The 56,665-nt window shown below is 60.5% G+C and carries 56 protein-coding genes (2 of these 56 running past the window's edge); 33 read left to right on the forward strand and 23 right to left on the reverse strand.

Annotation, left to right across the window (positions count from 1 at the left end; genetic code table 11):
• From trxA to AC1DXW_RS01065, 3 genes are all read right to left on the reverse strand, one after another.
• On the reverse strand, positions 1 to 818 hold the 5' portion of the coding sequence (gene trxA / locus AC1DXW_RS01055; RefSeq protein ID WP_477752866.1) for a thioredoxin. Its footprint begins 55 nt before the window's first position; the window shows 818 of its 873 coding nt (coding positions 1-818); it begins with the start codon at positions 816 to 818; its stop codon lies off the left edge, out of view.
• A gap of 137 nt (positions 819 to 955) precedes the next feature.
• On the reverse strand, positions 956 to 1,612 hold the full coding sequence (locus AC1DXW_RS01060) for a class I SAM-dependent methyltransferase (protein WP_477752867.1): 657 nt from the start codon (positions 1,610 to 1,612) through the stop codon (positions 956 to 958).
• Positions 1,609 to 2,073 carry a YbaY family lipoprotein gene (locus AC1DXW_RS01065; RefSeq protein WP_108216297.1) on the reverse strand — a complete coding sequence of 155 codons (465 nt, stop codon included), beginning with the start codon at positions 2,071 to 2,073 and terminating at the stop codon, positions 1,609 to 1,611. Before AC1DXW_RS01065 ends, AC1DXW_RS01060 begins: the two co-directional genes overlap by 4 nt.
• A 127-nt stretch (positions 2,074 to 2,200) precedes the next feature.
• Between AC1DXW_RS01065 and nrdR the strand changes: the two genes are divergently transcribed.
• The 12 genes from nrdR (at position 2,201) to AC1DXW_RS01125 (ending at position 11,215) form a co-directional block, all read left to right on the forward strand.
• Positions 2,201 to 2,665 (forward strand): transcriptional regulator NrdR, encoded by a 465-nt coding sequence (gene nrdR, locus AC1DXW_RS01070; RefSeq protein WP_003228656.1) that lies wholly within the window; start codon positions 2,201 to 2,203, stop codon positions 2,663 to 2,665.
• Positions 2,662 to 3,795, forward strand: a complete 1,134-nt coding sequence (ribD, locus tag AC1DXW_RS01075; protein ID WP_477752868.1) for a bifunctional diaminohydroxyphosphoribosylaminopyrimidine deaminase/5-amino-6-(5-phosphoribosylamino)uracil reductase RibD — start codon at positions 2,662 to 2,664, stop codon at positions 3,793 to 3,795. Before nrdR ends, ribD begins: the two co-directional genes overlap by 4 nt.
• 47 nt (positions 3,796 to 3,842) lie before the next feature.
• Entirely contained in the window at positions 3,843 to 4,520 is a 678-nt protein-coding gene (locus AC1DXW_RS01080; RefSeq protein ID WP_477752869.1) for a riboflavin synthase, read from the forward strand.
• Between the two features lie 16 nt (positions 4,521 to 4,536).
• The gene (gene ribBA, locus AC1DXW_RS01085; protein WP_007984459.1) at positions 4,537 to 5,628 is read left to right on the forward strand and encodes a bifunctional 3,4-dihydroxy-2-butanone-4-phosphate synthase/GTP cyclohydrolase II; all 1,092 of its coding nucleotides are present in this window, start codon (positions 4,537 to 4,539) and stop codon (positions 5,626 to 5,628) included.
• 91 nt (positions 5,629 to 5,719) lie between these two features.
• On the forward strand, positions 5,720 to 6,196 hold the full coding sequence (ribH, locus tag AC1DXW_RS01090) for a 6,7-dimethyl-8-ribityllumazine synthase (protein WP_003228649.1): 477 nt from the start codon (positions 5,720 to 5,722) through the stop codon (positions 6,194 to 6,196).
• Positions 6,193 to 6,693, forward strand: coding sequence for a transcription antitermination factor NusB (gene nusB / locus AC1DXW_RS01095; protein WP_008053839.1), 501 nt, complete (start codon positions 6,193 to 6,195; stop codon positions 6,691 to 6,693). Before ribH ends, nusB begins: the two co-directional genes overlap by 4 nt.
• 177 nt (positions 6,694 to 6,870) lie before the next feature.
• The gene (gene thiL / locus AC1DXW_RS01100; RefSeq protein WP_477752870.1) at positions 6,871 to 7,836 is read left to right on the forward strand and encodes a thiamine-phosphate kinase; all 966 of its coding nucleotides are present in this window, start codon (positions 6,871 to 6,873) and stop codon (positions 7,834 to 7,836) included.
• A complete protein-coding gene (locus tag AC1DXW_RS01105; RefSeq protein ID WP_477752871.1) occupies positions 7,833 to 8,336 on the forward strand; it encodes a phosphatidylglycerophosphatase A family protein in 504 nt (167 codons plus the stop codon). Before thiL ends, AC1DXW_RS01105 begins: the two co-directional genes overlap by 4 nt.
• A gap of 53 nt (positions 8,337 to 8,389) precedes the next feature.
• Entirely contained in the window at positions 8,390 to 9,130 is a 741-nt protein-coding gene (locus AC1DXW_RS01110; protein ID WP_477752872.1) for a substrate-binding periplasmic protein, read from the forward strand.
• A gap of 251 nt (positions 9,131 to 9,381) precedes the next feature.
• Positions 9,382 to 9,999, forward strand: coding sequence for a GTP cyclohydrolase II (ribA, locus tag AC1DXW_RS01115; RefSeq protein ID WP_150726901.1), 618 nt, complete (start codon positions 9,382 to 9,384; stop codon positions 9,997 to 9,999).
• On the forward strand, positions 9,996 to 10,415 hold the full coding sequence (locus AC1DXW_RS01120; protein WP_477752873.1) for an MFS transporter: 420 nt from the start codon (positions 9,996 to 9,998) through the stop codon (positions 10,413 to 10,415). Before ribA ends, AC1DXW_RS01120 begins: the two co-directional genes overlap by 4 nt.
• Entirely contained in the window at positions 10,415 to 11,215 is an 801-nt protein-coding gene (locus AC1DXW_RS01125) for a cobalamin-binding protein (RefSeq protein WP_477752874.1), read from the forward strand. The genes AC1DXW_RS01120 and AC1DXW_RS01125 overlap by 1 nt, the downstream gene beginning before the upstream one ends.
• A 183-nt stretch (positions 11,216 to 11,398) precedes the next feature.
• Here the strand turns inward: AC1DXW_RS01125 and dxs are convergent, their stop codons facing one another.
• From dxs to AC1DXW_RS01140, 3 genes are all read right to left on the reverse strand, one after another.
• Positions 11,399 to 13,297, reverse strand: a complete 1,899-nt coding sequence (gene dxs, locus AC1DXW_RS01130) for a 1-deoxy-D-xylulose-5-phosphate synthase (RefSeq protein WP_477752875.1) — start codon at positions 13,295 to 13,297, stop codon at positions 11,399 to 11,401.
• A gap of 91 nt (positions 13,298 to 13,388) precedes the next feature.
• A complete protein-coding gene (gene ispA, locus AC1DXW_RS01135; RefSeq protein WP_477759713.1) occupies positions 13,389 to 14,276 on the reverse strand; it encodes a (2E,6E)-farnesyl diphosphate synthase in 888 nt (295 codons plus the stop codon).
• Entirely contained in the window at positions 14,273 to 14,515 is a 243-nt protein-coding gene (locus tag AC1DXW_RS01140) for an exodeoxyribonuclease VII small subunit (protein ID WP_007970180.1), read from the reverse strand. The genes ispA and AC1DXW_RS01140 overlap by 4 nt, the downstream gene beginning before the upstream one ends.
• A 325-nt stretch (positions 14,516 to 14,840) precedes the next feature.
• On the opposite strand from AC1DXW_RS01140, the gene AC1DXW_RS01145 reads away from it, so the two are divergent.
• From AC1DXW_RS01145 to AC1DXW_RS01170, 6 genes are read left to right on the forward strand one after another with little or no spacing between them, the layout of a single operon-like run.
• Positions 14,841 to 15,632 (forward strand): YfaP family protein, encoded by a 792-nt coding sequence (locus AC1DXW_RS01145; RefSeq protein WP_477752876.1) that lies wholly within the window; start codon positions 14,841 to 14,843, stop codon positions 15,630 to 15,632.
• 39 nt (positions 15,633 to 15,671) lie between these two features.
• Positions 15,672 to 17,384, forward strand: coding sequence for a DUF2138 domain-containing protein (locus AC1DXW_RS01150; protein ID WP_477752877.1), 1,713 nt, complete (start codon positions 15,672 to 15,674; stop codon positions 17,382 to 17,384).
• Positions 17,381 to 18,019, forward strand: a complete 639-nt coding sequence (locus AC1DXW_RS01155; protein ID WP_477752878.1) for a DUF1175 domain-containing protein — start codon at positions 17,381 to 17,383, stop codon at positions 18,017 to 18,019. The genes AC1DXW_RS01150 and AC1DXW_RS01155 overlap by 4 nt, the downstream gene beginning before the upstream one ends.
• Positions 18,016 to 22,575, forward strand: coding sequence for an alpha-2-macroglobulin family protein (locus AC1DXW_RS01160; RefSeq protein ID WP_477752879.1), 4,560 nt, complete (start codon positions 18,016 to 18,018; stop codon positions 22,573 to 22,575). The genes AC1DXW_RS01155 and AC1DXW_RS01160 overlap by 4 nt, the downstream gene beginning before the upstream one ends.
• A complete protein-coding gene (locus AC1DXW_RS01165; protein WP_477759714.1) occupies positions 22,553 to 24,196 on the forward strand; it encodes a DUF2300 domain-containing protein in 1,644 nt (547 codons plus the stop codon). The genes AC1DXW_RS01160 and AC1DXW_RS01165 overlap by 23 nt, the downstream gene beginning before the upstream one ends.
• Before the next feature lie 3 nt (positions 24,197 to 24,199).
• Entirely contained in the window at positions 24,200 to 25,012 is an 813-nt protein-coding gene (locus tag AC1DXW_RS01170; RefSeq protein WP_477752881.1) for a YfaP family protein, read from the forward strand.
• Positions 25,013 to 25,080: 68 nt separating this feature from the next.
• Here AC1DXW_RS01170 and AC1DXW_RS01175 read toward each other — a convergent pair whose 3' ends face one another.
• Complete coding sequence (locus AC1DXW_RS01175; protein ID WP_477752882.1) at positions 25,081 to 25,323, reverse strand: hypothetical protein; 243 nt, start codon at positions 25,321 to 25,323, stop codon at positions 25,081 to 25,083.
• 190 nt (positions 25,324 to 25,513) lie between these two features.
• On the opposite strand from AC1DXW_RS01175, the gene AC1DXW_RS01180 reads away from it, so the two are divergent.
• Positions 25,514 to 26,527, forward strand: a complete 1,014-nt coding sequence (locus tag AC1DXW_RS01180; RefSeq protein WP_477752888.1) for a PDDEXK nuclease domain-containing protein — start codon at positions 25,514 to 25,516, stop codon at positions 26,525 to 26,527.
• A 317-nt stretch (positions 26,528 to 26,844) separates the two neighbouring features.
• On the opposite strand, the gene AC1DXW_RS01185 is transcribed toward AC1DXW_RS01180, so the two are convergent.
• The 9 genes from AC1DXW_RS01185 to exaC form a co-directional block, all read right to left on the reverse strand.
• Entirely contained in the window at positions 26,845 to 27,591 is a 747-nt protein-coding gene (locus AC1DXW_RS01185; RefSeq protein WP_477752883.1) for a LexA family transcriptional regulator, read from the reverse strand.
• Between the two features lie 229 nt (positions 27,592 to 27,820).
• Positions 27,821 to 28,348: an inorganic diphosphatase gene (gene ppa / locus AC1DXW_RS01190; RefSeq protein ID WP_007894323.1), complete on the reverse strand. Its 528-nt coding sequence runs from the start codon at positions 28,346 to 28,348 to the stop codon at positions 27,821 to 27,823.
• Positions 28,349 to 28,461: 113 nt separating this feature from the next.
• The gene (locus AC1DXW_RS01195) at positions 28,462 to 29,274 is read right to left on the reverse strand and encodes a M90 family metallopeptidase (protein ID WP_477752884.1); all 813 of its coding nucleotides are present in this window, start codon (positions 29,272 to 29,274) and stop codon (positions 28,462 to 28,464) included.
• Between the two features lie 4 nt (positions 29,275 to 29,278).
• Positions 29,279 to 29,935, reverse strand: a complete 657-nt coding sequence (locus tag AC1DXW_RS01200; RefSeq protein WP_477752885.1) for a DedA family protein — start codon at positions 29,933 to 29,935, stop codon at positions 29,279 to 29,281.
• Between the two features lie 225 nt (positions 29,936 to 30,160).
• Complete coding sequence (locus tag AC1DXW_RS01205; protein WP_007990572.1) at positions 30,161 to 30,622, reverse strand: GNAT family N-acetyltransferase; 462 nt, start codon at positions 30,620 to 30,622, stop codon at positions 30,161 to 30,163.
• A gap of 114 nt (positions 30,623 to 30,736) precedes the next feature.
• Positions 30,737 to 31,561: an ethanolamine ammonia-lyase subunit EutC gene (gene eutC, locus AC1DXW_RS01210; RefSeq protein ID WP_477752886.1), complete on the reverse strand. Its 825-nt coding sequence runs from the start codon at positions 31,559 to 31,561 to the stop codon at positions 30,737 to 30,739.
• Positions 31,562 to 31,569: 8 nt separating this feature from the next.
• A complete protein-coding gene (locus AC1DXW_RS01215; RefSeq protein ID WP_477759715.1) occupies positions 31,570 to 32,964 on the reverse strand; it encodes an ethanolamine ammonia-lyase subunit EutB in 1,395 nt (464 codons plus the stop codon).
• A 195-nt stretch (positions 32,965 to 33,159) separates the two neighbouring features.
• Positions 33,160 to 34,530 (reverse strand): ethanolamine permease, encoded by a 1,371-nt coding sequence (gene eat / locus AC1DXW_RS01220; RefSeq protein ID WP_477756305.1) that lies wholly within the window; start codon positions 34,528 to 34,530, stop codon positions 33,160 to 33,162.
• Positions 34,531 to 34,778: 248 nt separating this feature from the next.
• Complete coding sequence (gene exaC, locus AC1DXW_RS01225) at positions 34,779 to 36,299, reverse strand: acetaldehyde dehydrogenase ExaC (RefSeq protein WP_477756304.1); 1,521 nt, start codon at positions 36,297 to 36,299, stop codon at positions 34,779 to 34,781.
• Between the two features lie 299 nt (positions 36,300 to 36,598).
• On the opposite strand from exaC, the gene AC1DXW_RS01230 reads away from it, so the two are divergent.
• The 4 genes from AC1DXW_RS01230 (at position 36,599) to AC1DXW_RS01245 (ending at position 40,936) form a co-directional block, all read left to right on the forward strand.
• Entirely contained in the window at positions 36,599 to 38,515 is a 1,917-nt protein-coding gene (locus tag AC1DXW_RS01230) for a sigma-54-dependent Fis family transcriptional regulator (RefSeq protein ID WP_477759716.1), read from the forward strand.
• Between the two features lie 165 nt (positions 38,516 to 38,680).
• Complete coding sequence (gene mpl, locus AC1DXW_RS01235; protein ID WP_477759717.1) at positions 38,681 to 40,030, forward strand: UDP-N-acetylmuramate:L-alanyl-gamma-D-glutamyl-meso-diaminopimelate ligase; 1,350 nt, start codon at positions 38,681 to 38,683, stop codon at positions 40,028 to 40,030.
• Positions 40,027 to 40,659: a flavin prenyltransferase UbiX gene (gene ubiX, locus AC1DXW_RS01240; RefSeq protein ID WP_477754617.1), complete on the forward strand. Its 633-nt coding sequence runs from the start codon at positions 40,027 to 40,029 to the stop codon at positions 40,657 to 40,659. The genes mpl and ubiX overlap by 4 nt, the downstream gene beginning before the upstream one ends.
• The gene (locus tag AC1DXW_RS01245; RefSeq protein ID WP_108216327.1) at positions 40,652 to 40,936 is read left to right on the forward strand and encodes a YceK/YidQ family lipoprotein; all 285 of its coding nucleotides are present in this window, start codon (positions 40,652 to 40,654) and stop codon (positions 40,934 to 40,936) included. Before ubiX ends, AC1DXW_RS01245 begins: the two co-directional genes overlap by 8 nt.
• 116 nt (positions 40,937 to 41,052) lie before the next feature.
• Here the strand turns inward: AC1DXW_RS01245 and AC1DXW_RS01250 are convergent, their stop codons facing one another.
• From AC1DXW_RS01250 to AC1DXW_RS01260, 3 genes are all read right to left on the reverse strand, one after another.
• Complete coding sequence (locus AC1DXW_RS01250; RefSeq protein ID WP_477754618.1) at positions 41,053 to 41,694, reverse strand: oxidoreductase; 642 nt, start codon at positions 41,692 to 41,694, stop codon at positions 41,053 to 41,055.
• 27 nt (positions 41,695 to 41,721) lie between these two features.
• A complete protein-coding gene (locus tag AC1DXW_RS01255) occupies positions 41,722 to 43,440 on the reverse strand; it encodes a C13 family peptidase (RefSeq protein WP_477759718.1) in 1,719 nt (572 codons plus the stop codon).
• 114 nt (positions 43,441 to 43,554) lie between these two features.
• The gene (locus AC1DXW_RS01260; protein ID WP_477754620.1) at positions 43,555 to 44,010 is read right to left on the reverse strand and encodes a MaoC family dehydratase; all 456 of its coding nucleotides are present in this window, start codon (positions 44,008 to 44,010) and stop codon (positions 43,555 to 43,557) included.
• A gap of 193 nt (positions 44,011 to 44,203) precedes the next feature.
• Between AC1DXW_RS01260 and AC1DXW_RS01265 the strand changes: the two genes are divergently transcribed.
• From AC1DXW_RS01265 to AC1DXW_RS01275, 3 genes are read left to right on the forward strand one after another with little or no spacing between them, the layout of a single operon-like run.
• On the forward strand, positions 44,204 to 44,566 hold the full coding sequence (locus AC1DXW_RS01265) for a CidA/LrgA family protein (protein ID WP_223453604.1): 363 nt from the start codon (positions 44,204 to 44,206) through the stop codon (positions 44,564 to 44,566).
• Positions 44,563 to 45,279, forward strand: a complete 717-nt coding sequence (locus AC1DXW_RS01270; protein ID WP_477754621.1) for an LrgB family protein — start codon at positions 44,563 to 44,565, stop codon at positions 45,277 to 45,279. Before AC1DXW_RS01265 ends, AC1DXW_RS01270 begins: the two co-directional genes overlap by 4 nt.
• An 11-nt stretch (positions 45,280 to 45,290) precedes the next feature.
• Positions 45,291 to 45,881: an LON peptidase substrate-binding domain-containing protein gene (locus AC1DXW_RS01275; protein WP_223460883.1), complete on the forward strand. Its 591-nt coding sequence runs from the start codon at positions 45,291 to 45,293 to the stop codon at positions 45,879 to 45,881.
• A 293-nt stretch (positions 45,882 to 46,174) separates the two neighbouring features.
• Here AC1DXW_RS01275 and AC1DXW_RS01280 read toward each other — a convergent pair whose 3' ends face one another.
• The 4 genes from AC1DXW_RS01280 to AC1DXW_RS01295 all read right to left on the reverse strand — a co-directional run bounded on the left by AC1DXW_RS01280 (position 46,175) and on the right by AC1DXW_RS01295 (position 49,570).
• The gene (locus AC1DXW_RS01280) at positions 46,175 to 46,384 is read right to left on the reverse strand and encodes a hypothetical protein (protein WP_477754622.1); all 210 of its coding nucleotides are present in this window, start codon (positions 46,382 to 46,384) and stop codon (positions 46,175 to 46,177) included.
• An 81-nt stretch (positions 46,385 to 46,465) separates the two neighbouring features.
• Complete coding sequence (locus AC1DXW_RS01285) at positions 46,466 to 46,669, reverse strand: cold-shock protein (protein WP_477754623.1); 204 nt, start codon at positions 46,667 to 46,669, stop codon at positions 46,466 to 46,468.
• Positions 46,670 to 47,438: 769 nt separating this feature from the next.
• Positions 47,439 to 48,755: a bifunctional DedA family/phosphatase PAP2 family protein gene (locus tag AC1DXW_RS01290; RefSeq protein ID WP_477759719.1), complete on the reverse strand. Its 1,317-nt coding sequence runs from the start codon at positions 48,753 to 48,755 to the stop codon at positions 47,439 to 47,441.
• Between the two features lie 119 nt (positions 48,756 to 48,874).
• A complete protein-coding gene (locus AC1DXW_RS01295) occupies positions 48,875 to 49,570 on the reverse strand; it encodes a DNA-3-methyladenine glycosylase (RefSeq protein WP_477754625.1) in 696 nt (231 codons plus the stop codon).
• A gap of 189 nt (positions 49,571 to 49,759) precedes the next feature.
• Here AC1DXW_RS01295 and AC1DXW_RS01300 point away from each other — a divergent pair, with 189 nt between their 5' ends.
• From AC1DXW_RS01300 to mltB, 7 genes are all read left to right on the forward strand, one after another.
• Positions 49,760 to 51,031 carry a glutamate-5-semialdehyde dehydrogenase gene (locus AC1DXW_RS01300; protein ID WP_477754626.1) on the forward strand — a complete coding sequence of 424 codons (1,272 nt, stop codon included), beginning with the start codon at positions 49,760 to 49,762 and terminating at the stop codon, positions 51,029 to 51,031.
• Position 51,032: 1 nt separating this feature from the next.
• Entirely contained in the window at positions 51,033 to 51,722 is a 690-nt protein-coding gene (gene nadD / locus AC1DXW_RS01305) for a nicotinate-nucleotide adenylyltransferase (RefSeq protein ID WP_477754627.1), read from the forward strand.
• 73 nt (positions 51,723 to 51,795) lie between these two features.
• Positions 51,796 to 52,290: a ribosome silencing factor gene (gene rsfS / locus AC1DXW_RS01310; protein ID WP_008022922.1), complete on the forward strand. Its 495-nt coding sequence runs from the start codon at positions 51,796 to 51,798 to the stop codon at positions 52,288 to 52,290.
• 9 nt (positions 52,291 to 52,299) lie between these two features.
• Positions 52,300 to 52,767 (forward strand): 23S rRNA (pseudouridine(1915)-N(3))-methyltransferase RlmH, encoded by a 468-nt coding sequence (gene rlmH, locus AC1DXW_RS01315; protein ID WP_003185785.1) that lies wholly within the window; start codon positions 52,300 to 52,302, stop codon positions 52,765 to 52,767.
• A 10-nt stretch (positions 52,768 to 52,777) separates the two neighbouring features.
• Positions 52,778 to 54,673, forward strand: coding sequence for a penicillin-binding protein 2 (gene mrdA, locus AC1DXW_RS01320; protein WP_477754628.1), 1,896 nt, complete (start codon positions 52,778 to 52,780; stop codon positions 54,671 to 54,673).
• Between the two features lie 31 nt (positions 54,674 to 54,704).
• On the forward strand, positions 54,705 to 55,808 hold the full coding sequence (rodA, locus tag AC1DXW_RS01325) for a rod shape-determining protein RodA (RefSeq protein ID WP_477759730.1): 1,104 nt from the start codon (positions 54,705 to 54,707) through the stop codon (positions 55,806 to 55,808).
• 17 nt (positions 55,809 to 55,825) lie between these two features.
• A protein-coding gene (gene mltB / locus AC1DXW_RS01330) for a lytic murein transglycosylase B (protein ID WP_477754629.1) crosses the window boundary here: on the forward strand, positions 55,826 to 56,665 show its 5' portion. 171 nt of this gene lie beyond the right edge of the window; only the first 840 of its 1,011 coding nucleotides appear in the window; it begins with the start codon at positions 55,826 to 55,828; its stop codon lies beyond the right edge, outside the window.

Genomic DNA, 56,665 nt, shown 5'->3' on the forward strand with positions numbered 1-56,665 from the left:
TTGCCCAACAACTCGAACACCTGCAGCAAGGTCTTGTGCGGCAAGCCTTCGCTGTAGCTGCGGTTACGGATRAACAACTTGAGCAATGCGTCCAGCGCGGCGTCGTACTGCTGACGGGCCAGTTGCTGGATCGCCAGTTGATAGACCGCCTCATCGTCCAGCGGGTCTTTCGCCAGTCGGGCCTTCAGGTCGGCGGCATCCGGCAAGTCCTTGGCTAAACCGAGAAACTTGATCTGTGCCTTGGCGCCGGCCAGCGCAGCCTTGTGCTCGTCGCTCTTGACCGCATCCAGCACTGCTTGCGCTTCGCCCAGCTCGCCGCGCTCGGTCAGGCAGCGGGCGTACAGGATTAACGCCTTGGCGTTGGTGTTGTCTTCACCCAGCAGTACTTTGAGCAGGGCTTCAGCATCGGCAAAGCGGCTGTCATCGAACAGTGCCTGGGCCTGTTCGAACGGATCGGCAGCGGCCGGCGGCGGCATCTGCACATGGGGTTCGAGCAGGGCACGCACGGCGGATTCCGGCTGGGCACCGGCAAAACCATCGACAGGCTGGCCGTCCTTGAACAGGACCACGGTCGGCAGGCTGCGGATGCCGAAGCGGGCGACGATGTCTTGTTCGAGGTCACAGTTGACCTTGGCCAGCAGCAACTCACCCTGGTAGCTCTCGGCAATGCTTTGCAGCATCGGCATCAGCACTTTGCAGGGTGCGCACCATTCGGCCCAGAAATCCACCAGCACCGGTTTGTGGAAAGAGTTCTCGATCACCGACTGGTCGAAATCGGCAGTCGTGGCGTCGAAGATGTACGGCGTTTCCTGACTCATGGGCAATCTCTTGGAAGCGTGAATATGCTCACTATAAGGGCTGGCGTAAAAGATCGCAGCCTTCGGCAGCTCCTACATTGGCCGTGTAAATATTCAATCCTGTAGGAGCTGCCGAAGGCTGCGATCTTTTTGCGATTTCAAGCGCGCTGCGCGTGGTAGAGGCTCACATGCCGAAACTCGTGGGGCTCGGCCAGGTCCGGCAGGGTCATCGCCTCCAGCATCTCTATGCGCTGGTACAACGGATGGCGAAAGTCCCGCACTCGGGAATCCGCCACCAGCGCCTCCCGGCCGCGACTGAGGAACTGGTCGAGCAATGGCAGGTTGGCCCGGTCGTACAGCACATCCGCCACCAGGATCAGATCGAAGCGATCGGCCTCGGCGAAAAAATCCGTGGAGTAATTGAGCTGCACGTCATTGAGCTCGGCATTGGCCCGACACGCGGCAATCGCCAGCGGGTCGAGGTCGCAGGCCAGCACCTCGAGCGCGCCGGCCTTGGCAGCGGCAATCCCCGCCACCCCGGAACCGGCACCGAAATCCAGTACCCGCTTGCCTTCGACCCAATGCGGGTTTGCGGCCAGATAACGGGCCACGGCCAAGCCGCTGGCCCAGCAGAAGCTCCAGTACGGCGGCTCATGCAGGATGCGCCGGGTTTCTTCCGGGCTGAAAGCGCGGTCCATGTTATCGCCGTCGATCAGCCACAGTTTCAAATCGGTTCCCGGTAAATCACAGTCCACCAATCGCGCGTCACCGAGCAGATCCTCCAAGGCCATTTGCAGGTCGAGCGGTGCACTCATGGGGCTTTGACGAATTGCAGTTGGCCCAGGGCCTGGGTGGTCGGCTGGGTGATCAGCTGCGATGGCAAGTGCAGGATCAATTGCCCGGACTGGCTGGCGCGGCCTCGCAGTTCAACGCGGGCGCCGACCGGAAAGGCATCCGGGTTGAAGCGCAGGTGAAACGGCAACACCTGGTTGTTGCCGATCAGGCTGGAACTGGCGAGCAATTGCTGCGGACGGTCTTTATCGTCGATCACCAACAGCGCCAGCTCGACTTCGGCGCCGGCCGGCACACCTTGCAACGTGCCGCTCAATTCGCGCTGATACGCGGGCAGCGGGCCAAGTTCGGCGGCCTCCCGGGCTTTCTTCTGCGCTTGCTGCGGCGCCGGGCCTGGCGTTGGCGGCTGGGGCTTGGGTGCGTCGCTGCCGCAAGCCACCAGCAGGCTGAAAACACTGAGCAAAATGAGCGGACGTAACGACATTGGTGGCTCCATAAAGCTGAATTCCATGGATCAAGTGATCATCCCGTCTGTATACCGCAAACCCTATGGCTTGTCTTGCCACCGGGATGCGCTACCATGGCCCTCCCTTTTTTTGTTGCCTGCCACCATGCACTGTCCCTTCTGCGGTGCCAACGACACCAAGGTCATCGACTCGCGTCTGGTCGCCGAGGGCGAACAGGTGCGCCGCCGGCGTGAATGCCTGGCCTGCGGCGAGCGTTTCACGACGTTCGAGACGGCTGAACTGGTGTTGCCGCGCCTGATCAAAACCGACGGCAGTCGCCAGCCGTTCGACGAAGAAAAACTCCGCGCCGGCATGCAGCGGGCGCTGGAAAAGCGCCCGGTGAGCGTCGAGCGCCTTGAATCGTCGCTGGTGCACATCAAACACAAACTGCGCGCCACCGGCGAACGCGAGGTCAAATCCCTCGTGGTCGGCGAGCTGGTGATGGCCGAGCTGCAGAAACTCGACGAAGTCGCCTACATCCGCTTCGCTTCGGTATATCGCCGCTTCCAGGACCTCAACGAGTTCCGCGAAGAGATCGATCGCCTGGCCCGTGAACCGGTGAAAGAATGAACACGCCCGCAGAACAAGCCATTCTCGATGCCCATTTCATGGCCCGTGCCCTGGAACTGGCGCGCAAGGGGCATTACACGACGCACCCCAATCCGCGGGTCGGTTGCGTGATCGTGCAGGGTGGGCAGATTGTCGGCGAAGGCTGGCACGAGCGCGCCGGTGAACCCCATGCCGAAGTTCACGCCCTGCGCGCGGCCGGTGAGTTGGCCCGTGGCGCTACTGCCTATGTCACGCTTGAGCCGTGCAGCCATCACGGCCGTACGCCGCCCTGTGCCGATGCGCTGGTGAATGCCGGTGTGGCGCGGGTGGTCGCGGCGATGCAGGACCCGAATCCGGAAGTCGCCGGTCGCGGTCTGCAGCGCCTGGCTCAGGCTGGTATCACCACCGAAAGTGGTGTGCTGGAGGGTGAAGCGCGAAAGCTCAATCAAGGTTTCCTGAAACGCATGGAACACGGCTTGCCGTTCGTGCGGGTCAAATTGGCCATGAGTCTGGACGGCCGTACGGCGATGGAAAGTGGCGAAAGCCAGTGGATCACTGGCCCGGCGGCGCGCTCGGCCGTTCAGCGTCTGCGCGCGCAAGCCAGTGTGGTACTGACCGGCGCCGATACGGTACTGGCGGACAACGCGCGATTGACCGTGCGCGCCGATGAGTTGGGGCTTGATGCCGAGCAAACCGCACTGGCCATGAGTCGTCCCCCGCTTCGAGTCCTGATTGACGGACGCCTGCGGGTACCGCTGGATGCACCGTTCTTCAAGGTCGGCCCGGCGCTGGTCGCCACCTGCGTGGCGGTGGAAGAGCAATATGCCAACGGTCCGGAATGCCTGATCGTGCCGGGCTATGACGGCCAGGTCGATTTGCGTCAGCTGCTGGTCGAACTCGCCAACCGTGGCGTCAACGAGGTGCTGGTCGAAGCCGGTCCGCGTCTGGCGGGTGCGTTTGCCCAGCTCGGACTGGTGGACGAGTTCCAGATTTTCATCGCCGGCAAGTTTTTGGGTTCCTCGGCGCGGCCGCTGCTGGACTGGCCACTCGCGCAAATGAAGGATGCGCCTGAGCTTAAGATCATCGAAATTCGTGCGGTTGGCGATGACTGGCGAGTCATCGCCATTCCTTTGCCATCAGCAAGCGTATAATTTCCGGCCATCGCGCAAGCTTTGGCTTTGTTCTCGAGGAGAACCTCATGTTTACCGGCATCATCGAATCCATCGGCAGTATTCGTGCATTGACCCCAAAGGGCGGTGATGTGCGGGTTCACGTCGAAACCGGCAAGCTCGACCTGAGCGACGTCAAACTGGGCGACAGCATCGCGGTCAACGGCGTGTGCCTGACTGCCGTGGAATTGCCCGGCAATGGCTTTGCGGCGGACGTCAGTCGCGAAACCCTCGACTGCACCGCCATGAACGACCTGAAAAGCGGCAGCCCGGTCAATCTGGAAAAAGCCCTGACCCCGACCACTCGCCTCGGCGGGCATCTGGTCAGCGGTCATGTCGATGGCGTGGGCGAAGTGGTTGCCCGTACCGAGAACGCGCGTGCCGTGGAGTTCCGCATCCGCGCGCCGAAGGACCTGGCCAAGTACATCGCCCATAAAGGCTCGATCACCGTCGACGGCACCAGCCTGACCGTGAACGCAGTTGATGGCGCCGAGTTCCTGCTGACCATCATTCCCCACACCCTGAGCGAAACCATCATGGCGTCGTACCAGCCAGGCCGCCGGGTGAATCTGGAAGTGGACTTGCTGGCCCGTTACCTGGAGCGTCTGTTGCTCGGCGACAAGGCCGCAGAACCAAGCGACTCTTCGCAAAGGCCAGGTAACATCACCGAAAGCTTTCTGGCCGCCAATGGCTATCTCAAATCCTGACTCAAGGGGGTGCCTTGTGGCGCTCAATAGCATCGAAGAACTGGTTGAAGACATCCGCCAAGGCAAGATGGTCATCCTCATGGATGACGAAGACCGCGAGAACGAAGGCGACCTGATCATGGCCGCCGAGTGCTGCAAGCCCGAGCACATCAACTTCATGGCCAAGCACGCCCGTGGCCTGATCTGCATGCCGATGAGCCGCGAGCGCTGTGAACTGCTCAAGCTGCCGTTGATGGCGCCGCGCAACGGTTCCGGTTTCGGCACCAAGTTCACCGTATCGATCGAAGCGGCCACCGGTGTGACCACCGGCATCTCCGCCGCCGACCGTGCGCGCACCGTGCAGGCTGCTGCCGCCCGTGATGCCAAGGCTGAAGACATCGTCAGCCCGGGTCACATCTTCCCGCTGATGGCCCAGGCCGGCGGTACCCTGGCCCGCGCCGGCCACACCGAAGCGGCGTGCGACCTGGCGCGCATGGCCGGTTTCGAGCCGAGCGGCGTGATCTGCGAAGTGATGAACGACGACGGCACCATGTCCCGTCGCGCCGAACTGGAAGCTTTTGCCGCCGAACACGACATCAAGATCGGCACCATCGCCGACCTGATTCACTACCGGATGATCCACGAACGTACCGTTCAGCGGATTGCCGAGCAGCCACTGGACAGCGAACTGGGCCAATTCAACCTGGTGACCTATCGTGATTCGGTGGAAGGCGACGTGCACATGGCACTGACCCTGGGCAACGTGTGTGCCGAAGAACCGACCCTGGTTCGCGTGCACAACATGGACCCGCTGCGCGACCTGCTGATGGTCAAGCAACCGGGCCGCTGGAGCCTGCGCGCCGCCATGGCCACGGTTGCCGAGGCCGGCAGCGGCGTGGTGCTGTTGCTCGGTCACCCGCTCGATGGCGACGTGTTGCTGGCGCACATCCGCGAAACCGCCGATCACGCCGCGGTGAAAAAACCGACCACCTACAGCACTGTCGGTGCCGGTTCGCAGATCCTGCGCGACCTTGGCGTACGCAAAATGCGCCTGATGTCGGCACCCATGAAATTTAATGCGATATCCGGTTTCGATCTGGAAGTTGTAGAATACGTGCCCTCCGAATAATGACCGGTTGTTTCCGGCCTTGAATTCGCGGTTCAAATATCACCGAGGGACGCGTACGAGACGCGTCCCGGCTCTTTAAGAGATTTATCGAATGACCCTGAAGACCATCGAAGGTACCTTCATCGCCCCTAAAGGCCGCTACGCTCTGGTAGTGGGCCGTTTCAACAGCTTCGTCGTTGAAAGCCTGGTCAGCGGTGCAGTTGATGCCCTGGTTCGCCACGGCGTGAGCGAAAGCGACATCACCATCATCCGCGCACCTGGCGCCTTCGAAATTCCGCTGGTTGCGCAGAAAGTCGCCCAGAAAGGCGAATTCGCGGCAATCATCGCCCTGGGCGCGGTCATTCGTGGCGGCACTCCGCACTTCGAATACGTGGCTGGCGAGTGCACCAAGGGCTTGGCCCAGGTTTCCATGGAGTTCGGCGTTCCGGTCGCTTTCGGCGTCCTGACCGTTGATTCCATCGAGCAAGCCATCGAACGTTCCGGCACCAAGGCCGGTAACAAAGGTGCTGAAGCTGCCCTGTCCGCTCTGGAAATGGTCAGCCTGCTGGCGCAGTTGGAGGCCAAGTGATTAGCGACGAAAGCGATCGTTTCAACCCGCGCGATCCAAAGCCTGCGGATGCCGGCAAACCATCGAAAAGCGTCAAGCGTCGCGAAGCCCGTCAGCTCGCGACCCAGGCGTTGTACCAATGGCACATGGCCAAGCAATCGCTGAACGAAATCGAAGCGCAGTTCCGGGTCGATAACGATTTCACCGATGTCGATGGCGCCTACTTCCGCGAAATCCTGCACGGGGTGCCGCAGTTCAAGACCGAAATCGACACGGCGCTCACGCCTTGCCTGGACTTGACCATCGAAGAGCTGGACCCGGTTGAACTGGCGGTTCTGCGCCTGTCCACCTGGGAACTGCTCAAGCGCGTCGACGTGCCGTACCGCGTTGTGATCAACGAAGGTATCGAACTGGCCAAGGTCTTCGGTTCCACCGACGGCCACAAGTTCGTCAACGGTGTGCTCGACAAGCTGGCCCCGCGTCTGCGTGAAGCTGAAGTCAAGGCGTTCAAGCGCTAACAGCGCTTGGATCTAGTGTCCTGTCTCGCCGATACGTTCGTTTTTTAGCGAGTGGCTGGTGTTGCCAGACAAGGCGCCGCGACGAGTCATAGCGTGCTATGGCGAGGAGCGGCAACGCAGTATGGCGACACCAGACGCCGCTAAAAAATGAACAGTATTGGTGAGACAGGACACCCTATGGGCGAGTTTGAGCTGATCCGCAATTTCTTCGCCGCCGCGCCTTGTGCGCAGGGCGGTGAAGGCGTTGCCCTCGGGATTGGCGATGATTGCGCCTTGCTGGCTGTTCCCCCCGGGGAACAGTTGGCGATTTCTACCGATACGTTGGTGGCCGGCGTGCATTTTGCCGATCCCTGCGATCCGTTTCTGCTCGGTCAGCGCTCGCTGGCCGTGGCCGTCAGCGATCTGGCTGCCATGGGCGCCACCCCCGTTGCCTTTACCCTTGCCCTGACCTTGCCGACGGTGACCGCCGATTGGCTGCAAGCCTATGCCCGTGGTTTGAACCAGATGGCGCAAAGCTGCGGCGTGGCGCTGGTGGGCGGCGACACCACCCGTGGGCCGCTGAGCCTGACCATGACCGTGTTCGGGCGCGTGCCGGGTGGTCTGGCGCTGACCCGCAGCGGTGCGCAACCGGGCGATCTGCTGTGTGTCGGCGGCGACCTGGGCAACGCCGCCGGTGCCTTGCCATTGGTGCTTGGCCAGCGCACGGCCCAAGCGAGCATTGCCGCGCCGTTGCTGGCGCATTACTGGTCGCCGCAACCGCAACTCGGTTTGGGTCAGGCGCTACGTGGCAAGGCCACTTCGGCAATGGATATCTCCGACGGCCTGCTGGCTGATTGCGGGCATATCGCGCTGGCCTCGAAGGTCGGTATCGAAGTCGAGCGGGATCGTTTGCCGCTGTCGCAGAGCCTGGTCGACTTTCTCGGTCAATCGGACGCACAGGCTGCGGCACTGAGCGGTGGCGACGATTACGTATTGGTCTTCACCCTACCGTCCGTCGAGTTGCCGCTATTGCTGGCCGACGGCTGGCCGATCCATTTGATTGGGCGCGTCGTTAATGGGCAAGGTGTGACACTGCTGGATGCCAGCGGACACGACATCACCCCGCAAACCCGGGGTTATCAACATTTTCGGGAGTCACCGTGACAGATCATCCCAATCAGGTCCCGGCGGAAAACGTACCGCCGTCGGTCTGGCGTAATCCGTGGCATTTTTTGGCGTTCGGCTTCGGCTCGGGCACCTTGCCAAAGGCGCCTGGCACTTGGGGGTCGTTAGTTGCGCTGCCTTTTATCCCGTTGTGGCAAATGCTTCCCGACTGGGGTTACTGGCTGATGCTGGGCATCACCATGTCGTTCGGCTTCTGGCTGTGCGGCAAAGTGGCCGACGATTTACGGGTACACGACCATGAAGGCATCGTCTGGGACGAAATGGTCGGAATGTGGATCACCCTGTGGCTGGTGCCGGAAGGTTGGCAATGGTTGCTCGTGGGTTTCTTGATGTTCCGCTTCTTCGACATCCTCAAACCGTGGCCGATTCGCTGGATTGACCGGCACGTACATGGCGGCGTCGGCATCATGCTCGATGATGTCCTGGCCGGGGTGTTCGCCTGGCTGGCGATGCAAGGACTGGTGTGGTTTTTCGCCTGACCGGGGATTTCCAGGCGTTGATCATGAGTGCTGTTTATCGGGGGACGCGGGGGATGGCTGTACGCGGATTGATGGTGCTGGCGTTCACGATGTTGTGCGCTTTTTTCCAGGCGCAAGCAGGGGGTGCTACGCCGCCGTCGGTGATTCATCTGGCCAGCGAAGACTGGGAAGACTACACCGCTGCTGACGGTCATGGACTGGGTTGGGACGTGCTACGGCAAGTGTTCGAGCCGGCGGGCGTCAAGGTCGACGTCCGCACCGAGCCGTACGTGCGCTCCCTGGGTCTGGCCGAGAGTGGCGAGGTCGATGCCTGCGTCGGCTCCTATCGTGACGAATCCGAGGGCGTGCTCTATCCCCATTGGAACTTCGACACCGATCACATCTATGCCTTGGGCCTGGCAAGCAGTCCGGTACCCACCCCGCAAACCCTGGGCAATTATCGACTGGCCTGGGTCCGCGGCTACGATTACCAGCATTACCTGCCCAATGTGCGCCACTTCGATGAAGTGATGCGGCGTACCGGCATCGTGTCGATGCTGACCCACAATCGTGCTGACTTCTATATCGACGCTCTGACCGAAGTCGATGACGTTATCAACCGCGCCAAGGATCCGTCCCAGCTACGGCGCACCCATATCGCCGAGTTGCCGCTGTACCTGTGCTTCGCCAAGACCCCGAAGGCGCGCAGCCTGTTGGCCCTGTTCGACCAGCGCATGGAGCAACTGGTGAAAAACGGCGAGCTGAAACCTATCTTCGAGCGCTGGAAACAGCCGTATCCGTTTGAAGATAATTGACCCGTTTCAAGGACTGACACTGAACCCTGTGGGAGCGAGCTTGCTCGCGATGGCGGACTTTCAGTTGACGAATACGCTTCTGACACACCGCTATCGCGAGCAAGCTCGCTCCCACAGAGGTCGTATCTTCAGGGCGCATATCAAACTTTTTGATAGTTATCGCCGATAATTCAGCCTAAGCGTCGCCCGGAACCTGCTGTTACAATGCCGGCTCTGCGAATCTTCAGACTCTTTAGATCAGGAGCACACCGGTGCCTGTCGTTTTTGTCGCCGCTTCCAAGCTGCCAACGCCTTTTGCGCAATTCACCATGCACGGCTTTCTCGATGAAGCCACCGGCCGCGAGCACGTTGTGCTGAGTCTGGGTGAATTCGCCGACGGTGCCCCGGTACTCGGCCGGTTGCACTCCGAATGCCTGACGGGCGACGCCTTGTTCAGCCAGCGTTGCGACTGCGGCTCGCAACTGGAGGCCGCCTTGCAGGCCATCGCCCGCGAAGGTCGCGGCGTTTTGCTCTACCTGCGTCAGGAAGGCCGGGGCATTGGCCTGCTGAACAAGATCCGCGCGTATGAGCTGCAGGACGGTGGTGCCGACACCGTCGAAGCCAACGAGCGTCTGGGCTTTGCCGCCGATCAGCGTGACTATGCCATGTGCCTGCCGATGCTGGAGCACCTGGGCGTGAAATCCCTGCGCCTGATGACCAACAACCCGCGCAAGGTCAAAGCCTTGACCGACATGGGTATCGTGGTCGCCGAGCGCGTGCCGCTGCACACCGGCCACAATCCGCATAACCGACTCTACCTGGCGACCAAGGCCAGCAAGCTCGACCACATGATGGGCAATGAGCATCAGGGCGAGGTAGACCGGGCGTGACCCGCGATCAGGTGCGGCGGCGACTGTCCGTCAACTGGTGGCAGTACCTGGCACTGGCCTTGTTGCCGCTGTTTGTGATCAACGCGGTGTTCGGCCAGGGCGAAGCCATTCTGCCGGTGCTGGCGATGCCGTTGTTCATCGCCGGAGTCGCCTCGATGTTTGTCAGCCTGAGGTTCTTCGGTGCCTACAAACACGCGCTGATCGCCACCCAGAAAGCCCTCGATACCCCTGAAGAACCTGCCGCCTGGATCAGTCTGGCGGCCAAGCGGCGTACGGCATTCCTCGTCGCCGGGCTGCCGGCCTGGATCGGTGCCCTGGCGGTGTTCGTCGGTCTTGAAGCGGTGCCGCTGATGCTGCTGGCACTGTCGACCGCCGTGCTGTTCTACCTCTACCGTATTCCGCGTCAACTCGGTTGATGCGCGCGCTCTGGCTGGCGGTGTTGCTGCTGGCCGCCAGTGGCTCGGCCATCGCGGTCGAGCGGGTTGTCAGCCTCGCACCGTCGCTCTCTGAAATCGTCGTTGAACTGGGCTCCGCCGACCTCATGGTCGGTGTGCTGGACGCCGGTGAACGGCCTGCGCAACTCAAGGACCTGCCCTCCGTTGGCCGCTATGGCCAGTTGGACATGGAGCGCCTGCTCAGCCTGAAACCCGATCTGTTGCTGTTATGGCCCGGTAGCGTCGGCCCGGCCCAGCGTGACCAGCTCAAGCGACTGAATATTCCCACCTACGTCGCCGAACCCCACAGCCTGCACCAGCTCGCCGCACAGATCGAGACCATAGCCGCTCAGCTTGGTCGGCCTGAACGCGGAACTTCATTGGCCAGCGATTTACGCCAGCGGCTGGATGAATTGCGCCAACGCTATCGACGGGATAAGCCGTTACGGGTGTTTTATCAGGTCTGGGATCGGCCGCTGTATACGGTTGGCGGCGAGCAGATCATCAGCGATGCACTGGAGGTCTGCGGTGCCCAAAACGTGTTTACCGACCTGAAGCTGCCGGCACCGCAAGTCAGTGTGGAAGCCGTGCTGCAGCGTAATCCCGAGGTGATTCTGGCCAGCGAACAGGCGCAGCTCGATGCGTGGAAAGCCTGGCCACAGGTGGCGGCCGTGGCACAGGGACAGTTGCGCTTGGTGACGGACAAGGGCCTGGAGCGGCCGAGTGGGCAGATGATTGAGGCGACTGCAAAGCTTTGCCATTTGATTGCGCCAGACCGCTGAGACCGAGGTGCCTTCATCGCGAGCAAGCTCGCTCCCACAGGGATTCGGTTTGATTGCAAATCTGTAATCCAGCCGCAAAACCTGTGGGAGCGAGCTTGCTCGCGATGGCGGTGTATCAGTCAGCATCTGAGTCGACTGACAGGCCGCTATCGCGAGCAAGCTCGCTCCCACAGGGTTTTGCGTTTAGATGTTGAGCAGTTGCAGGCGCTCGCGAATGGACGCTTCGATTCCCGCTTCATCCAAACCACACTCGGCCAGCATTTGCGCAGGCTTGGCGTGTTCGACGTAGATGTCGGGCAAGCCCAGGTGCAGCATCGACTTGAGGATGTTTTCGCGGGCGAGGAATTCGCTGACCGCGCCACCGGCGCCGCCCATGATCGCGTTTTCTTCGACGGTCACCAGCAGTTCATGGCTGCCGGCGATTTCGCGAACCAGCGCTTCATCCAGCGGTTTGACGAAGCGCATGTCGACCACGGTCGCGTCCAGCGTCTCGGCGACTTTCAGGGCTTCGGCCAGTTGCACGCCGAACACCAGCAGGGCGACTTTGCTGCCATGGCGGCGAATCACACCCTTGCCGATCTCGATCGGCTCGAGGTCTTTCTCGATGGTCGCGTTCGGGCCATTACCGCGTGGATAACGCACGGCCGCCGGGCCTTCATACAGGTGACCGGTGGTGAGCATTTTGCGCAGCTCGTTTTCATCGCTCGGGGTCATCACCAGCATGCCGGGGATGCAACGCAGGTAAGAAAGATCGAAGCTACCGGCGTGGGTCGGACCGTCTTCGCCCACCAGGCCTGCGCGGTCGATGGCGAACAGTACGTCGAGGTTCTGCACGGCGACGTCATGCACCAACTGGTCGTAGCCGCGCTGCAGGAAGGTCGAATAAATGGCTACCACGGGTTTGGCGCCCTCGCAGGCCATGCCGGCCGCGAAGGTGACGGCGTGCTGCTCGGCAATGGCCACGTCGAAGTAGCGCAGCGGGAATCGTTCGCTGAATGCGACCAGATCCGAGCCTTCCTTCATCGCCGGGGTAATCCCGACCAGGCGCGGATCGGCAGCCGCCATGTCGCACAGCCATTCGCCGAACACGCCGGAATATTTCGGTCCACTGGCCTTTTTCGGCGCAACGGCCGGGGCGTCCAGCGGTTCGAGTTTGGTAATGGCGTGGTAACCGATCGGGTCGACTTCCGCCGGGGCGAAGCCTTTGCCTTTCTTGGTGACGACGTGCAGGAACTGCGGACCTTTCAGATCGCGCATGTTGCGCAGGGTGGCGATCAGGGTCGGCAGGTCGTGGCCATCGATCGGGCCGATGTAGTTCCAGCCCAGTTCTTCGAACAGCGTGCCGGGAACCAGCATGCCTTTGGCATATTCTTCGGTCCGGCGAGCGATTTCCCACGCACCGGGCAGGCGCGACAGCACTTTTTTGCTGCCCTCGCGCATGCTGGCGTAGGTGCGGCTGGAAAGGATCTTCGCCAGATAGTTCGACAAGCCACCGACGTTGCGCGAGATCGACATGTCGTTGTCGTTGAGGATCACCAGCATGTTGGCATCCACTTCCGGCGCATGGTTCAGCGCCTCGAAGGCCATGCCCGCAGTCAACGCGCCGTCGCCGATCACCGCGATCGCCTTGCGCTCGCTGTTTTGCAGGCGGGCGGCAATCGCCATGCCCAGCGCGGCACTGATCGAGGTGCTGGAGTGGCCGACGCCAAAGGTGTCGTATTCGCTCTCGGAGCGGCGCGGGAACGCGGCAACGCCGTCCTTCTGGCGCAGGGTGCCCATGCGCTCGCGACGACCGGTGAGGATCTTGTGCGGATAAGCCTGATGACCCACGTCCCACACCAGCCGGTCGTCCGGGGTGTCGAAGACGTAATGCAGCGCGATGGTCAGCTCGATCACGCCCAGGCCGGCACCGAAATGCCCACCGGTCTGGCCGACCGTGTAGAGCAATTCCAGGCGCAACTCATCGGCCAGGGTTTCCAGCTCGGCTTCGCCTAACCGGCGCAGGCCGTCCGGCGTTTTCGCGCGGTCGAGCAGGGGCGTGGTCGGGCGTTTGCGGGGAATCTCATGAAACGTCGTGGGCATCAGGCGAATCGTTATAGGTATAAAAGATGCGGCAGTTTACCTGATGCATCGGTCCCTGCCCACGCGTTGGTTTTTTTTGGCGGATTCGCCGTCAGCTGCGGCGATCGACGATATACCGGGCCAGATCGCGCAATGGCTCGGCCGCCGCGTCAAACGGTCGCAGTGCGTGCAGGGCCTGGTCGCGCAGCTCCAGGGCGTAGGCCTTGGCGGCGTCGAGGCCGAGCAGGGCCGGGTAGGTCGGTTTGTCCCGGGCAATGTCGGCGCCCTGGCGTTTGCCGAGGGTTTCGGTATCGCTTTCGACGTCGAGAATGTCGTCCTGGACCTGGAAGGCCAGGCCGATGGCCTGTGCATAAGTCTGCAGGGACTTGAGTTCGTCTTTCTCGRCACGGCCGCTGGCCAGGGCACCGAGCTTGACGCTGACCTCGATCAGCGCGCCGGTCTTGTGCCGGTGCATGTACTCCAGGGCTTTCTGGTCAAGTTTCAGGCCGACCGAGCCGAGGTCGATGGCCTGACCGCCGACCATGCCCGCCGGGCCTGCCGCCAGCGCCAGGGCGCTGACCATTTGCAGGCGGATTTCGGCATCCGACGCGCTCAGGCGTGGATCGAGCAGGGCGCTGAAGGCCAGGCTCTGCAAACCGTCGCCGGCGAGGATCGCGCAGGCTTCATCGAATTTCTTGTGGGTAGTGGGCTGGCCGCGGCGCAGATCGTCATCGTCCATCGCCGGCAAATCGTCATGCACCAGCGAATAGGCGTGGATCAGCTCCACGGCACAGGCTGCGCCGTTGGCTTGCTCGGCCTTGCCGCCCAACGCTTCGCACGCGGCGTAGGCCAGCAGTGGACGCACGCGTTTGCCGCCATTCATCACGCTGTAGCGCATGGCCTCATACAACCGCGCCAGTTCAGGGCTCGGCGCGATGAACAGGGTTTCCAGGGCTGCATTGACGCGGGCCTGGCTGGTGGCCGAGTACGCTGCAATCATTCTGGCTGATCCGCGTCGAAGGGTTCCTCGGCCAACTCGCCATCACGCTCGAGCAGCACTTGAACCTTTTGCTCGGCCTGGGCCAGCGCCGCCTGGCAATCGCGGGTCAGACCGATGCCTTGCTCGAAAGCGGCCAGCGAGTCCTCGAGCGACAATTCGCCATTCTCCAGACGCTCCACCAGCGTTTGCAGGTCGGCGAGGGACTGTTCGAAATCCAGTGCAGCTTTTTTGCGGGCCATGGCGGCGATTTCCGGTTGACGTTAAACCGGCGCGACACTAGCAGATAGGGGGGGTATGGGCAAATGAGCGAGGCCGGTGTCTACGGATTATTCGGCTCATTTCGTGAGCCGAATAACGTCTCTATTCGGCTCACCGTTCACCCCTTACCGTGATTCCCACCGCAATTTCGGAGCCATTCGATTGTTAAAAAACACCCGAATGGCTAACCTTCGAGCCCTATACGACCTGGCAGTCACGGGTCTTTCAGACGAAACGCAGTATCCGCATCGGTAACGCGCCCAGGATCAGGCGCAAGGTTTCGTCATGCATGGCAGGAGGCGTCGCATGCGCTCATTTCTTTTGCTGCTGATCGGGTTGGCTATCGCGCCCGTGATTCTGGCCGCGCCGAATGCCGAGTTGTCGGAGCCGGTGGGTGGCTGGCGTTACAACGGTCTGCTGGACCGTAGCGAAAACCCGCAAGTCGCCTATCCCACGCCACCGATTGACCGAGGCGTGCAGCGCAACCGCACGATGATCGAAGGCCGCCTCAAGGCCATCGGCACTCAGCGCGGGCCGCACACGTTGGCGGTCAACGGCAATCCGCTGAACCTCTACACCGACGAGCAAGGGCGTTTCGCCCGACCGTATGCGTTTGGTGCCGGTTCCAACAGCGTCGAAATCCGCAGCGCCGAAGGCCAGTCCCTCAAGCGTGTTCAATTCTATGAAGCCAACAACCTGCGCACTCCGGCGAAGATTCGCGTGGTGCTGGGTTGGGACGATCCGAAGGCCGAACTCGACCTGCACATCGTCACGCCCGACGGCCAGCATGCCTTCTGGGCGCACCCGGACTTGACCAACGGCGGCGGCCTCGACCCTGACGGCGTCGATGGCCCGGGTCCGGAAATGTTCACCATGACCGCACCGCTGCATGGCACCTATCTGGTTTACGTGAACTATTGGGGCAACTTCGGCAGCGGCGGCTATAACTTCGATGAGACAAGCAACCAGAACGAGGTGATTACCTCGCAGATCAACCTGGTGCTCAACGAAAACACCGTCGATGAAAAACGCGAGACGTTCATCGTGCCCCTGCGCGCAATCGGCGACCTGCTGCTGGTCAAGACTTTCAACTACTAAGCATCCCCGCTCCACGGATGAACATCGGGTTTTGTGAACATGAGTGATAGCGCTGTTACTCCGGCCGCTGGCGCACCAGCGGCCAAACATTCCCTGCATTGGCCGACACTGCTGATCGGGATATGCCTGGTCGTCGTTGTGGCCGGTGGGTTGGGGTGGTTCATGCACAAGCCCAAGGCCCCGGCGCCTGCGTTGGCCAGTGACAAACTGGGCATGAGCCGCCCGGATGGCTTGCTGGAAACCCATTCCCTGAGTCAGTTGCCCAAGGACTTGCTGGCAGTGCCGTTTCTCAAGGAAACCCTGACCGAAGACTTCGTCTTCTATTACGAAAGCCATGCCGACCGCCTGGGGTTGATCGGCAGCTTGCGGCGGATCATCTACGAACATGACCTGAAACTGCAGGACACCTTGATCGAGCAGCTGTTCGATCAGCCTGCCGACGTAGCGTTGTGGCGCGGGGCGGATGGGCGGCTCAAGGATTTCCTGCTGGTGATGGATCGCGGCGGGCTGGCCAAGGTGCTGGAGCCGCTGGCCAAAGTGGCGCTGGACGACTCGCAGTTGAGCAAAGTCGCTGACGTGAAGGTCGGCACCGACGACGTGGCGCTCTATCAACTCAATTACAACGCCAGCAAGGCGCTGCTGTTTGCGTCCCATGGCGACAAACTGGTGGTGCTGTCCAATCCGGCGAAACTCTACGATCCACAAAGCGGTGCAACGGAAGAATCGGGCAGCGTGTCGACCACGGCCATTGCCGCGTTGCTCAATGGCGACAAACTGTTCCCCGAAGCCTTCGGCCTGCCGCCGCGTGCTCCGCAGGTGAAACAACGCCTGTCGGTCAATGCCAGTGTGCTGGCCATGGGTTACCAGCGCTTCATTCCGAATTTCGCCGGCCTGCGTTTCGACATGGACGACAAGGGCTGGCACAGCTTCCTGGCCATGGATGAACTGGAGAATCAGCCGGACTTCGATTTCAAGCCGATCTGGCAAGCCATGCCGATGGGCGCCAGCGCTTGCGTGGCGTTGCCGCTGGCTGCCGAACAACAGAAACCGCTGCTGATGAAACTCGGTGCCGAGGAGAAGGTGGCTCAGGCGCTGACCGAACACATGGCCGGCGCGGCGGGCCTGTGCTGGTATGCCGATTCGCGGTTGTACACACCCTTACTGGTGGCCAGCCTCAACGATGATGGCGGCGGCAAACTCGATGGAGATTTGGGCAGTCTGTTCGGCTCGATGGTCGGTGCCTACGAGAGCAATGTCGAAGAAGGCGCCTTCCCGGTGGTGGAAAAACAGCAAGGCCAGAGCCATCAGTGGCAACGTCAGGTCAGCTCCAGTTTCGGTCCCTATACGGCCAAGGAAGCTCAAGATCCCGATGCCATCAGCGGCAAGGCGTTCATGCGCGTGAGCCTGGCGCGTCACGGTTCGATGCTGCTGTTTTCCCTCGATGACAAGCTGGTGGACAAGGCTCTTGGCACCCTCGACAAACGTTTCCCGCCAATGGCCGACGTGGTGCCCAAAGACCTGCTGATGCCGGTCTATTTCGGTCCGGAGTCCATGGCGCAACTGATGCAGCAGGAAACCCTCGACAGCCTGCCCCAGGACATGGAGCCGGTGTTCTACAACGCCGCGCAAACCTACCTGATCCCGAAACTGCGCAAGCTCGGCGGCTACGGTAAATACGCCCTGACCTTGCCCGAAGGCAGCGAGCCCGACGGCCACTGGCAGTGGCTGCCGCTGGAGTGGAAAGCTCTGTGACGGCATTGATCCGAAGTCTCGGCCTGCTGGCCTTGTTGCTGAGCGCGGGTGCCCGCGCTGTCGAGGCACCATCGCTCGACCCACAGCAATCCCAGGTGTTTCGCGCCTGGTTCGTGCGCATCGCCCAGGAGCAACTGAGCCAGGGCCCGAGCCCCCGTTGGTATCAGCAAGACTGCGCCGGACTGGTGCGCTTCGCCGCTAACGAAGCGCTGAAAGTCCATGACGACAAATGGCTGCGCAGCAATGGCCTGTCCAATCGTTACCTGCCGCCGGAGTTGCAATTGAGCGATGCCCAGCGCGGTCTTGCCCAGCAATGGCAGCAGGGCGGCGGCAAAGTCGGGCCATACGTCAATGCGATCAAATTGATCCAGTTCAACAGCCATCTGGTCAGCCGCGATGTGGCTCAAGCCCGCCCCGGCGACCTGATGTTTTTCGATCAGGGCGACGACCAGCACCTGATGATCTGGATGGGCCGCTACATTGCCTATCACACCGGCACCACCACACCCACCGACAACGGCATGCGTTCGGCAAGCCTGCAGCAACTCATGACATGGAAGGACACCCGATGGATACCCGACGCAGCCAACCCCAACTTCATCGGCGTCTATCGACTGAATTTTCTTTCCCAATGACCGGTGCCCGCATGCTGCGTTTTCTGTCTCTGCTGTTGGTATTGGTGCTGCCTTTCTCGGCGGTTGATGCGGACGACTCGGTCCCGTCCAGCGGCTATGCACCAGTGGCCGGCGAGAGTTTTTTCCTGCTGGCCGACAGCAGCTTTGCCAGCGATGAACAGGCGATGGTGCGCCTCGAAGCGCCGGGTCGCGACTATCGCCGGTTTCGCATGGAGCCCTACGGTGGTGCCGACATTCGGGTGTATCGCATCGACAAGCCAATGGATTTTCTCAAGCGCCAGAAGAACCTGCATCGGGTGGTCAGCGATGGCCAGTTCAAGGGTGAAGGGCTGTCCAACACTCTCGCTTACCTGTGGGACAACTGGTATCGCAAATCCCGTCGGGTGATGCAGCGGGCGTTTTCCTACGAGTCGCGTAAACAAGTCACCGAGGAAGTGCCGGAGCTGAAAATGGGCGACGCGATGGCCGCGCCAACACCCTACGATGCGCAACCGCAATTCGCGCTGATACCGGGTTTGCCGGTGGTCAGCCAGTTCCGTTATCCGTTGTGGCAGGCCAAACCGATCCAGCCACCTGCAGGGGTGAACCTGGCCGGTTCTTCCAGTGAGTTCGTCAGCGTCGCGCCGGGCAACGTGTACATCCCGTTGGGCCATCTCAAACCGGGTCTTTATCTGGTGGAGGCGCTGATCGGCAAGTACCGCGCGACCACCATGGTGTTCGTCTCCAACACCGTGGCGGTGAGCAAGATTGCCGGTGACGAATTGCTGGTGTGGACTGCGCGCAAACACGAAGGCAGCTCGGTGCCGAAGGTCAATGTGCTGTGGACTGACGGCCTCGGCGTGATGAGCAGCGGCGCCACGGATGCCGATGGTTTGCTACGCCTGAAACACGTCAGCCCCGAGCGCTCGTTCGTGATAGGCGAAGACGAAGAGGGCGGGGTGTTTGTCTCCGAGAACTTCTACTATGACAGCGAAATCTATGACACCAAACTCTATGCCTTCACCGACCGGCCTCTGTATCGGCCGGGGGACTGGGTGTCGCTGAAAATCGTCGGGCGGGAGTTCAAGAATGCCCGGGATTCGGTGCAGCCCACCGCGGCCGACGTCAACGTGACCGTGCTCGATGCGACCGGCACGGCGCTGCAATCCCTCGATCTGAAACTCGATTCCAAGGCTGGCACTCAAGGCCGATTCCAGTTGCCCGATAACGCCGTGGCCGGTGGTTATGAACTGCGTTTCAACTACAAGGATCAGGCCTACAGCAGCGCCTTTCGTGTCGCTGAATACATCAAGCCGCACTTCGAGATTTCGCTCAATCTGGCCAAGCAGGATTACCGTACTGGCGAGCCGGTCAAGGGCAACCTGGTGCTGCTGTACCCGGACGGAAAACCGGTGGCCAATGCGAAATTGAGTCTGAGCCTGCGCGCCCAGCAACTGTCGATGGTCGACAACGAACTGCAATACCTCGGGCAATTTCCGGTGGAGCTGACCAGCACCGAATTGACCACCGATGCCAAGGGCAACGCGTCCCTCGACTTGCCGGCTGCCGACAAACCGAGTCGCTACATGCTCACGGTGTTTGCCAGCGACGGTGCGGCGTATCGGGTCAAGACCACCAAGGAAATCCTCATCGACCGTGGCGCGGCGAATTTCCGCTTGAGCGCGCCTCGGCGTTTCAGCGCGGTGGGTGACAGGGTTGCCTTCAGCTACACCCGCGAAGGTGAGCAGGTCGATGCCATTACGCCGGGCAGCTACGGCTGGGTACGCCTGGAAGACCAGAGCATCGGCGAAGGCAAACTCGCGGCAATCGACAAGGGGTTCACCCTGGCCTTTGACCGGCCGGGCACCTACAACCTGACGCTCAAGGATGATCATGGCCGGGTGGTCGGTGCCACCGGTCATTCGGTTACCGGCGAAGGTGTCAAAGCCGTACCCGGCACCGTGGAAATCGTCCTCGACAAGCCCGAGTACATAGCAGGTGATGAGGCGCTGGCGCTGATCACTTTCCCCGAGCCAGTGAGCGATGCGCTGCTGTCTCTGGAGCGCGATAAGGTCGAAGCCACTGCGTTACTTTCCAAAGGCGGCGACTGGCTGAAGATGGAAAAACTCAGCGATACCCAATACCGCGCGCGCATCCCGGTGAAGGACGGTTTCGCGCCGAACCTGACCTTCTCGGTGCTGTACACCAAGGGCGGCCAGTACAGTTTCCAGAACGCCGGCATCAAAGTGATTACGCCGCAGATCGACGTGGCCATCGCCACCGATAAAGAGACCTACCAGCCGGGCGAAACCGTCTCGGTGGACCTGACCACCCAATTCGCCGGCAAAGCGATTCCCGCGCACCTGACGGTCAGCGTGGTCGATGAAATGGTCTACGCGCTGCAACCGGAAGTCGCGCCGAGCATCGACCAGTTCTTCTATCACCCACGGCGTAACAACGTGCGCACCAGCGCCAGTTTGTCGTTCATCAGTTATGACGTCGCCCTGCCGGGCAGCCCCGGTGCACCGGGCAAAGCCAATCGCAGTGAGCGCGGCGTGAAAGTGCTGGAGCGACCGCGTCGCGAGGATGTCGACACGGCGGCGTGGCAACCTGAGTTGCTGACCGATGCCAATGGCAAAACCCGCTTCACCTTCAAGATGCCCGACTCCCTGACCCGCTGGCGCATCACCGCCAGGGCCATCGCCGATGGCGGGCAGGTCGGGCAGAAGAAGCAATTCGTGCGCTCGGAAAAACCGCTGTACCTGAAGTGGAGCGGCCCGACTCGATTCCGCGCCGGCGACAAACCGGACCTCGGCGTGTTCGCCTTCAGTCAGGCCGAGAAACCGGTCAAGGCCGAACTGGTGACCCGTTACGCCGGCAACGAACAGCGCGTGCCTGCGACCCTGAACAGCGGCATCAACTACATCCCGTTGCCGGCCTTTGAGCTGGCCAATGGCGAGTGGAGCGCCGAGCTGGTGCAGGACGGCAAAACCGCTGACGCCCTGACGGTGCACCTGAGCGCGACCGGTGAAGGCTGGCAGGTGATTCAAACCCAGAGCCTTGATGTGGGTGAGGGCGATACGCCGCTGACGTTGCCGACAGACGCCAGTGATATCCGCCTGCGTCTGGATGACAGTCCGCCAGCGTTGTTCCGTTCTGCCCTCGACGACCTGCTGAGCTACCCCTACGGTGGCGTCGAGCAGACCGCCAGTCGCCTGTTGCCGTTGAGCATCGCCTACCCGACGCTGGCGGCGAATCCGCAGATCCGCGATCGCCTGCGCCTGATCATGCAAAACAGTCGCTTGCGCCTGGTGCAAATGGCTGGCCCTTCGGCGTGTTTCACCTGGTGGGGCATGGACGGCGAGCCGGATGCGTTCCTCACCGCTTACGCCTATTACGCCGACTGGCATGCCAGCCAGGTGCTTGAACTGAGCCTGCCGCCGGAGCATTGGCAGCGGGTGCTGGAGGTCTACGCCAAGCAGGCGAAGAGCACGCCGCTGTTGCAGCGGGCGCTGATCCTGTCGTTTGCCCGACAGATGCAGTTACCGGTCAACACCTTGCTCAGTGGCTTGATGGACGACCTGGCGAAAGCGGGCGAGGGCACTGCCGCGAATCTGATGGAAGACGGCGAAGACAGCCTCGTCATGAGCGATCCGGATTCAGCCTTGGGGCTGGCGGCCGCACGGGTGCTGACGGCATCGCTGGCCAGGCAAGCGAAGGTCGCTTTGCCGGATGTGTTCAACCGGCAACTGGCCGACGCGCAGCAACGTCTGGCAGTCAGTTCTCAGCCGTTTGCCGAAGCGCTGAACCTGTCGCTGCAACCCTTCGATCAGGCTCACGCCCAGGCCTTGCTGCAACGTTTGCTGCCACAGCAATCGACCCTGGAACGTGCGTTGGCGTTGACCTGGCTGCAACGCAGCATCGAGCAGGCATCGCCCACCATTGCATTGGCGCCGGGTGAAGGCTGGAAGAAACAGTACGGGGTTTCTGGTGAGATGTATTGGACGTGGCAGGGGCCTGCGCCAGTGCCGACGGTATTGACGCTGACCGGCGCGCAAGAGCGTCCGCTGCGCGCTGCATTGAGCTACCGCAGCCAGCAGCCGGTGGTCGATCCGATGGCCGTGACCATCACCCGTCGCCTGTCGCGACTGGTGCCGGGGGATGAGGCCTTCACCTTCAAACTCGAAGCGGTCGGCAACGCGCCATTGTCCAGCGACAACCTCTATCTCGACGAAGTGATCGTCACCAGCAAAGCCGCCAAACCGTTGCGTTACGGGATGCTGGAAGTGCCGCTGCCACCGGGTGCAGATGTCGAGCGCACCACCTGGGGCATCAAGCTCATGGGCAAGGCTGGCACCGAACCGACGGCACTGGAGAAGGCGCGTTTCGAACCGGGGCAAATGGCTTATGCCGTTCCGGTGGATGCCTTGAGTGGCGAATTGCGCCTGCGGCACTTGGTGCGCTTCTCGCAGAAGGGGCAGTTCAACTTGCCGCCGGTGCGTTTCACTCAGGTCTATGCACCGCAGCATCAGGCTGTGGAACAAAAGGCAGCCCTTGGCCAGGTCACGGTTCACTGACGTGCACAGGCTGCTGATAGGTGGGTTGCTGTGTTTGATCCCTGTGCTGGCAACGGCGCAGGACGAACCTTTGCGCCTGGCCTTCAACGGCGACTTGTTGTCGCTGAACCGAACGCAGGTGATCACCCGCGAGCCGTTGCCGCAGACCTTGCAGACGCCGCTGGGCAGTGTGTGGAAGTTGTTCGTCTACGCCTGGCTGGTGGACACCGGCGCGCGTGAGCCGGCTTATGAATGTCGCGGCCAGTCGAAGGAAGAGGTTTATTGCTGCACGGCGGGCGGCAGGATCGAGCGTGATCAGGCGTTGGTGAAGTCATGCGGTCTGTATTTCGAACCCGCGCGGCTGGGTATCCGTGATGCCGACTGGCGAGCCTATTGGCAGGCGCGGCAGGCGCCGCAATGGTTGCTGGATTTGCCTTCGTTGCAACCGGCTACTCGGGTTTCGGTGGCGGAACTGTTGATGATGTTGGCCGTGCTGCCGGCGCAGGATCAAGCCCGACGTGTATTGCTCGATGTGGTGCTCAATGCCGGCGATGGCCATGTCGTCGGTGAACTCGGAAGCCGTCTGCGGGTGAAGACCTGGAGCTGGTTGGCGGATCAGGATGCTGCGTTGCGCCAGGGCGGGTTTGCCGGTTGGACCGCGGATGGCATACCGGTCTGGGCCGGCGGGCGCGGTACCAGTCAACGGGTTCTTCGAGATTACGCGCAGGCACTGTCTACGGTGATTCCCGCTTCATGGCCTGCGGATGCAGGGAAATGCGTAGAGGTCGACCTGTTCTCGCGCTATCCACTTCGGCGCGTGCTGTCGGGGGGCAGTGTGGTGACTTCCGGAGCGTTGCAGGGAGACTACCGTGTTGAATTCGCCAACGGTAATGCGCTGGATATTCACAGCGACGGCGAACTATTCCTGCTCAACGACAAGCTCGTCGCCCGGCTGGATCGCGAAGAATACGTCGCCCGTGTTCTCCAGCGCGAAGCCAGTGCCGAACCGGTCGAAGCCGCCAAAGCCCTCGCCGTGGCCATCCGCACGTACCTGCTGCAAAACGCCACGCGCAGCGGTGACTGCCTGAGCATCGACGACAGCAGCAGCCGTCAGCGGGTCGCACCGCGTCCGGCGTCGTCCGGGTCTCGCGACATCGCCGCGTGGACCAGCGACCTGGTCCTGGCCGGCAGCACCGTCACCTACCATTCCGATCAACCCGGCCCGGACAAACTGTCCTGGCAGCAAGCCGTCGAACAGGCACGGGCCGGCCAGCGTTACGACGCCATCTTGCTGCACGCCTACCCACGCGCCAGTCTGAGCCGCTGGGACAACCCGGTCGCGTCCTGCGAAGCGTTGCCCGTCGCACAAGAATGGCTGCAGAAACAACGGCGCGGCTGGCGCCCAAAGCTTGAAAGCGAAACCGGCTACAACGAAGTCAGCACCTTCGCCGTATRCCGCCTGGCCTTCGGCCGCCCCTATGTCGATCGCGAACGTCAGCGCATCTACGTACGCGGCGCGCAGACGCTGCAAGAACGCCTCGACCTGACCCACGAATACCTGCACCTGGCCTTCGAAGCACACCCCAACGGCCAGGATGAAACCTACATCGAAGGGCTCGCCCGCCACCTCTTGCTGGAATAGGCCATGAAACTCCGTTATCCACAGGTCTTGCTGTTGCTCTGTTCGCTGGTGGCGTTGCCATCGGTGATGGCGGCTGACAGCGTCAAACTCGACACCCCCGCAGGCGGTTGGCGCACCGGCGCGCCTGAGGGCGAAGGGGAAAGCTTCCGGCAGACCGTCAACTACCCGGCCTCGTCGGTGAATACCCCGGCAGGGCAGGCCAACACCGCTCGCATCAGCGGGCAGATCAAAGCCACACCGAAGTCGACAGAGCCCGGCCGGCTGATCGTCAACGGGGTGAGCATGCCGCTGAAAATCGACCCGGCCGGCCGCTTCGATCGCCCGTTCTCATTCCCCAACGGCAGCAACAGCGTCGAAGTACGCAGCCCTGATGGCCAACAACGTCACCGCACGCAATTTCTCAACAGCAGCGGCGGTGCGACCCCGGCCAAGTTGCGCGTTTTGCTGTCGTGGGACAGCGATAACACCGACCTCGACCTGCACCTGATCACCCCTGACGGCGCCCACATCTGGTACGGCGACCGCGTCGCCCCCAACGGCGCAGCGCTCGACGTCGACGTCACCACCGGCTACGGCCCGGAGATCTTCGCCATGCCCGCGCCAATCAAGGGGCAATATCTGGTCTATGTGAACTACTTTGGCGGTGGCTACAGCAGTGATGAAGAGGGGCAGGAAGACGCGGTGCAAGCGCTGACCACGGCGCAGGTGACGGTGATTACCGAGGAAGGCACGCCGAGCGAGAAGATGGAGACGTTCCTGGTGCCGATGCGCGCGGTGGGGGAGCTGACGTTGGTGAAGTCATTCAGCTATCCGTGAGGTTGAGGTACAACTTGCGCAGGGTTTGCACACGATTGCGCCCGTGATCCTTGGCGCCATGTAGGGTTTCATCCGCCTGTGAAAGCAGGCTCGAAAGGTCGTAGCCCGACTCGCGGTTGAAAACGAGCGGGACAATATCGACCCCGCCAACTGATCAGCACCACACCCAGCGCCGCCAGCAGCATCATTGCACCCAGATAAGCCAGAGGAAGCTCGCGGGTTTCACGCCACCAGGCATGACAGGTCAACAAACCCATCAGAATGAAAACGAAGACCGAGACTACCAGCAGGGTCGGGATGTGCAGATCCATTGCGTAGGTTCCCGTTGAGCTTGAAAGCGAAGTCCGACCGGCAGAGCATCTTCCGGGGTAAGGGGAGCGGTTTTTGGACGGGATAGAGGCTTGTTAGCGTTGTTTCATGCAGACATACATTGTGAATGTTCTTGCGTCGGTATCAGGAGTAATTGAGAGGGCCCTCCAACCGACATGGAAATGCCCTGACGTGAATGATCTTCCTGGCAATACCTCTATCGATTCTGCTTTCAACGAAATCACCCAACTGATCGTGACAGCGCGACAACGCGCCATGCAGGCGGTCAACACCGAGCTGATCGAGTTGCACTGGCAGGTTGGGGCCTATATCAGTCGCAAAATTGAAGCGGCGGAGTGGGGGGATGGGGTGGTGGCTCGATTAGCCACTCACCTCGCTCGTACTCAGCCCGGACTGCGGGGCTTTACCCGGCCTAATTTGTTTCGTATGCGTCAATTTTTCGAAGCGTACAGGCATGACGTAAAAGTCTCAGCACTGCTGAGACAATTGCCCTGGACACACAACATGATCATCCTCAACCAGAGCAAACGCCCGGAGGAGCGTGAGTTTTACCTGCGCATGGCAATCCAGGAAAAGTGGTCGAGCCGCGAACTGGAGCGTCAGTTCAAGGCGGCTCTGTTTGAGCGTTCAGTGGTCAGCCCGGCAAAAGTGTCAGCACCGCTGCGACAAATTCATCCCCAGGCCCTGGATGTGTTCAAGGATACCTATGTGGTCGAGTTTCTGGCTCTGGAGCGTGGACATGCAGAGACAGACTTGCATGGAGGCCTGCTGCACAAACTCAGGGACTTTCTGATCGAACTGGGCAGGGACTTCTGCTTTGTGGGTTCGCAATATCCGTTGCAGGTAGGTGGGCGTGACTTTGCGCTGGATCTGTTGTTTTTCCACCGTGGGCTGAACTGCCTGGTGGCGATCGAACTCAAGGTCGGGCGCTTTGAGCCGGAATACCTGGGGAAGATGGATTTTTATCTTGAAGCGTTGGACCGCAATGTCCGCAAACCACACGAAAACCCGGCGCTCGGCGTATTGTTATGCGCAAGCAAAGAGGACGAAATCGTCGAGTACGCCCTGAACCGCTCGCTGTCGCCTGCCTTGATCGCGGAGTACCACACCCAATTGCCAGACAAGAAACTGTTGCAAGCCAAGTTGCAGGAGTTTTATGCGCTGAATACTGAAGGGGTTGAGTGATTTTTGTCGTGAATCACTTTCTTTCAGACATTAAAAAGCCGGCTTGTGGCCGGCTTCTCGGGGACTGGCTTGGATCATTTTTGGTAAACCGCGCCAGCCTTCAAAACGTACACCCGGATCTTGCGTCCGGCTGTGGGACCTGGTGAGAAAGTCATCTGTCAGGTCAGTGCATCTGAGCCGCAAGGCGGATCGATGCGCAAATGTGGGGCGCAGCATACGCAGGTTTGACGAAAATTCCCAGCGGGAAGTGCCGGGCAGAGCCGTTTGGCCGCCCGGGTGGGCGGCCGGGTGGGCGGCCGATGGGCGTTCTGGAGCGCTTAAAGAAACGGCAGCGCCGGCCGCCGTTTGTTCAGGGTCGACCACCAGAACACCCAGCCCAGCACCCTGATGTTCTGCTCTTCGATTTGGGCGGGTCTGAAGATTTCATCCGGGTATTCGGCGCGGTTGTGGCTGCGCAGTCGCAGGGAGTTGCCCGGTAGTCGGTGCAGGTACTTGATGCGCAGCATGCCGTCATGTTCGATGGCGTAGATCTCGCCATCGACAATCTGGGTCAGGCCACGGTCAATCGCCAGGGTCGAACCGTCTTCAATTTTCTCGCCCATGCTATTGCCGCTCATAAGGGCGCAGATGGCGTCGGCGTGGTTGATTTCCAGGGAATCGAGGTGGCTGCGGGGCAGGCGGATGGATTTCTCGGGGTCTTCTATAACGTGGGTTATGTTGGAACCCGGGGCAGTGACAGCTTCTTTGAGGAATGGCAGTTCGACGTCGACAGGCTCGATGACTGTATAGACACCGCGGATGGTCTGGGCATCGAAGATGTTGCCGGAGTCTTCGAGCAGGCGCAGGTGCTGGGCATCTTTCGAGCCTTCGCCGGTTTTCAGCCAGTCGCTGCTGACGGAGAGTTTTCTGGCGACTTCTTCCATGCAATGGGCGGGCACACCGCGGGTGTACCAGTTATGTACATTTTGCGGAGCCGTATCCAGGAATTCGGCAAATCCGGTGGTCGTGATGTTCGCTGCTTCGAGGAGAGCCTTGAAGCGTGGGCCGCTAGTGTTCTTTTTCATGAACGCGAGTCTACTGGCGGCTAACAAGGGTTTGAATAAACGTCTCGTTCAAATTTCGCGGGAAATTTACGACGGGATGTAAGACGCTCTTGGGGAATTTTAAACAAATAAAAACCAAGATCGAGCAGGGTTAAACGTTATGTTTAGCGCACTTATCAAGCGCCCACAAAAAACCCTGGTTCAACCAGGGTTTTTCTTGAAGCTTGTCGCTTGAAGCTCGCGGCCGCTCTTAACCTTTATAGGCAGCAACCGACTTGGTGATCGCGTCGCGGGCGGCGTCTGCGCCGGCCCAGCCTTCGATCTTCACCCATTTGCCTTTTTCGAGATCTTTGTAGTTCGCGAAGAAGTGCTCGATCTGCTGGATCAGCAGCGCTGGCAGGTCGGTGTATTCCTTCACGTCGACGTACAGCTGGGACAGCTTGTCGTGTGGGACTGCGATGACCTTGGCATCGCCGCCGCCATCGTCGGTCATGTTCAGGATGCCGACCGGACGGGCGCGGATCACCGAACCTGGAGCAACCGGGTAAGGGGTTACGACCAGCACGTCGAGGGGGTCACCGTCGTCAGCCAGGGTGTTCGGGATGTAACCGTAGTTGGCCGGGTAGAACATTGGGGTGGCCATGAAACGGTCAACGAACAGGCAATCGCTGTCTTTGTCGATTTCGTATTTGATCGGCGCGTGGTTGGCCGGAATCTCGATCGCGACGTAGATGTCGTTCGGCAGGTCTTTGCCAGCCGGAATCTTGCTGTAGCTCATTGGGCGTTGCCCCCGTTAGTTGACCAAAAACACTTGGCCGGATTGACCAAAAAGTGGCGGCGATTATAGGCATATTCCTGGATCGACGCCACGCACCAGAAGTCGTATGGCGCTCACTGGTGTGCCTGATAGACAGGGTCATGCGCCTTTAGTTGCTTCAACCTCGCCAGAGGGTCCTGGCGATAGAACAACTTCAGCTGCTGGTACACCTGTGGATAAGCCTCGTGCAGCAAATCCGGGGCGCTGAAGAAGTATTCGCTGGTGACGGCGAAGAACTCGGCAGGGTTTTCGGCGGCATACGGGTCGATGGCCGTTTCGGCATCGGGATTGCGTTCCAGTTGCCGGTCGAGGTCGTAGTAGGCCTCTTGCATGACGTTGGCCCAGTCGCTGACGCGCATGTCGGCATGCAACGGCGGCAGGCCGTTGGCGACGCCATTGAGCATGTCGAGTTTGTGCGCCAGTTCGTGGATCACCAGGTTGTAGCCTTCCCAGCCTCCGCTGGCCATTACGCCGGGCCAGGCGAGGATGATCGGGCCTTGCTGCCAGGCTTCACCGCTGTGTTCTCCGTCCCATTCGTGCTCGACGCCGCTGGCATCGCGATGGCGCTGGGGGCTGAGGAAGTCGTCGGGGTAGAGAATGATTTCGTGGAAGCCCTGATACCAGTTCAGGTCGCCGAGGTGCAGCAGCGGCAGTTGCGCCTGGGCTGCGAGCAGCAAGCGTTGTTCCTGATGCAGTTCGACACCGGGCAGGGCGCTCAGGTGCTTGTCTTCGAGGAACAGCACGCAGGCTTCGCGCAGCCATTGGTCTTCGGCGGCGCTGAGGCCATCGAGAAAACTCAGGTAATGGCGCACCCGTTGCCACATGTCATCGGCAATCGGGTGCTTTGCCAAGGTGCGCCGGCGACGCCAGGCGCTCAGGGACCACATCGTGTCAGCGCGATTCGGCTTTGGAGTTCGAACCTGCAAGGCGGTTACGTACCATGCCAATGATCATTGGCACCAACGACAACAGGATGATGCCGACTACCAGCAGCGACAGGTTCTTCTTGATGAACGGTACGTTGCCGAAGAAGTAACCGAGCGTCACCAGCCCGCCGACCCACAGGACAGTGCCAAAGACGCTGAAGGCGAAGAACCGCGGATAAGGCATTTTCCCAACACCGGCGACGAACGGTGCAAAGGTGCGGATGATCGGCATGAAGCGCGCCAGAGTCACGGTTTTGCCGCCATGCTTGTCGTAGAAGTCGTGGGTTTGTTGCAGGTAGTCACGACGGAAGATCTTCGAATTCGGATTGCTGAACAGTTTTTCACCCGCCGTTCGTCCGATGATGTAGTTGGTGCTGTCGCCCAGAATCGCCGCCAGCATCAGCAGGCCGCCGAGCAGTACCGGATCCATGCCGCCACCGGCCGCCACGGCACCGGCGATGAACAGCAGGGAGTCGCCCGGCAGGAAGGGCATGACCACCAGGCCGGTTTCACAAAAGATCACCATAAACAGGATGGCGTAGATCCATGCCCCGTAGTTGGTTACAAGCATGTCGAGGTAGACGTCGAGATGCAGGACGATGTCGATCGGGTTGAAATCCATGGAAAGCACCTGTGGTAACGGCCCGACTCAGCAGGCCTGTGCGGATGACTTCGCGTAAGACTACGGATAAGGGTAGTTTTTCTTACAAGCCGGGGAGTTCGGGATTATACGAGGCGAGAGGTGAAAATCGCGTCGAGATTGTAGCGGGGAATGTCATGACAAGACCGATGGCTTGATACCGAACCTGTGGGAGCGAGCCTGCTCGCTCCCACAGGTGCAGGTAATTCAGAGTTCGTCGCTGATCGGCAGCACATAGTTCTTGAATTCGGTGTCTTCCTTGAATCCGATGGACTCATAGGTTTTCTGCGCGACTTCGTTGTTGCTGCTGGTGGAAACACGCATGCGCACGGCATTGGTTTCCTTGGCCATTTTTTTTGCGGTGCGGATCAGGTTGTCGGCCACCAACTGGCGGCGGGCGTCCTCGGCGACATAAATATCGTTGAGGATCCACACGCGTTTGAGCGAAAGCGAGGAGAAACTCGGGTAAAGCTGACAGAAACCCATCAGTTTGTTGCTGTCGTCATCGGACAACGCCAGGTAGATCACCGACTCTTTGCGACGCAGGCGTTTTTCGAGGAACGCCCGGGACGAGTCCGGATACGGCAGGGAGCCATAAAACTCGCGATATTTGACGAACAACGGGGTCAGCAGGTCCAGGTGTTCGAGGGTCGCTTGAATAATCCGCATGGTAGGTCTCGTCTTCAAGTGGCTGTCTTACGTCTCTGACGGCGATGGGAAACCCTTGGCGGCCGCGCAACGATCCTGCCTGAAACTGGTACGAATGTGCAATGCAGAAGCGGTTCAGGCATTCGGCGGGCCGAGCAGGAAATTAGCTTTCATGTCGGCCTCCGCGTCCGACGCCAGTGTCTGAACCTGCGCTTCGTCCTTCAGATTGACCCCTGACAACTGCCGCCGGCAGGCTTCACGCATCAAATACAGCAAACGGTGTGCCGCCATGCCGTAGCTCAGCCCTTCAAGCCGGACATTGGAGATGCAATTACGGTAGGCATCGGTAAGGCCGACCTTGGGATTGTAGGTGAAATATAAACCCAGGCTGTCCGGGGAGCTGAGGCCAGGGCGTTCGCCGATGAGAATCACGGTCATTTTTGCGCCAAGCAACTCACCGATCTCATCGGCGACGGCCACCCGGCCCTGTTCCACGAGTATGACTGGCGCAACAGTCCAGCTGTCGTCTGCCATTTGCTCTTCGAAACGCGTCAGAAACGGCAGGGTATGGCGATGAACGGCCAGTGCCGACAGGCCGTCGGCGACCACGATCACCAGATCCACGCCTCCCGGATGGGCCGTCGCGTAATCACGCAGGGTCTGCGCCGAGGCATCACTGAGTTTTCGCCCCAGATCGGGGCGTTGCAGGTACGTGTTGCGATCCGTCGCCGCACTGTGCAGCAAAAGACACTGGCGATCACGTTCGGCCAATTGCGCGCTGAGGGAGGCATGGTCAAACGGCAAGTGCACCGCATCCCGCGCCTGAGCGTGGGCGTATTGGAAGTCCAGTTGTGCGCGAGTGGGAATGCTGGTGCCGGTGCGGCCCAGAGCGATTCGCGCCGGCGTCAGGCGCCGCAGCTCCAGCCAGGGGTTGTGTGGATCGAAGGGTAGTTTATCCATGTCAATGCTCATCCCAGTTGCGCCAAGGCCTGCCGGAAGGCTGGCGGCAGGCTGTCGCCGAAGAGAACCCTGCCATCGGCTTGAGTGAAGATGCCCATTTTTGCCAGCCACTGCTCGAACTCCGGTGCGGGCTTCAGGCCGAGGGTCTGCCGGGCGTAGAGCGCATCGTGGAACGAGGTGGTCTGGTAGTTGAGCATGATGTCGTCGGAGCCGGGGATGCCCATGATGAAGTTGATCCCGGCGACGCCCAGCAGGGTCAGCAGGGTATCCATGTCATCCTGGTCGGCTTCGGCGTGGTTGGTGTAGCAGATGTCGCAACCCATGGGCACACCGAGCAATTTGCCGCAGAAGTGGTCTTCCAGGCCGGCGCGGATGATCTGTTTGCCGTTGTACAGGTATTCCGGGCCGATGAAGCCGACGACGGTATTCACCAGGAACGGTTTGAAATGCCGCGCGACGGCGTAGGCGCGGGTTTCGCAGGTTTGTTGATCGACGCCGTGATGGGCGTTGGCCGACAGGGCACTGCCCTGGCCGGTTTCGAAGTACATCAGGTTCTTACCCAGTGTGCCGCGATTGAGGCTCAATCCTGCGTCGTAACCTTCCTGCAATAAGTTGAGGTTGATGCCGAAACTGGCGTTGGCCGCCTCGGTGCCGGCGATCGACTGGAACACCAGGTCTAACGGGACACCGCGATTGACCGCTTCGATCGATGTGGTGACATGGGTCAGCACACAAGCCTGGGTGGGGATTTCGTAGCGCTGGATGATCGCGTCGAGCATCTCCAGCATGGCGCAAATCGAAGCGATGCTGTCGGTGGCGGGGTTGATGCCGATCATTGCGTCGCCATTACCGTGCAGCAGACCGTCGAGAATGCTAGCGGCGATACCGGCCGGTTCGTCGGTGGGGTGGTTCGGTTGCAGGCGTGTGGATAGTCGACCGCGCAGGCCCAGGGTGCCGCGAAACTGTGTGACCACGCGGATTTTTTGCGCCACCAGCACCAGATCCTGCACGCGCATGATCTTCGACACGGCGGCGGCCATTTCCGGGGTGAGGCCGGGAGCGAGGGCGCGCAGGACCTGTTCGTCGGCGGCATCACTGAGCAGCCAGTCGCGAAAGCCGCCGACGGTGAGGTGGCTGACGACCGCAAAGGCTTGTTTGTCGTGGGTGTCGATGATCAGACGGGTGACTTCATCGGATTCGTAGGGGATCAGCGCTTCCTGCAGGAAGTGGCTTAGCGGCGTGTCGGCCAAAGCCATCTGTGCCGCGACACGCTCGCCGTCATTAAGGGCTGCGACGCCGGCCAGAAAATCTCCGGAGCGCGCGGGGCTGGCCTTGGCCATCACTTCCTTGAGGCTGTCGAAGCGGTAAGTCTGGGCGCCGACGGTATGGGCATATACGGCCATGGGGCGGGGCCTCCTGATCAATTTAAAAATTCGATCCGCTTTTCTGTGGGAGCGAGCTTGCTCGCGATAGCAGTCTTGCATCCGCAACATGTGCTGAGTGACACACCGTCATCGCGAGCAGGCTCGCTCCCACAGGGCATTTGCATGCACTTCAATAATGCAGGCGCCAGGCTCGTGGCCCGGCGCCGGTGCATCTCATATACCTTCGAGCATAGCGTCTGCCGGTGCCTCGGAACGTTGCTTGGCAGTCAGCTGGAAGTACAGGTAACCGGCAGCCATGAAACCGAGGAAAATCAGGCCGATCAAGGTGTTGAACCACGCCATCGCCACGAGGCATACCACCGCCAGAAACAGTGCGATCCCCGGCACGATCGGATAGCCCGGGGCGCGGAAGGTGCGTTCCAGGTTCGGTTCGGTTTTACGCAGCTTGAACAGGCTCAGCATACTGATGATGTACATCACGATGGCGCCGAATACCGACATGGTGATCATCGCCGCCGTCAGGGTCATGCCTTGCAGGTTGACCAGGCCATCGCTGTAGATCGCCGCGATGCCGATCACGCCGCCGGCTAGAATCGCCCGATGCGGCGTCTGGAAGCGCGAGAGTTTGGCCAGCCCTTTAGGCAGGTAACCGGCGCGAGCCAGGGCGAAGAACTGCCGTGAATAGCCAAGAATGATTCCGTGGAAACTTGCCACCAGGCCGAACAGGCCGATCCATACCAGCATGTGCATCCAGGTCGAATTGTTGCCGACCACGGCTTTCATCGCCTGGGGCAGCGGATCGTTGATGTTCGACAGTTGACGCCAGTCGCCGACGCCGCCGGCCATCACCATCACGCCGATGGCCAGGAACACCAGGGTCAGAATGCCGCTGACGTAGGCCTTGGGGATGGTGCGTTTCGGGTCCTTGGCTTCTTCGGCGGCCATGGCTGCACCTTCGATCGCGAGAAAGAACCAGATCGCGAAGGGAATGGCGGCGAAAATACCGGGAATCGAGCCCATCGTGAATTCATTGGCGCCCGACCAGCCATTGAGCACAAAGTTGCTGAAGCTGAAGCCCGGGGCGACCACGCCCATGAACACCAGCAATTCGGCGACCGCCAGCACAGTGACCACCAACTCGAAGGTGGCTGCGATGCTGACGCCGAGGATGTTCAGGCCCATGAACACGAAATAGGCGCCAACGGCGGCGATCTTCGGGTCCAGTTCCGGGTATTGCACGTTGAGGTAGGCGCCGATGGCCATGGCGATGGCCGGTGGTGCAAAGACGAATTCGATCAGGGTGGCGATGCCGGCAATCAATCCGCCTTTTTCGCCAAAGGCCCGGCGGCTATAGGCAAATGGCCCGCCAGCGTGGGGAATCGCAGTCGTCAGTTCGGTGAAGCTGAAGATGAAGCAGGTGTACATCGTCGCCACCATCAGTGCGGTGACGAGAAAACCCAGTGTGCCTGCGGTGCCCCAGCCGTAACTCCAGCCGAAGTACTCGCCGGAAATCACCAGGCCGACGGCAATGCCCCATAGATGCAGGGTGCCGAGTGTGGGTTTGAGCTGTGTGGAAGAAGTCATAAGTCCTCTCTGTCTTTTTTATTGTTTGATCTGTTGGACTTTCGGGTATGGCATTTATCTGTGATGCGGGCACGCAAAGCCCGTGCCAGAGCAGCAGGGCTATGTTTGGTATGTGAGTTGGAGCGCTTTTCCTGTAGGAGCTGGCGAAGCCTGCGATCTTTTCAATCAGACGACTGGAGCCACCGACAAGCGAAGATCAAAAGATCGCAGCCTGCGGCAGCTCCTACGCCCGATTCAGATTCGTCGGCTTAGAAGAAGCCCAGCGGATTGATGTCGTAGCTCACCAGCAGGTTTTTGGTCTGTTGGTAGTGGTCGAGCATCATCTTGTGGGTTTCACGGCCGACGCCGGACTTCTTGTAACCACCGAACGCGGCGTGTGCCGGGTACAGGTGGTAGCAGTTGGTCCACACACGACCGGCCTTGATGGCGCGGCCCATGCGGTAGGCGCGGTTGATGTCGCGGGTCCAGAGGCCGGCACCCAGGCCGAACTCGGTGTCGTTGGCGATGGCCAGGGCTTCGGCTTCGTCCTTGAAGGTGGTGATGCTCACCACCGGGCCGAAGATTTCTTCCTGGAACACACGCATTTTGTTGGTGCCCTTGAGCAGCGTCGGCTGGATGTAGTACCCGCTCGCCAGGTTGCCCTCGAGTTTTTCCACCTTGCCGCCGGTCAGCAACTCGGCGCCTTCGCCCTTGGCGATTTCCAGGTACGAAAGGATTTTGTCGAATTGCTGCTCTGACGCCTGGGCGCCGACCATGGTGTCGGTGTCCAGCGGGTCGCCACGTTTGATTTGCAGGACTTTGTTCATGACCACTTTCATGAACTCGTCGTAGATCGACTCTTGCACCAGGGCGCGGGAAGGGCAGGTGCAGACTTCGCCCTGGTTGAAGAACGCCAGCACCAGGCCTTCGGCGGCCTTCTCGATGAAGGACGGTTCGGCCTGCATGATGTCTTCGAAAAAGATGTTCGGCGATTTGCCGCCCAGTTCCACGGTGGACGGAATAATGTTTTCGGCCGCGCATTTCATGATGTGCGAGCCAACCGGGGTCGAGCCGGTGAAGGCAATCTTGGCAATGCGCTTGCTGGTGGCCAGCGCTTCGCCAGCTTCTTTGCCGAAACCTTGCACAATGTTCAGCACGCCCGGTGGCAGCAGGTCGCCGATCAGTTCGACCAGCACGGTGATGCCCAGCGGGGTTTGCTCGGCAGGCTTGAGCACCACGCAGTTACCGGCGGCGAGGGCCGGGGCGAGTTTCCAGGCGGCCATCAGGATCGGGAAGTTCCAAGGGATGATCTGCCCGACCACACCCAGCGGTTCATGGATGTGATAGGCCACGGTGTTGCCGTCGATTTCGGCAGCGCTGCCTTCCTGGGCGCGCAGGCAACCGGCGAAGTAGCGGAAGTGGTCTGCGGCCAGCGGGATGTCGGCGTTGAGGGTTTCGCGCACGGCTTTGCCGTTGTCCCAGGATTCGGTGATTGCCAGGGTTTCCAGATTCTGCTCGATGCGGTCGGCGATTTTCAGCAGCACCAGCGAGCGCGCCTGGGCGGACGTGGCACCCCATGCGTCGGCAGCGGCGTGGGCAGCGTCCAGGGCCTTGTCGATATCTTCGGCCGTGGAACGGGGGAATTCGGCAATCGGTTGGCCATTTACTGGCGAGGTATTGGTGAAGTACTGACCTTTGACAGGCGCGACGAACTCGCCGCCGATGTAGTTACCGTATTTGGCTTTGAACGAAACGATAGCGCCTTCAGTACCGGGGTGAGCGTAACGCATGGTGGTCTCTCCTTGCTTTTGTGCTTATAGGGAGTCGCGCATGTGCGCTTGCTTTAAGCGTAGAGCAAGGGACGGGCCAGTGCGCTGCAGCTCAGGCAAATCAAGGCCTTGCGCATTTTTTGTCGGACGGATGGAACATGCCTGTGACGCTTTCGGTACAGCCGGCGTGACACTTTGTACCGCTTCTGGCACAACCTGTGACTGGGTAGACTTGCAAGCATTGCAATGCAGGCCAGGCTGGAGGATGCTCGGCATCACCTCATGCACGGGACGCCGAGCCCCGGGGAGAATAATAAGAAATGCACGACAACCATTTGAGTCGCCATGCCCAGCAAGTATTGACCGTGACCCAGGGCAAGGCCCACCTGCACGGCCCTGGCAGCGATCCGTCCATCGCCCGTTCCTGGCTGCGTTGCCTTGAGGACTATCACCTCGATCCGGCCCTGAGCATCGCGCCGACGGTGCTGGAACATGGTCGCGTCCTCGAAAGCCGCGAACGCTTGCAGCAAGTGCTGCACATCGCCGGCAATGAAATGACCAGCCTGCACCAGCAGCTCTCCGGTGCCGGCCATGCGGTATTGCTGACCGACGCCCGCGGCGTGATCCTCAATTGCGTCACCGCGCCCGCAGAACGGCAGATTTTCGAGCGTGCCGGGCTCTGGCTCGGCGCCGACTGGAGCGAGGCCTGCGAAGGCACCAACGGCATCGGCACCTGCCTGGTGGAGCGTCAGTCGCTGACCATCCATCAGGACGAACACTTTCGCGGCCGCCACACCGGCCTGACCTGTTCGGCGAGCCCGGTCTTCGATCCCCATGGCGAACTGCTGGCGGTGCTCGACGTGTCGTCGGCGCGGCGCGACGTGTCGCGGCAAAGCCAGTTTCACACCATGGCGCTGGTCAATCTGTCGGCGAAGATGATCGAGAGCTGCTACTTCCTGCGCTGCTTCGACAACCAATGGTTGTTGCGTTTTCACTTGCAGGCCGAGTCCGTCGGTTTGTTCAGCGAAGGGTTGCTGGCGTTCGACGGAGAAGGGCGAATTTGCGCGGTCAACCAGAGTGCGCTGAACCTGCTGGGACATATTCGCGGCGGCTTGCTGGGTAAGCCGGTGGAGGCGTTTTTCGATTGCTCGCTCGATGAGTTGCTCGGTCGCGCGAGCACCAATGCCGCCGCCAGTTGGCCGTTGCGCACCCGCGATGGTCGCAAGCTGTTCGCGGTATTGCGCGGTGAGGCACGGCGGTCGCTGCCGATTCCGATGGTGCCAACTGCCAAGGTTGCACAAGTACCGCGCCTGTCGGGCATTTGCCTGGATGACGCGACGTTGCAGGCGGACTTCCGTAAGGCTTTGCGCGTCTACGAACGCGACGTGCCGCTGCTGATCAACGGCGAAACCGGGTCCGGCAAGGAGGCCTTTGCCAAAGCGGTGCACCACGCCAGCCAGCGGGCGGAAAAAGCCTTCGTCGCCCTCAATTGCGCGGCCATTCCTGAAAGCCTGATCGAAAGCGAGCTGTTCGGTTATCGCGGTGGCAGTTTCACCGGCGCGCGCAAGGAAGGCATGCGCGGCAAGTTGCAACAGGCCGATGGCGGCACGTTGTTCCTCGATGAAATCGGTGACATGCCACTGGCCCTGCAGACGCGATTGCTGAGGGTGCTGGAAGACCGGCAAGTGGTGCCGATCGGCGGCGAGCCGGAAGCGGTGAATGTGCGGATCATCAGTGCCACTCACCGCAACTTGCTGGGTCGCGTGGAGGACGGCAGCTTCCGTGAGGATTTGTATTACCGGCTCAACGGGCTGGAAGTCGCGTTGCCGGCCTTGCGTGATCGTAGCGACAAATCCCGGTTGCTCGACTTTTTGCTGGCCGAGGAGGCAGGCGCAGAAACTGTGTTGATCGACGGGCCGGCGCGGGAGGCCTTATTGGGATTCGCCTGGCCGGGCAACGTGCGGCAGTTGCGTAATGTGCTGCGTACGTTGGCGGCACTGTGTGAGGACGGGCGGATCGGTCTGGAAGATTTGCCGGCGATGATTCGCCAGGCGCGGCCGGTGGCGGCGCAGGCTATCGAGGAGCCATCAGAGCATCCGCTGGATGATGCCGAGCGGCTGGCGTTACTCAATGCGCTGGAGCAGACGCGGTGGCACATGACGCATACGGCTGAGCAGTTGGGGGTCAGTCGAAATACCCTCTATCGGAAGCTGCGTAAACACGGCATCGCTCGGTAATTGCTACGTCGACCTGTAGGAGCCGGCTTGCCGGCGAAGGCGGTCTGGAGATTGTCTTCGCCGGCAAGCCGGCTCCTACAGGTTTTGCGCTGAGCGCCATTGAAACATCAGGTGCGATTTTCCCCTCCCTAAGCTAACCTGCGGCCATGTTTTACGAGGTCGACTATGCACATTCATATTCTTGGTATCTGCGGCACTTTCATGGGGTCAATGGCGGTTCTGGCCAAAGAGCTGGGCCATCACGTGACGGGCTCCGATGCCAACGTCTATCCGCCGATGAGCACTCAGCTGGAAGCCCAGGGCATCGAGTTGACCCAAGGCTACGACCCGGCGCAACTCGATCCGGCCCCCGATCTGGTGGTGATCGGCAACGCCATGTCCCGGGGCAACCCGGCGGTGGAGTACGTGCTGAACAAAGGCCTGCCTTACGTCTCCGGCCCGCAATGGCTGGCCGATCACGTGCTGCAAGGTCGTTGGGTACTGGCCGTTGCCGGTACGCACGGCAAGACCACCACCAGCAGCATGCTGGCCTGGGTACTGGAGCACGCGGGCATGGCCCCGGGCTTCCTGATCGGCGGCGTGCCGCAAAACTTCTCGGTGTCGGCGCGCCTGGGCGATACGCCGTTCTTCGTCATCGAAGCCGACGAGTACGACAGTGCGTTCTTCGACAAGCGTTCCAAGTTCGTGCACTACCGTCCGCGCACGGCAATCCTGAACAACCTCGAATTCGATCACGCGGACATCTTCCCGGATCTGCCGGCCATCGAGCGACAGTTCCATCACTTGGTGCGGACCATCCCGAGCGAAGGCCTGGTGATTCATCCGACCACTGAGCCGGCGTTGCAGCGTGTTATCGAGATGGGTTGCTGGACGCCGGTGCAAACCACCGGTGCCGGCGGTCAGTGGCAGGTCAAGCTGCTCAGTGAAGATGGCTCGAAGTTCGAAGTGATGTTCGATGGCGTCGCCCAGGGTGTGGTCGAGTGGGACATGACTGGCCAGCACAACGTCGCCAACGCCCTGGCGACCCTGGCTGCCGCACGCCACGTCGGTGTGGTGCCGTCCATGGGCATCGCCGCGTTGAGCGCCTTCAAAAGCGTGAAGCGGCGGATGGAGAAAGTTGCGGAAGTCCGTGGCATCACCATCTATGACGACTTCGCTCACCACCCGACCGCCATCGCTACCACCCTCGACGGGCTGCGCAAACGCATCGGCGATGCACCGTTGATCGCGATCATCGAGCCGCGCTCCAACTCCATGAAGCTTGGCGCGCACCGTGACGGATTACCGGAAAGCGTGGTCGATGCCGATCAGGTGATCTGGTATGCACCGGCCAACCTCGGCTGGGACCTGGCCGGCACTGCGGTGCGGTGTACGGTGCCGTCGATTGTCAGCGACTCGCTGGAAGGCATCATCGAGCGCGTGAAGAGCCAGGCGCAACCGGGCACCCACGTGGTGATCATGAGCAATGGCGGCTTTGGCGGCCTGCACGGCAAGCTGGCCGAGGCGCTCAAATGAGCAACGGCCCGGACCGCATCACCCTGGCGATGACCGGCGCTTCCGGCGCCCAGTACGGTTTGCGCCTGCTCGACTGCCTGGTGCGGGAAGATCGTGAAGTGCACTTCCTGATTTCCAAAGCCGCGCAGTTGGTGATGGCCACCGAAACTGACGTCACGCTGCCGAACAAACCGCAGATGATGCAGGCGTTCCTCACCGAATACACGGGCGCTGCCGCCGGGCAGATTCGGGTGTACGGCAAGGAAGACTGGATGTCGCCTGTGGCTTCGGGCTCTGGCGCACCAGCGGCGATGGTGGTGGTGCCGTGTTCGACGGGTACTTTGTCGGCGATCGCCACGGGTGCCTGCAACAACCTGATCGAGCGTGCCGCCGACGTGACGCTGAAAGAGCGTCGCCAGTTGATTCTGGTGCCTCGCGAGGCGCCGTATTCGAGCATTCACCTTGAGCACATGCTCAAGTTGTCGAACATGGGCGTGACAATCCTGCCGGCATCTCCGGGCTTCTATCATCAGCCGCAAACTATCGACGACCTGATCGATTTCGTCGTGGCACGGATTCTCAACCTGCTGAATATTCCTCAGGACATGTTGCCGCGCTGGGGCGAGCATCATATGACCAGTGATGAATAAGCTGCTGGTGATGGTACTGGCGCTGCAATTGGTCGGGTGCGCCACGGCGCGCACCCTCGATGCGGCGAAGCCGGGCGCGCCGGTGGTGTACTCGGGGACTCGTCTGGATTTGTACGCGATGAACGGTGGGTGCTGCGCCAAGGACCGTTTTGGCGCGGAAGCACCGAGCTATCCAGGCGTCGACCTGCCGGCCAGTGCGTTGCTCGACACGCTGCTGCTGCCGCTGTCATTGCTGACGGTGATCGGGGTCAGCTTTCAGGCGACAGGTGGGTTGTAAGAGAGCGCTTCGCACTCTATCGCGAGCAGGCTCGCTCCCACATTGGATTTGTGAACGACGCAGATCAATTGTAGGAGTGAGCCTGCTCGCGATGAGACCCACTCAGGCACCACAGGCTACTTGCCCAACTTCCTCAGCTCATCCGACTCGACAATCCTGACCCCGTCCTGCTCTTCCAGCGCCAGGCGCCACATTGCCCGGGCCAGTTGGCAGGCCTCGATACCATGGTATTTGCCAGGGATCAGCCGTGACAACGGGCCGGCGACTTTCTCGCCCAGTCGCGGTTCGGTGCGTTCGCCCAGCAACAGCGAAGGGCGGCAAATAGTCAGCTGCGGCCAGTCCTGCGCGCGCAGTGCGTACTCCATCTCGCCTTTGACCCGGTTGTAGAAAATCGAGGATCTGCGATCGGCTCCGAGAGCACTGATCACGATCAAATGCCTTGCGCCCAACTCCCGTGCGCGTTTGGCAAAGGCCACGACCATGTCCAGGTCCACCGCGCGGAACGCCTGTTCCGAGCCTGCCTGTTTGATGGTGGTGCCCAGGCAGCAGTAGGCGATGTCGACACGACCGTTCAACTCTTGCAGAAACTCCGCCGGGTCGCCGACCGGGTTTTCAAGGTGGGGGTGCTTGGCCAAGGGCCGGCGTGAGGGGGCCAATACCCGGGTAATCGTTGGCTCGTTAAGCAGGCGATCAAGCAGGTGTTCACCCGTCAAACCGGTGGCTCCGGCAAGCAACACGTGCTGAGGCGTCAAGTACATAGTGTTTCTCCCTTGATACTGTTCAGCTTAGTTGCTGTTTGCATCCTTGCTTTCCATAGACGCACTTTGCAGGGCTTTTCGTGCCTGCTGTTTGCGCAGTAGTTGCCAATGCGAGAGGACGGTTTTCGGTGCCCAGATCTGTGGTTCGGAGGCTTCGAAACCGTCCGCCAGTTCACGTTCGGCGACAGTGGCCTTGGCCAGTTTGAAGGCTTGTTCCAGATCATCGGTCTGGTTCRGGGCCTGGGCGAACAGGGCATCGCCGAAGTAGGTGAAGTTGGCTTCCTCCGAGCAACCGAAGGACACTCGGTCGGCCCGCGAGGCCGTCATGATCAGGGTCCGTTCATCTTTGAGGGCGGGGATGAAACCGCCGGAGTAGCAGGACGAGATCACGATGATCTTGTCGCGGTTTTTCAACGGGGCGAGAACAGCCGCCATTTCGTCGGCTGGCAGGTCGGCCAACTCCATGCGTGGCTGGTCAAGCACCAGTTCGTGTTCGCTGGTGCCATGGCTGGTCAGGTAGATGAAAATCAGGTCTTCCGGCCCGCTGCGTTCGGCCAGCGTCAGGGCGGCACGGCGCAGGTTTTCCCGAGTCGCCATCGGGCGGTCGGCGAGGTGATCGCGATGGTTCACCAGGCGGATCTGGCCGAAAGCGCCAAAACGGCTGGTGAGCATATTAGCGACGTAGTCGGATTCGCGCAGAAACACGCTTTGCTTGCCATCACCGCCCAGGGTCAACGAATACAGTTCCACCGCCGGGGTCGAGGGCGGAATGTTGGCCAGCGCTGTGTCGAGCAGGCGCCCCTGGGCCAGCAGGCCGAGCTCCAGGGTGTCGGGCAACAATTTGCCCTCGGCGTCGCGTACGCGCTGGCCGTTGATCCAGGTGCCGCTGAGCACGGTGCCATCGGTCAACACCAATGTGCCGCGCCCCTGGTAACTGTCGTTGTCGAACTGGCCTGTGTAAAAACTGCCGTCAGACAGGTTCAGTCGGCCCTGGCCGGAAAAGCGCCAGTCATTGAACTGGCCGATGTAGTGGCTGCCGTCAGTGCCGATCAACTCGCCCTTGCCGTTCAGCGAGCCTTCCTTGAACTGGCCCAGCCAAACATCGCCGTCGGCGTTTTCGTAGCGGCCTTTGCCGTGCAGTTGATTGTTCTTGAAGCTGCCGACATAGATGTCGCCATCGGCACTGTTGAACGTGCCGTTGCCTTCCAGTTGGCCGTCGACGAAGTGCCCGGTGAACTGATTGCCGTTGCCGTCACTGCGCTGGCCTTCGCCATTGGGTTTGCCGTGGGCGAACTGGCCCTGATAGGCGCTGCCGTCTTCGAGTTCGAGGCGACCCAGGCCGGCGTATTGATCGGCCTTGAACTCTCCGCGATAGCTCATGCCGTTTTCTTTGAGGGTGCCTTCGCCGTCGCGTCGGCCGGCCTTGAACCCGCCGCCGTAACTGCTGGCGTTGGTGGTCAGCGCCCCCTGGCCGTCGAACAGTCCCTGATTGAACTGCCCGCGATAGACCTCGCCGTTGCTGCCGTGCCATTCGCCCTGGCCATGCCACTGGCCTTTGTCGAATTCGCCGGCGTACCAGCTGCCGTTCGGGTAGTCGATGCGCCCCTTGCCTTGCAGCAAGCCATTGACCAGGTCACCGCGATAGCGTCCGCCATCCGGCAGGCGGGCGTCGGGGGCCAAAAGCGATTCGCCGTCGCCGCAAGCGGTGAGCATCAGGGTCAAGGCAAGGAGTGCAAGTGGGCGCATAGCGGATTCCGGGCAATTAGGCGAGGGAGTATGCCGCAGCTATGTGTCCTTATATAGGGTGAGGTACCGCGAGAAGGCGCGAAACAGCATGAGCTGCTTCGCATCCGGGAAGGTTTATACGAAGCACAGGGACAGGGGTTCGGCGATGTATGCCGGCTTGTCCGAACCTTCGATTTCCAGGGTGGTGGTGGCCTTGAGCAGCCATTGGCCGGGTTTTTTCTCGGTGACTTCGGTCAGGTCGACCTTGAGTCGCACTTTCGAATTGACCTTGACCGGCTGAATGAAGCGCACGCTGTCGAGGCCGTAGTTGACCACCATCTTCAAGCCTTCGGGCATGACGAGGATGTCTTCCATCAGTTTCGGGATTAGCGACAACGACAGAAAGCCGTGAGCGATGGTGCTGCCAAATGGCGTTTGCGCGGCCTTGACCGGGTCGACGTGGATGAACTGAAAATCCCCTGTGGCTTCGGCGAACAGGTTGATGCGCTCCTGATCGATAGTGAGCCATTCGGAACGTCCAAGTTCCTTGCCGACATAATCTTTGAGCTCTGCAACTGGAACATAGGGCATTGAGACTCTCCTTGGGTTCATCGGTTTTATAGATTTGGCTTGCGGGGATTTAACCTCCCGGCTTACCACTTTAGATCAACATGGCCAAACGCTCCGGTCAACCGAACATGCTTTTGGCGAATGCCGGTCTATAGCGCGGGCATGCTTATAATGCCCGGCCAATGCGGGTGACGGATTTTGCGGGGGATCAACAATGTTGCTACGAGGTCTGACGTGGCTGGTGCTGTTCCAATTGCTCGGCACGGCGATCAATCATTTGTTTTTGCCCGTGCTGCCGGGGCCGATTGTGGGGTTGCTACTGTTGTTGGTGTACCTCATCTGTCGCGGACAGGTCGGCGAGCCACTGAACCTGGCGGCCAGCAGCCTGTTGCGCTACCTGCCGCTGTTGCTGGTGCCGCCAGCCGTGGGCGTGATGGTCTATGCCGCTGACATTGCGGCAGATTTCTGGGCCATTGTCGGTGCGCTGGTGTTGTCGCTGCTGCTTTCGATGGCCTTCGCCGGGGTGCTGATGCAGCGCATGGTCAAGCGTCACGCTCACTCCGAGGACAGCCAATGATCTTCGACTGGCACGGCGCCTGGACGTCGGTGATTCACCATCCATTGTTCGGCATAGGCATTACCCTTGGCGCCTATCAGCTCGTCCTGGCGGCATTCGAGAAAACCCGCTGGATCTTTTTGCAACCGGTGCTGGTCTCCATGTTACTGGTGATCGGCGTGCTGGTGGGCTGCGGTCTGACCTACGCCGAGTACCGCAAGAGCACCGAGATCCTGAGTATCCTGCTCGGCCCGGCCACTGTCGCGCTGGCGGTGCCGCTTTACCTCAACCTGCGACGGATTCGGCAGTTGTTCTGGCCGATATTTACTACGCTGGTGATAGGTGGTGTCGTGGCCACGGGCATGGGCGTGCTGCTGGGCTGGTGGTTCGGTGCCGAGCACATGATCCTGATGACCATGGCGCCGAAGTCGGTAACTTCGCCGATTGCCATGTTGGTGGCTGAGCAGATCGGTGGTGTCGCGGCGCTGGCAGCGGTGTTCGTCTTGATTACTGGTGTGATCGGGGCGATTTTCGGCCCGGCCCTGTTGAGCCGGCTCGGCGTGCACAGCCCGGAAGCCAGGGGGATGGCGCTGGGCATGACGGCCCACGCTGTCGGCACGGCGGTGGCGATGCAGGAAAGTGAAGAGTGTGGCGCCTTCGCGGCGCTGGCGATGAGTCTGATGGGTGTGGCCACGGCGGTGTTGCTGCCGTTGGCGGTGTCGATGGTGGTGTAAAGGAAATGTCTATGAGTCTGCCGCTTTTCCCACTGAACACAGTGCTGTTTCCCGGTTGCATCCTCGACTTGCAGATTTTCGAGGCGCGTTACCTGGACATGATCGGCCGCTGCATGAAACAGGGCGGTGGTTTCGGCGTGGTGTGCATCCTCGAGGGTGAAGAGGTCGGGATCGCCCCGGCCGGCTACGCGCTGGTGGGTTGCGAAGCGCTGATCACCGATTTCAATCAACAGGACAACGGCCTGTTGGGGATTCGGGTTCGAGGCGGACGGCGTTTCCATGTATTACGATCGGAGATCCAGCGCGATCAGTTGACCGTCGCCGAGGTCGAGTGGCTGGAAGACGAACCGGAGCAGCCACTGCAGGACGAGGACGCCGACCTGGTGGCATTGCTCAAGGCCCTGGCGGAACACCCGATGGTTGAAGCCTTGAACATGGGCACTGAAGCGACCGGGCAACAGTCACTGGCCAATCAGTTGGCGTACCTGTTGCCCTTCGCTGAACTGGACAAAATCGACCTGCTGCAACTCGATGATCCGCAGCAACGACTGGATGCGATTCAGGCGTTGCTGGATGAATTGCAGGGCGAGTTGTTTGCCTGAAAGCATTCTTCAGAACTCAATGCGGTAAATTACCATAATTACTATGGGGCTAGCGGCAGCGGACAACCACCACGTATGCGCCCGACCTGGTTTCTGGTGGTGTTGTTTGGCTTTTTCATTTTACGGCATCTGTGGGATGCGAAATCAAGGTTTTTTGCCATTAAACCAGTTTGGGGTCAATGGCAAAATTCCGATACTCTGCCTTCCCTGTCTTCCCTCGGGGTTATCAAAAATGGTGCGACCATCCTGCATCCAGGAACTACAGTAACAAGGCCACGGCATGCGCACCTCTGCTAACTTTCTTCTTCATCAACGACTTCAAGATTGATTGCGTAGTACCGACCATTATCCCCCCGGCATAAATCGTAGCTCACCATTTGGCCAGCCTTGATTTTTAGAGCTTCGAGTTCAGCTGGGTCGAGGGAAAAAAAGACATTCTGCTCATTGAACTCCTCCGAGGGGGTATTAATGTCAGCAGAATTATTTTGACTCCATTCTTTCATGTCTCCTCCAAAGGCAAGCCAGCTCCCACAAAAAACGGCGCAGGGCTTGCCCGAAAATCAGTTATTATTAACAGGTTGTGTCTATATAAGACTTACGTCTTCTGCCTGCATTCCTTTTGGTCCGGGAACGGGCTTGAAGGTCACTTTTTGTCCCTCTTTAAGGCTTTTAAAGCCCTCGGCCTTTATTGCTTTGAAGTGAACAAAGAGGTCCGCGCTACCATCATCAGGTGTGATAAACCCAAAACCCTTCTCATCATTGAACCACTTGACTGTTCCTGCTTTCATTTTATTTTCCGCTTACTAATTAACATGAAACAAAGTCACACCATTTCGCATATGGACCTTGTTGACTGACGACAGAGAAACACCCTTGGTGGGAGCAACGTTTGAGGAGCTCAGGATGATTTTCAGATCTCACATCACGGAACGTGATGCGATGTTCAAAAAACTAATACAAACAGCCCAGCGCCGCAATGAATGCACTACTGCAAAACTGCGACTGAATGCGACTGAATGCGACTGAATGCGACTGAATGCGACTGAATGTTTTAGCTTTTTTCAAAGACACAAAATGTTTACCTGATCAGGGCGCCTACGTTATTTGCACCACTTATAACGACCCGGCCGGATGTTCGAGCCGATACCGCCGGCTGCCACCAATCACAACAATAGCGCCTCTTGCAAGAGTCAGAATAAGGCTGGTGGTAGTTGTGATAAGTTGGCTGGCTTGTGTGTTAGTTTATATTTGTAATGCTGGTATCGTTTTAAATAAATTGAAAGATCTCTAATATGTTTGTTTTAAGTTAAATGGCTATATTTTGCGTGCCTGCAGGAGTAGGCATGAAAGCGATATAAGGAGTTGTTGGTTGGAAGTTTTAATGGCGCAGGGCGTTCGTTGTGGGTTGGGTAATAAAGAATGCCGATACTGCTGTCTTTCAGTATCGCGTGCGTGAGCGTTCTGACTTGCCATTGCCCAGCTTTAATGGGGGTCTGATAAAAAAACCGCTTCACTCTTAATGGTGAAGCGGTTTTTTGCTACTGGGTTCCCAGCCAACTAATAGGCATAACGCAACATTGTATGTGGCAAGTGGCGCAATACGAAGAGCGCGAACAACGCCATCATCGCCGGCAGTATCAGCCACCAGACCTTGGGTGACAGTGCCTTGAGCGGCTCCCTTCGCTGGACCAGGTACAGGCTGGCCGCGCAGACGCACGCTGCCAACATCGTGCCGGCCATTACATCCGTTGGCCAGTGCGCGCCGAGGTACACTCGGGAAAGGGCAATCGCCATCGCCGGCAAACAGGCCACCAGTAACCAGGTCAGGCGCATGCGTGGTGGCTGTCCGCGGCCAGCCAGAACCGCGAGGGTCAGGAACAGTGCGAACGAGCCCGATGCATGGCCGCTGGGCATGCTGTAGCTGGACAGAGGGTCGCTCAGCACTTCCGGCCGTAGGCGGGCGAAAAAAAGTTTGGTCGCGGTGTTGGCCAGTGCCGTGAACAATAATGTGCTGATGGCGAAGATCGCCTGCCGCCACTGTCGGGTAATTAGCAGCAGTCCTGCCAGCAAAGCACTGAACAGCAGCATGTTGCGGAATTCGCCAATCAGCGTGAAGACCACCGCGACCTCATCGAGCATCGGGCTGCGATGTTCCTGCACCAGGGTCATCAGCCCTTGATCGAGGGCGTTCAGGTACGGATAGCCGATGAACAGCCCTGCCAGAATGAGAAAACTCATGCCGGCGATTAACCCTGTAGCCCTGCGATGCTGGCGCAAGCTACTGGTGGCGCTCAGCCCGACCATCACGGCAATGCTGCCGGCAACGATTCCTGTCTGAGGCCAGAAACCTTCAGGCAACGGCAAGCGAATCGCCGCACCGGTGGCCCAGCCAGGCAGCAAATAAGCCACCGACCACCCCGCACCGGCCAGCAGGCTGACGGCGATGAAGCGTGGGAAGGGCATGTCGCACATGCCGGCGACCATGGGCAGCATCGGCCGCAACGGCCCGATAAAACGCCCGACCAGCAGGCTGGCGATGCCATAGCGCTGAAAATAGGTCTCGGCCCCGGCAATCCATTCCGGGTGATGGCGCAAGCCGGGCAGGCGCCGGATGTTCTGATGAAAATGCCGTCCGAGGAAATACGAAACCACGTCACCCAACACGCCGGCGAGGAAGCCCAGCAGCAAGGTTTCACTCAACGGCAACGCACCGCTGCCGGCCAACACCGCAACGGTGAACAGTAAAACCGTGCCGGGGACGATCAGCCCGGCAATCGCCAGGCATTCCACAAAAGCCACCAGAAATATTGCCGCCGCCAGCCATTGCGGGTTGACCGTCAACCAACCGGTCACGCTATCGAGCCATTGGCCCATAAATCCAACTCCGTTTTCATTGGTTGCCCCTGTAGGAGCTGCCGCAGGCTGCGATCTTTTGCCTTTCAAAGATCAAGATCAATAGATCGCCGCCTGCGGCAGCTCCTACAGGATTGTGTTCATAGCAGGATGTAATCGCGCCCTTCGGTCTGCCCCCGTCGCAGCGGATTTCGCGTGCAGTACGGCGCATAAGCCGCATCGACAAAGCGGTACATCAGGTGCTCATCGCGCCCGTGGGGGATGCCCAGGCGTGTAGTCTGGATGATGTGGGCGGGCGTCTGGCCGACGTGCTCCACCAGCAGCACTTCATGGTCAAAGCGTTTGGCGTCCCACACCGGCACTTTCAGGCCCAGTGCCTTGCAGAGCAGGGTTTGCCCGGCGCAGAGTTGTTGTGACGGGCGAGGGTGGCCCTGGGCGTCGGGATTGTTCAATAGCATCTGTGCCAGGCTGGCCGGCCCGCTCAATTCATCGACCCACGGGTAGGCGGACTTGATCAGCACGGCGTTACCGGGCCCTTGGGCGCTGAAATTAAGGGAATCGCCGCCCCGGGCGTAATACATATAGATGTGGCCACCATCCAGAAACAAAGCCTTACGCTTTTCTGTGTAGCCGAGGGACGCGTGGCTGCCTTTTTCCGCGCGGTAATAGGCTTCGGTCTCGATGATTCGGGCGCTGAGCCACAGGTCGCCGACCCGATGGCGTATGACTTTACCCAGTAAATCCCGAGCCAGAATTTGCGCGTCGCGGTCGAAAAACGCGTCCGGCAGGCCCGTGGGCAGGCTTGCAGCGGATGCTCGAACAGTCAGGTTGGACATGATGAACGACGTTTATCAGGGCTGATTGAGTCGTGATGATAACAATTTGCAGCTTAATCCCGGCTGAACGTCAACAAATTGCCCTCCATTTCGACCATCCGCCCGTCACCGCTGTTAGTCCCGGGACGCGACAGCTATAATCTGCCGCTTTACTCTTTACCAAGACCTTATCAAAGACCACGCCAGACCATGACTGAGTCCGTTCTTGACTACATGACCCGCCTGGGTTGCGCTGCCCGCGAAGCTTCCCGCGTGATCGGCCGCGCCAGCACCGCGCAGAAAAACCGCGCCCTGCAGGCTGCCGCCAATGCGCTGGACGCTGCCCGAGCCGAGCTGACGGCGGCCAATGAGCTGGATTTGGCCGCCGGCCGCGCCAATGGTCTTGAGCCGGCTCTGCTGGAACGTCTGGCGCTGACCCCGGAGCGCATCGACGGCATGATCGTCGGCCTGCGTCAGGTTGCGGCGCTGCCGGACCCGGTCGGCGCGATCCGTGACATGAGCTACCGCCCGTCCGGTATTCAGGTCGGCAAGATGCGCGTGCCACTGGGCGTGATCGGAATCATCTACGAGTCGCGGCCAAACGTGACCATCGATGCCGCCAGCCTGTGCCTGAAGTCCGGTAACGCGACCATCCTGCGTGGCGGTTCCGAGGCCATTCATTCCAATCGAGCCATCGCCGCCTGCATTCAGCGCGGCCTGGCCGAGGCCGGCCTGCCGGCCGCAGTGGTGCAAGTGGTCGAAACCACGGATCGCGCTGCCGTCGGCGCGCTGATCACCATGCCTGAATACGTCGATGTCATCGTGCCGCGCGGCGGCCGTGGTCTGATCGAACGCGTCAGCCGTGATGCCCGCGTACCGGTGATCAAGCACCTGGACGGCATCTGCCACGTTTACGTGAGTGAACACGCCGATCTGGCCAAGGCCCAGCGCATCGCGTTCAACGCCAAGACGTACCGTTATGGCATCTGTGGTGCCATGGAAACGCTGCTGGTGGATCACACCGTTGCCAAGGATTTCCTGCCGGCGATGGCGGCACAGTTCCGCGAAAAAGGCGTCGAACTGCGCGGTTGCGAGCGTACCCGGGCAATCATCGATGCCGTGGTCGCTACCGAAGAAGACTGGAGCACCGAGTACCTGGCGGCGATTCTGTCGATCCGCGTAGTCGACGGACTGGGCCAGGCCATCGAGCACATCAATCATTACGGTTCCCATCACACCGATTCGATTGTCAGCGAACACCAGGGCGACACCCGGCGTTTCGTGGCTGAAGTCGACTCCTCGTCGGTGATGATCAATACCCCGACATGCTTCGCCGATGGCTTCGAATACGGATTGGGTGCCGAGATCGGCATTTCTACTGATAAGCTGCACGCCCGCGGCCCGGTGGGCCTCGAAGGGTTGACCTGCGAGAAGTACATCGTGGTCGGCGACGGGCAGTTGCGCGGACAGGAGCCGGCCTGACTTGGGCGACTTAGACCCGCCAGCCCCGGCCACCGTCAGCGAGCCAGTCCCTTGCCGCATTGGCGTGCTGGGCGGAACGTTCGACCCGGTGCACATCGGCCATTTGCGCAGTGCGCTGGAAGTCGCCGAAACACTGGCGCTCGATGAACTGCGACTGACACCGAGTGCCAGGCCACCCCATCGGAATACGCCGCAGGTGTCAGCCAAAGACCGGCTGGCGATGGTCGAGTGCGCGGTGGCCGGTGTGGCGCCGTTGGTGGTGGACGCCCGCGAATTGCAGCGGGACAAACCGTCCTACACCATTGATACCCTGGAGCTGATGCGCGCCGAACTGGCCGCAGAAGACCAGGTTTTTCTGCTTTTGGGCTGGGACGCTTTTTGCGGCCTGCCCACTTGGCACCGCTGGGAAGAGTTGCTCCAGCATTGCCATATCCTGGTGTTGCAACGCCCGGATGCCGACAGCGAACCGCCGGATGCCTTGCGCAACCTGCTGGCCGCGCGCTCGGTGAGCGACCCGCTGGCCCTCAAGGGGCCGAGCGGACAGATTGCATTCGTCTGGCAGACACCGCTCGCGGTATCCGCCACCCAGATCCGTCAACTGCTGGCCAGCGGTAAGTCGGTACGTTTCCTGGTGCCCGACGCGGTCCTGGCCTACATCGATGCGCACGGACTCTACCGTGCGTCGAACTGAATAGGAGTGCCTCAAGGCACGTAGCAACAACGTGTATTGAAGCGCCCGAACATACGAGCAAAACGAGTTTTATATGACGAACAACGACGTAAACAAAGTTAAGCGCAAAGGCACGTTCAAGAGTGCCCCGCTGCCGGAAAAGGTACTCGCTGCCGAGCCGCCTAAAGGCGACGAACTGGTCAAGATCGCCGTAGCCGCCCTGGAAGACGTCAAGGCCCAGGACGTGCTGGTCATCGATGTTCGCGACAAGCAGAGCATCACTGACTACATGATCATCGCCACCGGTACGTCCAACCGCCAGATCGGCGCGATGCTGGACAAGGTCCGAGAGGCCGTCAAAGCCCTGGGCATCAAGCCGCTGGGTGAAGAAGGCAAGGGCGACAGCGACTGGGTTCTGCTGGACATGGACGACGTGATCGTCCACATGATGACTTCCAATGCACGCCAGTTCTACGACCTGGAGCGCCTGTGGAAGGGGGCCGAGCAGAGCCGTGCAGCCGATGGCAAACACCACAGCCCTGAAGTTGGTCACGAGCACTTCAACAAGCTCAACAAAGACCAGGAATAAGGGACTGCTGTGCGACTGCGACTGATCGCCGTCGGTTCACGCATGCCCAAATGGGTGGAAGAAGGCTGGCATGAATATGCCAAGCGTCTTCCGTCCGAGCTGGCGCTGGAACTGGTGGAAATACCGCTCAATACCCGTGGCAAGAACGCCGACGTGGCCCGCTTCATCCGTCAGGAAGGCGAAGCCATGCTGGCCAAGGTCGGGCCGAACGAGCGGATTGTCACTCTCGAAGTCCACGGCAAGCCCTGGAGTACCGAGCAACTGGCGGTCGAGCTTGATCGCTGGCGGCTGGACTCGCGTACGGTCAACTTCATGGTCGGCGGCCCCGAAGGGCTGGCGCCGGAAGTCTGTGCCCGGGCTGACCAGCGCTGGTCGTTGTCGCCGCTGACCTTGCCGCACCCGCTGGTGCGGATCCTGATCGGCGAACAGTTGTACCGTGCCTGGACCGTGCTGTCCGGTCACCCTTACCACAAGTAGCTCTGCCCTCATGTCCCAGCCGATCCGCATCAAGGACCACGAAAAAGACGCCCGTCTGGTGCGTGGCCGCGTCGTGTTCGGGGCCATTGCAGTGGTGGCGCTGATTGGCGTGCTGATCGCGCGCCTGTATTTCCTGCAGGTGATCCAGTACGAGTACCACTCGACCCTGTCGGAAAACAACCGCGTCCATGTGCAGCCGATTCCGCCGCCCCGTGGCTTGATTTTCGACCGCAATGGCGTGGTGATTGCCGATAACCGGCCGAGTTTCAGCCTGAGCATGACCCGCGAGCGTTCCGGCGACTGGCAGCAGGTGCTCGACGTGATCGTCGAAGTGCTGGAACTGACGCCCGAGGACCGGGTGATCTTCGAGAAGCGCATGCGTCAGGGCCGCCGGCCGTTCGAGCCGGTGCCGATCCTGTTTGAACTGACCGAAGAGCAGATTGCGCGCATCGCCGTGAACCAGTTCCGCCTGCCGGGTGTGGAAGTGGTCGCGCAATTGGTTCGTCACTACCCGCAGGGCGCGCACTTTGCGCACTCGGTGGGCTACATGGGGCGGATCAACGAGAAAGAGCTGAAGACCCTGGATCCGGTGAGTTACAGCGGCACCCATCAAATTGGCAAAACCGGCATCGAGCGTTTCTACGAGCCTGAATTGCACGGCCAGGTGGGTTACGAGGAAGTCGAGACCAACGCCCGGGGCCGCGTATTGCGCGTGCTCAAGCGTACCGATCCGATTCCCGGCAAGGACATCGTCCTGAGCCTGGACATCAAATTGCAGGAAGCCGCCGAAGCTGCGCTCGGTGGTCGTCGTGGTGCGGTGGTAGCGCTGGACCCGAAAACCGGTGAAGTGCTGGCGATGGTCAGCCAGCCGAGTTTCGACCCGAACCTGTTCGTCACCGGCATCAGCTCCAGGGCCTATTCCGAGCTGCGCGATTCCATCGACCGGCCGTTGTTCAACCGCGTGCTGCGTGGCCTGTACCCGCCGGGCTCGACCATCAAGCCGGCGGTGGCGATTGCCGGCCTGGATTCCGGCGTGGTGACCGCTTCGACCCGAGTGTTCGACCCCGGTTACTACATGCTGCCCAACTACGACCACAAATACCGTAACTGGAACCGTACCGGCGACGGTTTTGTCGACCTCGATACGGCGATCATGCGCTCCAACGACACCTACTTCTATGACCTGGCCCACAAGCTGGGAATCGATCGGTTGTCGTCGTACCTGTCCAAGTTCGGCATCGGTCAGAAGGTTTCCCTGGACATGTTCGAAGAGTCGCCGGGTCTGATGCCGACCCGCGAATGGAAGCGCGCGACCCGCCGCCAGGCATGGTTCCCGGGTGAAACGCTGATTCTGGGGATCGGTCAGGGCTACATGCAATCGACTCCGTTGCAACTGGCTCAGGCCACCGCACTGGTGGCCAATAAAGGCATCTGGAATCGTCCGCACCTGGCCAGGACCATCGAAGGCGAGAAGCCGGTGGACCCTAACCCGATGCCGGACATTATCCTGCGCGACCCATCGGACTGGACCAAGGTCAACCACGGCATGCAGCAGGTTATGCATGGTGCCCGGGGTACGGCGCGCAAAGCCTCGATCGGCGCGCAATACCGAATCGCCGGCAAGTCGGGTACGGCCCAGGTGGTCGCGATCAAGCAGGGTGAAAAGTACGACCGCTCCAAGGTCCAGGAGCGTCACCGTGACCACGCCTTGTTCGTCGGCTTCGCGCCGGCCGACGACCCGAAAATCGTGGTGTCGGTGATGGTCGAGAACGGCGAGTCCGGCTCCGGCGTCGCCGCGCCAGTGGTGCGTCAAGTCATGGATGCCTGGCTCCTGGACCAGGACGGTCGGTTGAAGCCCGAATACGCCAGCCCTATCAGTGCAGAGGCTACCGCCCGTGATGAATAACTTCGATCGCATGCTCTCCAGCGAGGATGTGATGCGTCGCCGTGCGACGCTGCTGCAACGCCTGCACATCGACGGCCCATTGTTGATCCTGCTGCTGACTCTCGCCGCCGGCAGCCTGTTCGTGCTGTATTCGGCCAGTGGCAAAAGCTGGGATCTGCTGGGCAAGCAAGCCACTTCGTTCGGCATCGGCCTGGTGTCGATGGTCATCATCGCCCAGTTCGAACCGCGCTTCATGGCGCGCTGGGTGCCGCTGGGCTACGTGGTCGGGGTAATGCTGTTGCTGGTGGTGGACATCATGGGCCACAACGCCATGGGCGCCACCCGCTGGATCAACATTCCCGGGGTGATCCGTTTCCAGCCCTCGGAATTCATGAAAATCCTGATGCCGGCGACGATCGCCTGGTACTTGTCCAAACGCACCTTGCCGCCCCAGCTCAAGCATGTGGGCGTCAGCCTGATGCTGATCGGCGTGCCGTTCATTCTGATCGTGCGTCAACCGGACCTCGGCACTTCGCTGCTGATCCTGGCCGGCGGCGCTTTCGTGTTGTTCATGGGTGGCTTGCGCTGGCGCTGGATCCTCAGCGTACTGGCCGCCGCCGTGCCCGTGGCGGTTGCCATGTGGTTCTTCATCATGCACGACTATCAGAAGCAGCGAATTCTGACGTTCCTCGACCCGGAGAGCGACCCGCTCGGTACGGGCTGGAATATCATCCAGTCCAAGGCCGCCATCGGTTCCGGCGGTGTGTTCGGCAAGGGCTGGTTGCTGGGGACCCAGTCGCACCTGGACTTCCTGCCGGAAAGCCACACCGACTTCATCATTGCAGTAATGGGTGAAGAATTCGGCCTGGTGGGGATCTGCGCGCTGTTGCTGATCTACCTGCTGTTGATCGGCCGCGGACTGGTGATTACCGCCCAGGCGCAGACATTGTTCGGCAAGTTGCTCGCGGGCAGCCTGACCATGACGTTTTTTGTTTATGTTTTCGTCAACATCGGTATGGTCAGTGGCCTGTTGCCGGTGGTGGGGGTGCCGTTGCCGTTCATTAGCTACGGAGGAACTTCGCTGGTGACGCTGCTGTCAGCGTTTGGGGTTTTGATGTCGATCCATACCCATCGCAAGTGGATCGCGCAGGTTTGAATAAGGTGAAACTTTCAATGCAAGTAATGCGTGGCTGGGCGACTCGGTATGCGCCATGGGTCGGCCTGGTAAGCATCCTTGGCACCGTGCAGGAAGCGTTGGCCGGCGACTACGAAGGCTCACCCCAGGTGGCCGAATTCGTCGGTGAAATGACCCGCGACTATGGTTTCGCCGGTGAACAATTGATGGGTGTGTTCCGCGAAGCCGAGCGCAAGCAGTCGATTCTGGACGCCATCTCGAAACCCGCCGAACGGGTCAAACAGTGGAGCGAATATCGCCCGATGTTCATCACCGATGCGCGCATAGCCCGGGGTGTGGATTTCTGGCGTCAGCACGAAGCAGTGTTGGCCCGTGCCGAGCAGGAATACGGCGTGCCGGCCCAGGTGATAGTCTCGATCATCGGCGTTGAAACCTTTTTCGGCCGTAATACCGGAAATTTCCGGGTGATCGATGCCTTGTCGACCCTGGGTTTCGACTATCCTCCCCGTGCCGAGTTTTTCCGCAAGGAATTGCGTGAGTTCCTGCTGCTGGCCCGCGAAGAGCAGGTCGATCCATTGACGCTCAAAGGCTCCTACGCCGGCGCAATGGGATTGCCGCAATTCATGCCGAGCAGTTTCCGCGCCTATGCGGTGGATTTCGACGGTGATGGCCATATCAACATCTGGACCAACCCGGACGATGCCATTGGCAGTGTCGCCAGTTACTTCAAGCGTCATGGCTGGGTCGCCGGCGAACCGGTAGTCAGCCGCGCCGATGTCCGTGGCGATCAGGCCGACGAGGGTTTGACCACAGGAATCGAACCGACAAAAACCGTCGGGGAGTTGCGAGCCCTGGGGTGGTCAAGTCATGATGCGCTG

It is taken from the genome of Pseudomonas sp. P4_C4 (assembly GCF_056402055.1).

Coding starts and splice junctions, on each gene's coding strand:
- AC1DXW_RS01270 (WP_477754621.1), top strand. CDS start 44,563: ATGATCTTCGACTGGCACGGCGCCTGGACGTCGGTGATTCACCATCCA.
- AC1DXW_RS01080 (WP_477752869.1), top strand. CDS start 3,843: ATGTTTACCGGCATCATCGAATCCATCGGCAGTATTCGTGCATTGACC.
- AC1DXW_RS01170 (WP_477752881.1), top strand. CDS start 24,200: ATGAAACTCCGTTATCCACAGGTCTTGCTGTTGCTCTGTTCGCTGGTG.
- nrdR (WP_003228656.1), top strand. CDS start 2,201: ATGCACTGTCCCTTCTGCGGTGCCAACGACACCAAGGTCATCGACTCG.
- exaC (WP_477756304.1), bottom strand. CDS start 36,299: ATGCGTTACGCTCACCCCGGTACTGAAGGCGCTATCGTTTCGTTCAAA.
- AC1DXW_RS01205 (WP_007990572.1), bottom strand. CDS start 30,622: ATGCGGATTATTCAAGCGACCCTCGAACACCTGGACCTGCTGACCCCG.
- AC1DXW_RS01200 (WP_477752885.1), bottom strand. CDS start 29,935: ATGGATTTCAACCCGATCGACATCGTCCTGCATCTCGACGTCTACCTC.
- ubiX (WP_477754617.1), top strand. CDS start 40,027: ATGAGCAACGGCCCGGACCGCATCACCCTGGCGATGACCGGCGCTTCC.
- ribH (WP_003228649.1), top strand. CDS start 5,720: ATGACCCTGAAGACCATCGAAGGTACCTTCATCGCCCCTAAAGGCCGC.
- AC1DXW_RS01230 (WP_477759716.1), top strand. CDS start 36,599: ATGCACGACAACCATTTGAGTCGCCATGCCCAGCAAGTATTGACCGTG.
- AC1DXW_RS01150 (WP_477752877.1), top strand. CDS start 15,672: ATGAGTGATAGCGCTGTTACTCCGGCCGCTGGCGCACCAGCGGCCAAA.
- AC1DXW_RS01290 (WP_477759719.1), bottom strand. CDS start 48,755: ATGGGCCAATGGCTCGATAGCGTGACCGGTTGGTTGACGGTCAACCCG.
- AC1DXW_RS01110 (WP_477752872.1), top strand. CDS start 8,390: ATGGCTGTACGCGGATTGATGGTGCTGGCGTTCACGATGTTGTGCGCT.
- AC1DXW_RS01140 (WP_007970180.1), bottom strand. CDS start 14,515: ATGGCCCGCAAAAAAGCTGCACTGGATTTCGAACAGTCCCTCGCCGAC.
- AC1DXW_RS01160 (WP_477752879.1), top strand. CDS start 18,016: ATGACCGGTGCCCGCATGCTGCGTTTTCTGTCTCTGCTGTTGGTATTG.
- dxs (WP_477752875.1), bottom strand. CDS start 13,297: ATGCCCACGACGTTTCATGAGATTCCCCGCAAACGCCCGACCACGCCC.
- AC1DXW_RS01265 (WP_223453604.1), top strand. CDS start 44,204: ATGTTGCTACGAGGTCTGACGTGGCTGGTGCTGTTCCAATTGCTCGGC.
- AC1DXW_RS01065 (WP_108216297.1), bottom strand. CDS start 2,073: ATGTCGTTACGTCCGCTCATTTTGCTCAGTGTTTTCAGCCTGCTGGTG.
- AC1DXW_RS01275 (WP_223460883.1), top strand. CDS start 45,291: ATGAGTCTGCCGCTTTTCCCACTGAACACAGTGCTGTTTCCCGGTTGC.
- mrdA (WP_477754628.1), top strand. CDS start 52,778: ATGTCCCAGCCGATCCGCATCAAGGACCACGAAAAAGACGCCCGTCTG.
- AC1DXW_RS01060 (WP_477752867.1), bottom strand. CDS start 1,612: ATGAGTGCACCGCTCGACCTGCAAATGGCCTTGGAGGATCTGCTCGGT.
- AC1DXW_RS01295 (WP_477754625.1), bottom strand. CDS start 49,570: ATGTCCAACCTGACTGTTCGAGCATCCGCTGCAAGCCTGCCCACGGGC.
- AC1DXW_RS01175 (WP_477752882.1), bottom strand. CDS start 25,323: ATGGATCTGCACATCCCGACCCTGCTGGTAGTCTCGGTCTTCGTTTTC.
- AC1DXW_RS01260 (WP_477754620.1), bottom strand. CDS start 44,010: ATGCCCTATGTTCCAGTTGCAGAGCTCAAAGATTATGTCGGCAAGGAA.
- rsfS (WP_008022922.1), top strand. CDS start 51,796: ATGACGAACAACGACGTAAACAAAGTTAAGCGCAAAGGCACGTTCAAG.
- AC1DXW_RS01145 (WP_477752876.1), top strand. CDS start 14,841: ATGCGCTCATTTCTTTTGCTGCTGATCGGGTTGGCTATCGCGCCCGTG.
- thiL (WP_477752870.1), top strand. CDS start 6,871: ATGGGCGAGTTTGAGCTGATCCGCAATTTCTTCGCCGCCGCGCCTTGT.
- AC1DXW_RS01215 (WP_477759715.1), bottom strand. CDS start 32,964: ATGGCCGTATATGCCCATACCGTCGGCGCCCAGACTTACCGCTTCGAC.
- AC1DXW_RS01245 (WP_108216327.1), top strand. CDS start 40,652: ATGAATAAGCTGCTGGTGATGGTACTGGCGCTGCAATTGGTCGGGTGC.
- eutC (WP_477752886.1), bottom strand. CDS start 31,561: ATGGATAAACTACCCTTCGATCCACACAACCCCTGGCTGGAGCTGCGG.
- AC1DXW_RS01125 (WP_477752874.1), top strand. CDS start 10,415: ATGCGCGCGCTCTGGCTGGCGGTGTTGCTGCTGGCCGCCAGTGGCTCG.
- AC1DXW_RS01280 (WP_477754622.1), bottom strand. CDS start 46,384: ATGAAAGAATGGAGTCAAAATAATTCTGCTGACATTAATACCCCCTCG.
- rodA (WP_477759730.1), top strand. CDS start 54,705: ATGCGTCGCCGTGCGACGCTGCTGCAACGCCTGCACATCGACGGCCCA.
- ribD (WP_477752868.1), top strand. CDS start 2,662: ATGAACACGCCCGCAGAACAAGCCATTCTCGATGCCCATTTCATGGCC.
- AC1DXW_RS01185 (WP_477752883.1), bottom strand. CDS start 27,591: ATGAAAAAGAACACTAGCGGCCCACGCTTCAAGGCTCTCCTCGAAGCA.
- AC1DXW_RS01285 (WP_477754623.1), bottom strand. CDS start 46,669: ATGAAAGCAGGAACAGTCAAGTGGTTCAATGATGAGAAGGGTTTTGGG.
- mpl (WP_477759717.1), top strand. CDS start 38,681: ATGCACATTCATATTCTTGGTATCTGCGGCACTTTCATGGGGTCAATG.
- AC1DXW_RS01250 (WP_477754618.1), bottom strand. CDS start 41,694: ATGTACTTGACGCCTCAGCACGTGTTGCTTGCCGGAGCCACCGGTTTG.
- ppa (WP_007894323.1), bottom strand. CDS start 28,348: ATGAGCTACAGCAAGATTCCGGCTGGCAAAGACCTGCCGAACGACATC.
- AC1DXW_RS01195 (WP_477752884.1), bottom strand. CDS start 29,274: ATGTGGTCCCTGAGCGCCTGGCGTCGCCGGCGCACCTTGGCAAAGCAC.
- eat (WP_477756305.1), bottom strand. CDS start 34,530: ATGACTTCTTCCACACAGCTCAAACCCACACTCGGCACCCTGCATCTA.
- AC1DXW_RS01300 (WP_477754626.1), top strand. CDS start 49,760: ATGACTGAGTCCGTTCTTGACTACATGACCCGCCTGGGTTGCGCTGCC.